Below are 56,228 nucleotides of genomic sequence, written 5' to 3'. Positions count from 1 at the left end.
TTTGTCATCGGCCCGTTGATTGCGGCATTGTTCCTTTCAAGCTGGGGCATCTTCACCGGCACGAAAAAGACCATTCAGCTGCCTTAGGGCCTGTGGACACTGTCCGCAGGCACCCCGGTTCCCGCGAAAAAGGGTTCCGGGCCAGGCGCGGAAGGCGCGTTCCTTTGCAATGTTTCTCAACGTCGTATGGGGATCTTAATGGAGACGCCGGGGCTTGCTCGTCACCCTGATGAGCCCTAGAGTTCGACCGCGTCAGTCACGGCGCGACTCTTTTGCGCGGACCTGCGATGACCCGTTTTTTTCTGCTGTTTCTGCTGCTGGTGCTGGGCTTGTTCACCCTTGAGCTGACCCCGCCGGTGCAGCGCCACCTAGTGCTGCCCTGGACCCTGCTGCTGGCCGATATCAGCGCCGCCTTGATCGGTGCCTTCGATGCCGATGTGGTGGCCTATGGCAAGGTGCTGCAAAGCCTGTCGCGGGGCGGTGGGGTGTCGATCGAGGCCGGCTGCAATGGCATCGAGGCCTGCATCCTGCTCAGCGCGGCGATCCTGGCCTATCCGGCGCCCTGGCGCCACAAGCTGGTCGGGCTGCTGTTGGGTTTTGTCGCCATTCAGGCGCTCAACGTGCTGCGCGTGATCAGCCTCTATTACCTGGCGCTATGGAGCCCGGCCGCCTTCGAGTTCGCCCACCTGTACCTGTGGCAGGTCCTGATCATGCTCGATGTGCTGGTGGTCTGGTTGATCTGGATTCGCCGCCTGCCGCCGCGGCAGGTGCTGGCTGGCGCGAGTGCCTAGGGTATTTTCCTGTTTTGGGGGGCGCGCGTGCCCGCGTGGGTTACGCCGCGCGGAAGGTGCAGCGTGGTGTGCCAGGCCCACATTCTGCGCGACTAACGCCACCCTACGAAAAGCGTGTCCGTGCAGGCGCCGCGGCGGTACCCAACCTGTAGCAGCGGCCCATGGCCGCGAAGGAAGGGCCAGGCAGGGGCGTGGGCTGCAACGACGCCCATAAAAAAACCCGGCCTTGGCCGGGTTTTTTATGCAGGCGCGGCTTAGGGCGTCATCACCAGACCCGCCTGCTGCACCAGCTCCAGCAGTGGCTGCGGGTAGACACCGAGGACAAAGGCCAGCAGGGAAATTGCCAGCAGCATCAGCCCACCGGTACGTTGACCCCAGTTGAACGGGGCGTCGTGGCGGCGCAGGTTCGGTTCGATCAGGTACAGGGTGACCATCACCCGCAGGTAATAGAACACGCCGATGGCACTGCCCATCACCAACGCGCCAAGCAACCACCATTGCTGGGACTGCACGCCCACCGCGACCACGTAGAACTTGCCGATAAAACCGGCGGTCAGCGGAATGCCGGCCAGCGACAGCATCATCACCGTCAGTACCGCGGTCAGGTAGGGGCGACGCCAGAACAGGCCGCGGTACTCGTACAACGCATCGCAGTCACGGCCGTTATAGGGCGTGGACATCAAGGTGATCACGCCGAAGGCACCCAGGCTGGTCAGCACATAGGTCGCCAGGTACACGCCAACCGCTTCCACCGCCAGGCCCTTACTGGCGATCAGGGCGATCAGCAGGTAACCGAAGTGGGCGATGGAGGAGTACCCCAGCAGCCGCTTGAGGTTGTTCTGGGTCAACGCCAGCAGGTTGCCGATCAGGATCGAGGCCACCGCGAGGGCGGTCAGCACATCGTTCAGCAGTCCGCCGTTGGCTACCGGCGACAGCTGGAACAGGCGCAGCAGCACGGCGAACACCGCCACCTTGCTGGCGGTAGCCAGGAAGGCCGCCACCGGCGCCGGGGCGCCCTCGTAGACGTCCGGGGTCCAGAGGTGGAAGGGCACCAGCGACAGCTTGAAGCCCAAGCCGATCAGCATCATGCCCAGGCCCAGTTGCGCCAGGGGGCTGGGCAGGCCGCTTTGGGCCAGCGCCGCGCCGATACCGGCGAAGCTGAGGCTGCCGGCATCGGCGTACAGCAGCGCCATGCCGAACAGCAGAAAGGCCGAACCGGCCGCCGAAAGCACCATGTACTTGATGCCGGCTTCCAGTGAGCGCTTGTTGAAAAAGGCGTAGGCGACCATGCCGTATACCGGCACCGACAGCAGTTCCAGGCCAATAAACAGGCCGGCCAGGTGCTGCGCGCAGACCAGTACCAAGCCCCCGGCGGCGGCCAGCAGGATCAGCAGGTAGAGCTCTTCGCGGTTGCCGGGGTAGCCGGCACCGGACTCGGCCCCGAGGTAGGCGTGCACCAGGGTCACGCAGGCCAGGGTCGAGACCAGGATCAGGCCCATGTAAAAGATGGCGAAGCTGTCCACCTGCAACAGCGCGGTGACCGCCAGGGGGGCGGCCTGTAAGGCCGGAACCAGCGACAGCAGCGCCAGGTTGAGGCCGATGATCGACAGCACGAAGGTCAGGGCATGGTTGCGTCGCCAGGCGATCGCCAGCATCACCACCACCAGGGTGGCGCAGGTGACGAGCAACGGCAGCAGGGCGAGCAGGTGTTGTGTGGTGAATTCCATAACGCGGCTTTCCATTACAGGCTACCGGCCCGATGCAAGTTGAGTGAAAGCGGCACCGAGCCACTGCTGGACGCCCTGCATGCTGGCGGTGGTGGTGTCGAGCACCGGCTGCGGGTAGACCCCGAGCACGATCAGCAGCACCGCCAGGCCCAGCACCATGGCCAGCTCGCGGCCATCGAGGCCCTTGAGTGGCGCGTCGGACTGGGTCGGACCAAAGTAGGCGCGGTGGATCATGATCAGCGAGTAGACCGAGGCGAATACCAGCCCGGAGGTGGCGATCACCACGCTCCAGGGGGCGCTTTTGAAGGCGCCCATCAGGATCAGGAACTCGCCGACGAAGTTGCCGGTGCCCGGCAAGCCCAGGGACGCGGCGGCGAAGAACAGGCTGATCGCCGGCAGGTAGGCGATGCGCGACCAGAGGCCGCCCATCAGGCGCATGTCACGGGTATGCAGGCGCTCGTAGAGCTGGCCGCAGAGGATAAACAGCGCGGCCGCCGACAGGCCGTGGGCGAGCATCTGCACCACCACGCCCTGCAGCGCCATCTGGCTACCGGAGTAGATGCCGATCAGGATAAAGCCCATGTGCGAGACGCTGGAGTAGGCGATCAGGCGCTTGATGTCGGTCTGGGCGAACGACAGGATGGCGCCGTAGAAGATCCCGACCAGGCCCAGGCCCATGGCGATCGGCGCGAACTCGGCCGAGGCATTGGGGAACAGCGGCAGGGCGAAACGCAGCAGGCCATAGGCCGCGGTTTTCAGCAGGATACCGGCCAGGTCGACGGAGCCGGCGGTGGGTGCCTGGGCGTGGGCGTCCGGCAGCCAGGAGTGGAAGGGCACCACCGGCAGTTTCACCGCGAAGGCGATAAAAAAGCCCAGCATCAGGATGTATTCGGTGCCGCGCGGCAGTTCGGCCTTCAGCAACTGGCTGTAGTCGAAGGTGATCACGCCGCTGGTGCTGTAGTTGACGAACACCAGGCCCAGAATCGCCACCAGCATGATCAGGCCGCTGGCCTGGGTGTAGATGAAGAACTTGGTGGCGGCGTAGATGCGGGTCTTCTTGCCATCGTCGGAGCTGTGGCCCCAGAGCGCGATGAGGAAGTACATCGGCACCAGCATCATTTCCCAGAAGAAGAAGAACAGGAACAGGTCGAGAGCGAGGAACACCCCGATCACGCCGCCGAGTATCCACATCAGGTTGAGGTGGAAAAAGCCGACGTGGTTCTGGATCTCTTTCCAGGAGCAGAGTACCGAGAGCACACCGAGCAGGCCGGTGAGCAGGATCATCAGCAAGGACAGGCCATCCAGGGCCAGGTGCAGGCTGATGCCAAAACGCTCGATCCAGACGCGTTTGAATTCCAGGGTCCAGGTCGGGTCGGCGCCCGGTGCCGGGGCCAGGCTGTAGTCGCCGGTGCTCCACAGCCACAGACCCAGGCCGAGCTCCAGCGTCATGGTGAACAGGGCGATCCAGCGCGGCAGGGTGGCGCTGAAGCGCTCGCCTTGCCAGCACAGCAGGCCGCCGATAAAGGGGATCAGGATTAGCCAGGGCAGAATCATGACGGGCTCAATTCCTTGCGCAAATGCGTAAATTCATCTCAGACAGCCGCCAGCAGGACGGCGCCCAGAACCAGTACCGCACCACCGACGATGGACGCGGCGTACCAGCGCAGATTGCCGGTCTCGGTGCGACTCATCAGGCGGTGGCCGCCGCGCACCAGGCGCGGCACCAGGTTCATCGTGCCGTCCACCGGATCGCGCGCCAGCAGGCGGGTCAACAGCAGGTAGGGTTTGACGAACAGCAGGTCGTACAGCCAGTCGAAGCCCCAGGCGGCGAACCACCAGGCGGACAGGAAACGCCCCGGCGCACTGCGGGCGACGGCCGATACCAGGCTGCGTTTACCGAGGAACAGCAGCGCGGCCAGCAGGATACCCGCCAGGGCGATGGCGCCCGAGGCGATTTCCAGGCTGTGCTTGGCTTCGCCACCGGCATGCCCGACGCTTTCCGGCAGCACGCCGGCCAGCGGCGGGCTGATCAGCGCACCGATGAAGGTCGAGAGCACGATCAATACGCTCAGCGGCAGCCAGTGGGCCACGCCATGACCGGCGTGGGCCTCGGTCTTGGCTTCGCCGTGGAAGGCGATGAAGATCAGGCGGAAGGTGTAGAGCGAGGTCATAAAGGCACCGACCAGGCCGGCGTACAACAGCCACTGATGACCGCTGGCGAAAGCTTCCCAAAGGATCTCGTCCTTGGAGTAGAAGCCCGCGGTGACCAGCGGCAGGGCGGACAGCGCCGCGCCACCGACCATAAAACTGGTGTAGGCCAGCGGCAGCTTTTTCCACAGGCCGCCCATCTTGAAGATGTTCTGCTCGTGGTGGCAGGCCACGATCACCGCACCGGAGGCGAGGAACAGCAGGGCCTTGAAGAAGGCGTGAGTCATCAGGTGGAAGATCGCGCCGTCCCAGGCGCCAACGCCCAGGGCCAGGAACATGTAGCCGATCTGGCTCATGGTCGAGTAGGCGAGGATACGCTTGATGTCGGTCTGCACCAGGGCGGCGAAACCGGCCAGGACCAGGGTTACGCCGCCGATGATGCCAACCAGCTCGAGGATCTGCGGCGTCAGGCTGAACAGGCCGTGGGTACGGGCGATCAGGTAGACACCGGCGGTGACCATGGTCGCCGCGTGGATCAGGGCCGAGACCGGCGTGGGGCCGGCCATGGCGTCCGCCAGCCAGGTCTGCAACGGCAGCTGAGCCGATTTGCCCACCGCGCCGCCCAGCAGCATCAGGGTCGCCAGCCACAGCCAGGTATCGCCGGCGACGTACTTCTGCGGCGCCACCACCAGCAGTTCCTGGATATTCAGGGTGCCCAGGTGGAGGAACAGCAGGAACAGGCCGATGGCCATAAACACGTCGCCAATGCGGGTGACGATAAAGGCCTTGAGCGCGGCGTTGCCGTTGTTGCGGTTGCTGTAATAGAAACCGATCAGCAGGTAACTGCACAGGCCCACGCCTTCCCAACCGAAGTACAGGAACAGCAGGTTATCGCCCAGGACCAGAAACAGCATGCTGGCGATAAACAGGTTGGTGTAGGCAAAAAAGCGCGAGTAACCGGCTTCGCCGCGCATGTACCAGGAGGCAAACAGGTGGATCAGAAAGCCCACGCCCACCACCACGCCGAGCATGGTCACCGACAGGCCGTCCAGGTACAGGGCGAAGTTCGGCGCGAAACCGTCCACCGACATCCATTGCCAAAGCACCTGGGTATAGGCGCCGCCCTCGGGCGGGGCGACATTGAACTGCCAGATCACCCAGGCCGTGACCAGCGCCGAGAGGCCGATCGAGCCGACGCCGATCAGGGCGCTGAGGTTCTCGGACCAACGCCCGCGGGAAAACGCCAGCAACAGGAACCCCAGCAGGGGGAATACACAGGTCAGGAATAAGAGGTTCATCCGCGCATCTCGCTGGCTGCGTCGATATCGAGGGTGTTGAAGCGCCGGTACAGCTGCAGCAGGATCGCCAGGCCGATGCTGGCCTCTGCGGCGGCCAGGCTCAGTACCAGGATAAACATCACCTGGCCGTCAGGCTGGCCCCAGCGGCTGCCGGCGACGATAAAGGCCAGGGCCGCGGCGTTCATCATGATTTCCAGGCTCATCAGCACGAACAGGATGTTGCGCCGAACCATCAGGCCGGCCAGGCCCAGGCAGAACAGCATGCCGGCGACGGCCAGGCCATGTTCCAGGGGGATCGCGTTCATCATTCTTTCGCCTCATGACGGCCGAGGTGGAAGGCCGCGACCAGGGCAGCCAGCAGCAGCATGGACGCCAGCTCGACGACCAGCAGGTAGGGACCGAACAGGCTGACGCCCACGGCTTTTGCATCGACCGTCTGCCCGCCCAGGGTGCCGCCGCTGATCGGGCCAGCGAACAGCACGTAAAGCAGCTCGGCCAGCAGGGCCAGGGCCAGCAGGCCCGGACCGGTCCAGATACCGGGGCGCATCCAGGTGCGTTCCTGGTCCACCGCGGCGGGGCCGAGGTTGAGCATCATCACCACGAAGACGAACAACACCATGATCGCGCCAGCGTAGACGATGATCTCCAGGGCACCGGCGAAGGGCGCGCCGAGGGCGAAGAAGGTCATCGACACCGCCAGCAGCGAGATGATCAGGTAGAGCAGCGCATGCACCGGATTGCTGTTGGTGATCACCCGCAGGGTGGACACCACCGCGACACCGGACGCAAAGTAAAAAGCGAATTCCATAATTATCCTTATCCTGTCCGCAAGAGCTGTTGAGGGCGGGGTGGGCGCAGCGCCGGCCAAGAGGCCGCCGGCCGCGCGCTCATCCCGGGTGCCTCATGGCAACAGCCCCTTGACGTTGATCGGTTCGGCTTCGTTCTGCGCGGCGCCTTTCGGCTTGCCGGCAATGGCCATGCCGGCCACCCGATAGAAGTTGTAGTCCGGGTTCTTGCCGGGGCCGGAGATCAGCAGGTCTTCTTTTTCGTACACCAGGTCCTGGCGCTTGTACTCGGCCATCTCGAAATCCGGGGTGAGCTGGATCGCGGTGGTCGGACAGGCTTCCTCGCACAGGCCGCAGAAGATGCAGCGCGAGAAGTTGATGCGAAAGAAATCCGGGTACCAGCGACCATCCTCGGTCTCGGCCTTCTGCAGCGAGATGCAGCCCACCGGGCAAGCCACCGCGCAGAGGTTGCAAGCCACGCAGCGCTCCTCGCCATCGGGGTCGCGGGTCAGCACGATACGCCCACGGTAGCGCGGCGGCAGGTACACCGCTTCTTCCGGGTACTGCAGGGTGTCGCGCTTGCGGAACGAGTGGGAAAACACCATGACCAGGCTGCGCAACTGGGTAAAGGTGCCGTGGATTACGTCGCGTATATAGTTGAACATGCCGCTTCTCCTCAGTAGGCCGTGCCGCAGGGGCCGTTATGGGAAAACAGCAACACCTCCAGGCCGCGTAGCGGGCTGTCGGTGCAATGAATGACGTCGAACACGTACTTGAACATGCTCATTCTCCTTAGTTGACCGTGCCGGACGGGGCGCTCAGGAGCACCACCGCCGCGGTCACCAGCAGATTGATCAAGGTCAGCGGCAGGCAGAACTTCCAGCTGAAACTCATTACCTGGTCATAACGCGGCCGGGGAATCGAGGCGCGCAGCAGGATAAACAGCATGATGAAAAAGCTGGTTTTCAGGGCGAACCAGACAAAGGCCAGGGACGGCAGTATGCCGAACGGACCATGCCAGCCGCCGAAGAACAGCGTCACCAGCAGCGCCGAGATCAGCACGATGCCGATGTATTCACCGACGAAGAACATGCCCCATTTCATCCCGGCATATTCGATGTGGTAACCGTCGGCCAGTTCCTGCTCGGCTTCCGGCTGGTCGAAGGGGTGACGGTGGGTCACGGCCACGCCGGCGATAAAGAAGGTACAGAAGCCGAAAAACTGCGGAATGATAAACCAGAGGTTCTGCGCCTGGTATTCGACGATGTCGCGCATGTTGAACGAGCCGACCTGGATCACGATGCCCATCAGGGCCAGGCCCATAAAGACTTCATAGGACAGGGTCTGGGCCGAGGCCCGCAGCGCACCGAGCAGGGCGAACTTGTTGTTGCTCGACCAGCCGGCGAACAGCACCGCGTAGACCGACACACCGGCCATGGCGAGGAAGAACAGCAGGCCGATGTTCAGGTCCGCCACGCCCCAGGTCGGGGTGATGGGGATGATCGAGAAGGCGATCAGCAAGGCGCTCATGGCTACCACCGGCGCCAGGGTGAAGATCACCTTGTCGGCGAACGGTGGTGTCCAGTCTTCCTTGAAGAACATCTTCACCATGTCGGCGGCGATCTGGAACATGCCAAAAGGGCCGACCCGGTTCGGACCGTAACGGTCCTGCCAGAGCGCCAGCAGGCGTCGCTCGACCCAGCTCAGCAGGGCCCCGCAGATCACCACGGCCAGCAGGATGACCACCGCGCGAACCACGGCGAGGAGGATGTCGATGACCTCGGGAGTGAACCAGCTCATCATTGTGCGGCCTCCTGCAGGCTGTCCGCGCTGCGTCCGGCAAGTACCGCTGGAATGCCCGCCAAACCGACCGGCAGGCCGACCAGCCCGGCGCCCAGCTCTTCACGGATCCTCAGCGGCAGGCGCAGGGCCTGACCGTTCAGGTTCAGGCTGAGCAGTGCGCCGTCGTTGACCCCCAGGCGGTCCGCTTCGGACTTGGCCAGGGCGACATAAGGTGCCGGAATGCGTTCCTGCACCGGTGCAGCGCGGGACGAGGTCTCCTCGCTGCCAAACAGGTGATGCAGCGGCACCACTTGCCAGGTGCCGGCGGCGGGGGCGAAGGGCGCCGGTACCTGGGCGAACCAGCTCAGGCCATCGCCGCGGCTTTCGATCAGGCGCACGCCTGGATCGCCGGCGCGCAGGTGCCCACCCACTTCGTCCTGGAACTTGTTCCAGGCTTGCGGCGAGTTCCAGCCCGGAGCCCAGGCGAAGGGGATCTGCTGGCGTGGCTCGACCGAACCCGAGTAGCCTTCCATCGAGAAGGCGAAGGCCGAATCCTTGTCCTGGGGCTGGCGCGGCTCGTGCACGCTGATATTGGCGCGCATGGCGGTACGGCCGCTGTAGCGCAGCGGCTCGCGGGCCAGTTTCATGCCCTTGACGCGGAACGAGGCGTTTGGCGCGGCGCCGAGGATACCGGCCAGCAGCGGGGTGCTGGCGGCGGTGGCGGCGGTGACCTGGTCCAGTTGGGTCCAGTCCACGGCCTGGCCGAGCAGGGTGCTGCGCAGGGCGTGCAACCAGCGCCAGCCTTCATGGACCAGGATGCTTGCATCCAGGTAAGTCGGTTCGAACACCTGGAAGAAGCGTTGCGCGCGGCCTTCCTGGCTGACCAGGGTACCGTCGCCTTCGGCGAAGCTGGCGGCCGGCAGCACCAGGTGGGCGCGGGCGGTGGTGGCGGTTTGCTGGTGATCGGCGACTATCACCACCTTGGCGGCGCTCAGTGCGGCGTCGACCAGGCTGGCATCGGCGCGGGTGTAGAGATCGTTTTCCAGCACCACCAGGGCATCGGCCTGGCCCGCGGTCAGGGCCTGCAGCGCGGCATCGGCGCTGTCGCCGCCCAGCATGGCCAGACCCAGGCTGTTGGCCTCGGCGACGACCAGGCTCAGCGAACCATTTTTCTCGCGGGCCTTGAGGGCCTTGGCGATATTCGCCGCCGCCTCGATCAGGCCGCGGTTGCCCAGGGAAGTGCCGGCGATGATCAGCGGGCGCTTGGCCGCCAGCAGGGCGTCGGCGATGCGCCGCGCCAGTTCTTCGGCTTCCGGCTCGAGGCCGCTGACCGCCGGTGAGCCGGCGTCCAGAATATGAGCGACAGCGAAACCCAGGCGCGCCAGGTCGTCCGGCGCCGCATGCACGCAGGCCTCGGCCACGTCGTCCAGGCGGGTTTCATCGAGGCTGGCGATAAACAGCGGATGGAGCGCGTCCTGGCCGATGTTCTGCACCGCGGCATTGAGCCAGGGCTGGATTTTCATCGCCTCGGCCATGGCTTCGGCCTTGCCTTTGACCGACTGGCGCAAGGCCAGGGCCAGGCGTGCGGCGGTTTGCGTCAGGTCTTCGCCGAGCACGAAGATCGCGTCGTGGTCTTCCACGTCGCGCAGCGTCGGGATCGGCAGCGGGCTGTCCTGCAGCACCTGCAGCACCAGGCGCAGGTTGTCCAGCTCGTGGGCGGCGATGCCCGAATAGAAATGCTCGGCACCCACCAGCTCGCGCAGGGCGTAGTTGCTTTCCAGGCTGGCCCGTGGTGAGCCGATGCCGACAATGGTGCGTCCGCGCAGCAGGTCGGCCGCCTTGTCCAGGGCGGCGTCCAGGCCGAGCTTCTCAGCTGCCTGGCCACTCACCTGCAGCAAGGGTTGGCGCGGCCGGTCGGTGCGGTTGACGTAGCCATAGCCGAAGCGGCCACGGTCGCAGAGGAAATACTGGTTGACCGAGCCGTTGTAGCGGTTCTCGATGCGGCGGATCTCTCCGTAGCGCTCGCCGGGGCTGATGTTGCAGCCACTGGAGCAACCATGGCAGATGCTCGGGGCGAACTGCATGTCCCATTTGCGGTTGTAGCGCTCGGAGTGGGTCTTGTCGGTGAAGACACCGGTCGGGCAGACCTCGGTGAGGTTGCCGGAAAACTCGCTTTCCAGGGTACCGTCTTCGACGCGGCCGAAATAGACGTTGTCGTGGGCGCCGAAGACGCCCAGGTCGGTGCCGCCGGCATAGTCATTTTAGAAGCGCACGCAGCGGTAGCAGGCGATGCAGCGGTTCATCTCGTGGGCGATGAACGGGCCGAGCTGCTGGTTCTGGTGGGTGCGCTTGGTGAAGCGGTAACGCCGCTCGTTGTGGCCGGTCATCACCGTCATGTCCTGCAAATGACAATGGCCACCTTCTTCGCAGACCGGGCAGTCGTGCGGGTGGTTGGTCATCAGCCATTCGACGACGCTGGCGCGAAACTGCTTGGCCTCTTCGTCGTCGATGGAGATCCAGCTGTTGTCGGTGGCGGGGGTCATGCAGGACATGACCAGGCGACCGCGTTTGTCGTTCTCGTCGGTGTACTGCTTGACCGCGCACTGCCGGCAGGCGCCGACGCTGCCCAGCGCCGGGTGCCAGCAGAAGTAAGGGATGTCGAGGCCCAGCGACAGGCAGGCCTGGAGCAGGTTGTCCGCCCCGTCGACTTCGAGCGCTTTGCCGTCTACGTGGATAGTGGCCATGGTTCAGGTTTCTTCGTTGACCCGCTTGTGGCGGGTGTGGCTAATAGAATTCAGTGCTGCCCTGGGTGGAAGCGCGGGAGGAGGGGTAATGGCCCTTCGGGCCAACGTCCCCCGTCCTGTTCCGCCGCCAAGGGCCGGGTTACAGGCTGACCGGCACCGGCCGAGCCTGGACCGGGGCATGCAAGGGGGTTATGCCCGCCTCGAACTCCGGCCGGAAATACTTGATCGCGCTGCCCAGGGGTTCCACGGCGCCCGGTGCGTGCGCACAGAAGGTCTTGCCAGGGCCGAGGAAACTGCACAGTTGCTCCAGGGTTTCGATGTCGCCGGCCTGGCCTTCGCCACGCTCCAGGGCGCGCAGCAGCTTGACGCTCCACGGCAGGCCGTCGCGGCACGGGGTGCAGAACCCACAGGACTCGCGGGCGAAGAATTCTTCCATGTTGCGCAGCAGGCTGACCATGTTGACGCTTTCGTCCACCGCCATGGCCAGGCCGGTCCCCATCCGGGTCCCCACCTTGGCGATGCCGGCGGCGAACATCGGCGCGTCCAGGTGTTCGGGCAGCAGGAAGCCGGTACCGGCACCGCCGGGCTGCCAGCACTTGAGCTTGAAGCCGTCGCGCATGCCGCCGGCATAGTCCTCGAACAGCTCGCGGGCCGGCACGCCAAAGGGCAGTTCCCACAGGCCGGGGTTTTTCACCTTGCCGGAAAACCCCATCAGCTTGGTGCCGTGGTCTTCGCTGCCGGGACGGGCCAGGGATTTGTACCAGTCCACGCCCTGGCCGACGATGGCCGGCACGTTGCACAGGGTCTCGACGTTGTTGACGCAGGTCGGTTTACCCCAGACGCCCACCGCGGCGGGGAAGGGCGGCTTGGAGCGCGGGTTGGCGCGACGGCCTTCCAGGGAGTTGATCAGGGCGGTTTCTTCGCCGCAGATGTAGCGCCCGGCACCGGTGTGCACGAACAGCTCGAAGTCGAAGCCGCTGCCCAGGATGTTCTTGCCCAACAGACCGGCGGCCTTGGCTTGCTCGACCGCGCGGTTGAGGTTGGTCGCCGCGTCGACGTATTCGCCACGCAGGAAGATATAGCCGCGGTAGGCCTTGAGTGCCCGGGCGCTGATCAGCATGCCCTCGATCAGCAGGTGTGGCAGCTGCTCCATCAGCATGCGGTCTTTCCAGGTGTTGGGTTCCATCTCGTCGGCGTTGCACAGCAGGTAACGCAGGTTCAGCGATTCGTCCTTGGGCATCAGGCCCCATTTCACCCCGGTGGGGAAACCGGCGCCGCCGCGGCCCTTGAGGCCGGAGTCCTTGACGGTCTGCACGATCTCGTCCTGGGACAGCTCGGCAAAGGCCTTGCGGGCGGCCGCATAGCCGTCCTTGGCCTGGTATTCCTCCAGCCAGACCGGGGCACCATCATCGCGCAGGCGCCAGGTCAGCGGATGGGTTTCGGCACTGCGGGCGATCAGGTTGGCCGGGCCGAAGGAGGTCAGGCGCTGGGTCGAAGTGGACGTCATGGGTAGGCCTCCAGCAGGGCGGCGACGCCGTCCGGCGCGACATCGCCGAAGGTGTGGTCGTCGATCATCAATGCCGGGGCCTTGTCGCAGTTGCCCAGGCAACAGACCGGCAGCAGGGTGAAGCGGCCGTCGGCGCTGGTTTCGCCCAGGCCGATGCCCAATTGCTGCTGGATACGGGCGACCACCGATTCGTGGCCACCGATATAGCAGACCATGCTGTCGCAGACGCGGATGATATGCCGGCCCACCGGCTGGCGGAAAATCTGGCTGTAGAAGGTGGCAACCCCTTCGACGTCGCTGGCCGGGATGCCGATCAGCTCGCCAATGGCGGCGATGGCACCGTCGGGTACCCAGCCGCGGGCGCGCTGAACGATCTTCAGGGCCTCGATGGACGCGGCGCGCGAGTCCTCGTAGTGGTGCAGTTCATGCTCGATGGCTTCGCGCTCGGCTTCGCTCAAGATGAAACGGTCGGTCTGAATCAGCGTCATATCAGCGGTCCACGTCGGCCATAACGAAGTCGATACTGCCCAGGTAGGCAATCAGGTCTGCCACCATGCTGCCGCGGATCACCGAAGGGATCTGCTGCAGGTGCGGGAAACTGGGGGTGCGTATCCGGGTGCGGTAGCTCATGGTGCCGCCGTCGCTCGTCAGGTAATAGCTGTTGATACCCTTGGTCGCTTCGATCATCTGGAAGGCTTCGTTGGCCGGCATGACCGGCCCCCAGGAAACCTGCAGGAAGTGCGTGATCAAGGTCTCGATGTGCTGCAGGGTGCGCTCTTTCGGCGGCGGCGTGGTCAGCGGGTGATCCGCCTTGTACGGGCCTTCGGGCATGTTGCGCAGGCACTGGTCGATGATGCGGATGCTCTGGCGCATCTCTTCCACCCGCACGATGCAACGGTCATAGGCATCGCCATTGACCGCCAGCGGCACTTCGAATTCGAAGTTCTCGTAGCCGGAATACGGCCGCGCCTTGCGCAGGTCGAAGTCCAGACCGGTGGAACGCAGGCCGGCGCCGGTGACGCCCCACTCCAGCGCTTCCTTGGTGTTGTACTGCGCCACGCCGACGGTCCGCGCCTTGAGGATGCTGTTCTTCAGGGCGGCCTTTTCGTATTCGTCCAGGCGCTTGGGCAGCCAGTCGACGAAGTCCTTGACCAGCTTGTCCCAGCCGCGCGGCAGGTCGTGGGCGACCCCGCCGATACGGTACCAGGCCGGGTGCAGGCGGAAACCGGTGATGGCTTCGATCACCGTGTAGGCACGCTGGCGGTCGGTGAAAGTGAAGAACACCGGGGTCATGGCCCCCACGTCCTGGATATAGGTGCCAAGGAACAGCAGGTGGCTGGTGATGCGGAAGAACTCGGCCAGCATGATGCGAATCACGTCGACTTTCTGCGGCACCTGGATGCCTGCGAGTTTTTCCACCGCCAGCACGTAGGGCAGGTTGTTCATCACCCCACCCAGGTAGTCGATCCGGTCGGTGTAGGGAATAAAGCTGTGCCAGGACTGGCGCTCGGCCATTTTCTCGGCACCACGATGGTGGTAGCCGACTTCCGGCACGCAGTCGACGATTTCTTCGCCGTCGAGCTGCAGGATGATGCGGAAGGCGCCGTGGGCCGAAGGGTGGTTGGGCCCGAGGTTGAGGAACATATAGTCCTCGTGGGCGCCCTGGCGTTTCATGCCCCAGTCTTCGGGCTTGAAGCGCGCGGCTTCTTCTTCCAGGTTCTGCTTGGCCACCGACAGGCTAAAGGGGTCGAACTCGGTGGCGCGCGCGGGGTAGTCCTTGCGCAGCGGGTGACCTTCCCAGGTCGGCGGCATCATGATGCGGGTCAGGTGCGGATGGCCGACGAAGGTGATGCCGTACAGGTCCCAGACCTCGCGCTCGTACCAGTTGGCGTTGGGCCAGATGGCGGTGCAGGTCGGCAGGTTGAGGTCGCTCTCGGACAAGGCGACCTTGAGCATTACGTCACTATTACGCTCGATCGACAGCAGGTGGTAGAACACGCTGAAGTCGGCGCCCGGCAGGCCGCGGCGCTGGGTGCGCAGGCGCTCGTCCATGCCGTGCAGGTCGTAGAGCATCACATAGGGCTTGGGCAGCTGACGCAGGAAGGTCAGCACCTCGATCAGCCGTTCCCGGGGGACCCACAGCACGGGCATGCCGGTGCGGGTCGACTGGATAGTGAAGGTCTCGGCGCCAAAGCGCGAGTTCAGCTCGACGACCACGTTTTGGTCGTCGGCCTTGTAAGGCGGGATGTACAGGGCGGTGTCCGCAGTCATGGTCTCGGTCGCTATCGGTCAACGTAAAGAATGAAGCACGCTTTCTTGTGGAAAGGACTGGCTCAGACTTCGTCGGGGCTGCGCAGGTTGGTCACCTGGATACGCTGTTCGCGGCGCTGTTCCTTTTGCGACGGCATGTCGGCGCGGTACACGCCTTGCTCGCCGACGACCCAGGACAGTGGGCGACGCTCCTGGCCAATCGAGTCCTGCAGTAACATCAGGGCCTGCAGAAAGGCTTCCGGACGCGGCGGGCAGCCGGGTACGTAGACGTCCACCGGGAGGAATTTATCCACACCCTGAACGACCGAGTAGATGTCGTACATGCCGCCGGAATTGGCGCAGGCCCCCATGGAGATGACCCATTTGGGTTCCAGCATCTGCTCATAGAGGCGCTGGATGATCGGCGCCATCTTGATAAAGCAGGTGCCGGCGATGACCATGAAGTCGGCCTGGCGGGGTGACGCCCGAATGACTTCGGCACCGAAACGAGCGATGTCGTGGGGAGCGGTAAAGGCCGTCGTCATCTCCACGTAGCAACACGACAGGCCGAAGTTGTACGGCCACAGGGAGTTCTTGCGTCCCCAGTTGACCGTCGTATTCAGCACGTCCTGCAGCTTGCCCATGTAGATGTTGCGGTGAACCTGGCCTTCTAACGGGTCGGGAACCATCTCCCGCTCGCCGATCGGATACTGCTCGTTAGGCGCATCCGGGTCGATCCTGGTGAGTTTGTATTGCATCGCCAAAGCCTCATTGTTTTAGCTTCGCCTGCCGCTTGCGGCGACCTTCGGGAGCCCAGTCGAGCGCCCCGATCCGCCATAGGTAGACAAGACCAGCCAACAGAATTGCTATAAAAATTGTCGCTTCGACAAAACCGGCCCAGCCGCTTTCGCGAACCGAGACCGACCAGGCGAACAGAAAGAGGGCTTCAACGTCGAAGATCACGAAGAGCATCGCGACCAGATAGAATTTTGCCGACAGGCGCAGGCGGGCACCGCCGGTGGGCAGCATGCCGGATTCGAAGGGTTCGTTTTTGCTGCGGCCCCAAGCCTTGCTGCCGAGCAGGCTCGACACGCCCAGCATAAAGGCGCACAGCCCCACGACCCCCAGCAGAAATACAGCAAAACCCCAGTTATGGGAAAGGGTTACAACAGCTTCAGCAGGCATGCCCGAACTCCTGAACAGGGAACGGCGAGTTCTAGTATTTGTAGGTGTGCTGCTGGTCCATGATGCTTAGCCAGCAATCTATCTGACCAATTTTATGCGTGGATGCAGCCGTAAGTAAATTTATCCTTATAAAAAATTAACTTAGCCGCCAGGTTCGGTGGCGGTGTTTCGCGCTCCAGCCAGCGGGAGCCGGGGCCTGTACCCGACTTTAGGACTCTAGCTTCAAACGCGATAAAGGGCGGGAGAAAATAACAATGTTTTATATGAATGATAACTGTTTACATTTAAAGCTTTGAATCCCGCTGTCTTGCAACGCATCCGCTCATTGTTTCACGGGCCCATAACCAGGCCGGCTGAGTCCGCGCCTGGCTATCCCCAATGGTTCTTCCAGGCCGATGGTGAGCTGCTTTTTCTTGTACTAGCGTGCTTAAACGTCGCTTGCGACGGTGCCCGGCTGCAGGATTGATCGGGCAAGGGTCGGGTCCGCGTGTTGAGGTCGCTTCGAGCATGTCGACCCTTCGGTAACCTCCGATGAGGGAAACCATCATGCCTGTTACCACGCGTGTCTTGTGTCTACTCGCCCCAATGCTGGTGGGGGTGGCTGCGCCCGCCAGCGCCGAGCTGGGCGACTACAGTTTTTGGCAAACCCTGAAACACCTGGTTTCGCCGCCGGGGCCCGACAACCCGGTAACTCCGGCCCAGCGCCTTGGGCCTTACCCGTTACTCGCCAACCCACCGGGGTTCGACGGCTTTACCGCCAATCGTCATTACGCCTGGCAGCGGGTGCAACTGGCACCCCAGACCGGGGCTGTCTGTGGTAACGGCTCGCCCTACAAGTTTTTCGTCAACCGCGTGCCTAACAGCAGCAACACCCTGATCTACCTGGAGGGTGGCGGCGCTTGCTGGGACCATGCCAGCTGCAGCGGTCAGACCGGCATCCGCGGCGCGCGCAATCCCCAAGGCATCGCCGATAACTACATGAGCCTGCTCAATCCTGGTGCCAGTCTGGTCAGTCCCTTTGTGGTGCGCCTGCATCCCTGGACCCGGGTCAAGACGCAGAACTGGAACCTGGTCTATGTGCCGTATTGCACCGGTGATACCTACGCCGGGGACAAAGTGGCGATTTATCCCAATCCACAAAGCCCCCAGGCCCCGTTGGTCTGGCATCACAACGGGCTGCGCAATCTGCGGGCTGTGACGGGTTGGTTGAAAGACCACCTGCCGCGGCCCGGGCAGTTGCTCAATACCGGGTGCAGCGCCGGCGGTGCCGGCAGCCTGATGCACCATGCGGCCCTGCGCCAGGATCTCGCCCCCAGTCGCGGCTATCTGCTTGACGACTCGGGGCCGGTATTCGGCGCGCCGGTCGGCGGTTCGTCGCGTGACTATCCGTCGCTGCCGTTGCAGACCCATATTCGCCAGGCCTGGGGACTGGACGCGGGCCCGCTGGCCTACCTGCAGTCACGCCTGCCGGGCCTGAACCTCCACGACCTCGGCAGTATCTATGCGGCCTTGTCCAGTCATTTTCCGGCCGACCGCATGGGGCATACGCATTTTTGGCAGGACCTCAATTACTCGTCCTATTCCTACGAGCGTTTTGACCCGGAGATCATCGCTGCGCCGGACCGGGCGACCAAGACCGGCTTGATCCATGCGCGCTGGGCCATCGATACCCAGCGACTGCGCAATGGGTTAGCGAGTCTGCCCAATATGGGCGGGTATTTCCCGCAGTACCGTGGGGTGAACGAAAGCCATTGCACGGCCATCATCGAGTTTGCCAATGCCGATATCCAGGAGCAGAACCTGCAACTGGACCAGTTCGTCAGCAGCCTGCTCGACGGCAGCGGTCCGGTACTCCAGGCCTCCGAGTCGAGTGATCTCGCTGATCGGCAGAAGCCCTTCAACCTGCTGTACTACCTGCTCGATCAGTTGCTCTGAGGTCACGTTGCAAAAAGGCCAGCCCGCTGCTGGCCTTTTTTTAGGATTCGATCAGCGGGCATTGCCCGGATCGGCCGCGTACGCCGCTTCGCGGGCGGCTTGCAAGCGCTGGCGCAGGTACTGGTCGCGGCTCAGGCCGGGCGGCAAGAGGGTCAGGCCCAGTACCTCGGCGACTATCTGTTGTTCCTCGACCTTGTAGCGCTCGAATTGCGGCGAGGTTTGCGGTGCTTGGCGAGCGACGCTCAGGCCTCGGTAACGCGCACTCAGCGCATCGGCACGTTTTTGTTGAGTGGCCGCGTCGGCGCCGCTGGCCCGGATCAGTGCCACTTGCAGTAACAGCGCCTCGCTCAAGGCCAGCTCGTCGCGCGCCTCGTAGGCGTCGATTTGTTCGGCCAGGCGCCCAGCCTGCCGCTCGCGCTCGCGGGCATCGAGGTCGGCCGCCTGGGCCAAATAATTGCGATAGGCCAGGTGGAAGGCCATTCGTCTTTCCTGAGCATCGATCGCCTGGCTGATCGTCAGGGCTGCGGGGGCCCCGCGGGGCGAGGGGGCGGATGGGGGCGGCAGAACGGGCGAAGTTGAGCGCGCGGGTGGTGATACGGCTGCCGGCACCGGTACTTCAGGCTGCAGCAATGTGCCGCCGGCCAAGAGTAAGGCACCCAGCGAGGTGCCGAAGAGCAGCAAGCGTGTGCGACTAGTCATGGCGAATCCTCCATGAGGCCAGGATTCTTAGCCTAGTCGAGGCCGGCGCAGCGAGCTGCCGACCGGCCGGTGGGCGGTCGGCGGCGGGCTTACAGCAAGCGTTTGTTGTCCGCGCGGCGAATGACCACGGTGGAGGAGCGCGGGCGGCGGCCAGGGCCATCCGGCCAGGTGCTGAGCAGGTTGGTCGCGGTCGATCCTTCGCCTGGATGCTGGATATTGACGAACAGCGTGCGGAAATCCGGGGTCGCCGCGATCCCGGTGACTTCCGCGCCCAGGGGCCCGACCAGGAAACGTTTCATCTCGCCCGTGCGCGGATCGGCGACCAGCATCTGGTTATTGCCGAAGGGACCGTCGCGCAGTTGGCTGCCGCTCATGTCGGTCTGGATCCACAGCCGGCCGTTTTCGTCGAACCACAGTCCGTCGGGGCTCGCGAGTCGATTGTCGGCCGTCAAGGCCATGCCATCGGCGCCACGGCTGTCGCCCTCGGGGCCGGCGAGCAGAAACAGGTTCCAGCTGAACCGACGACCACCGTGATCGGCCTGGTCCTCTCGCCAACGGATGATATGACCGTAGGCGTTGGCGGGCCGTGGGTTGGCGGGGTCCACGTCGGTGCGCGCGGTATTGTTGGTCAGGGTGAAATACACCTCGCCATTTTCCGGGTTGACGGCGCCCCATTCCGGGCGGTCCATCTTGGTTGCCCCGACGGTGTCGGCGGCCAGACGGGTGTTGATCAGCACTTCGCCCTGGTCGGCGAACCTAACCCCGGCCTTCAGACAGCTCGCCTGGAAGCCTGCGTCGGTGATGTCCAGGGGCAGCCACTCGCCTTCGCCAGTGCCATCGAAACGCGCGACAAACAGGCTGCCCTCATCCAGCAGCTCGCCAGTGCTGCGCCCCGGACGGTATTTCTCGCGGCTGATGTATTTGTAGACGTACTCATTCTGCGAGTCGTCGCCAGAGTAGCAAACGATCGGACGCCCGGCTTTTACCGGCGCGAAGATCAGCCCCTCGTGGGCAAAGCGTCCGAGGGCGGTGCGCTTGACCGGTACCGACGTTGGGTCGAACGGGTCGATCTCGACGATCCAGCCAAAATGGTTGGGTTCGTTACGGTAGTCCTGGCCGGCGTCGGTGCCCATGCGGGTGGCGTCGAAACGTTCGAATTCGTCACCCGGCAGGGTGTCCCAGCCGAAGCGGCTGGTGCTGCGCAAGCCATAGCGCTTGAGTTCGCGGGGTAACTCCTTGTCGCGGGTGGCGAAGTAACCCGACCAGTTTTCTTCGCAGGTCAGGTAAGTCCCCCAGGGGGTGAAGCCGTTCGAGCAGTTGTTCTGGGTACCGCGGGTGGCGGTGCCGTCCGGGCTATGGCGGGTCGCGAGCAGGCGGTGGCCGCGGGCCGGACCGCTGATCTGCATGGGGGTCGCCGCGGTGATGCGGCGGTTGCGTGGGCTGGCCACCAGGTCCCAATCGCCCGCGCGATTGCGACGGATTTCCACCACGGAGACCCCGTGGGCGTTGATTTCCTTGCGTACTTCTTCGGCGCTGGTGCGTTTGTCCTCAACCGTGGTCGGCCCTTTGGGGTGCAGCAGCGGGGCGTCGATGTACTCATGGTTCATTACCAGCAGGCCATGGTTGCTTTCACGGCCACGGCCGCGCTGGGCATCGATCGGGAAAAAATGCATGCCATCGTGGTGCATGCCCATTTGTTCCGCCTGGTCCTGGGCGCTGTTGCTGCCGTCGTCCTGGTAGGCGGGGTAGCTGCCGGTGATTGGCGTGCCCCAGGGCAGAAAGGGGCTGGCGACGTAACCTTCTGGCACCGTGATGCTGTCCGTCCTGCCCGTTGCAATCGCTTTGAAGGGCAGGCGGTTACGGCGAAACAGCGACTCCACCGAGGTGTCTCGAGAGGCGTTCTCGGCCTGGGCGGAGTCCGGCAGGGCGACGCCCAGAAAGCTCAAAGCGCCCAGCGCCGCACCGCCGGCCAGCACTTGCCGCCGGCTGAGACGATCGATCAGGTCGCTGAAATGGGGGTTGTCGCTGTGGTTGCTGGGTAACTCGTCGCCGGACCCAAACAGCACGGCATCATTATTCTCAGGGCTCACGGTTTCGGCTCCATGGGGGCTGGTCAACGGAGCCATGACCATAAAGACCTAAGACGACGAAACTGTGACAGTCCACGTGATCGGACGCACAAATGACGAGGCTGCACCTGCCGTCCTTGAGCGGTGCGCCCCCCGGTAGCGATGGTGGCGGGCGCCGGGGCAGGGCGGTTTTATCCGGGCATAAAAAAACGGGCCAGAGGCCCGTTTCTCAATCACCCGGGCAAGCCCGGGTCATCCATGTACTCAGTGGAACTGGTTCATGGTGTTGTCTTTGCCGCCCGCTTTCAGCGCTGCTTCACCGGCGAAGTACTCTTTGTGAGCGTCGCCGATGTCGGAGCCGGACATGTTCTGGTGCTTGACGCAGGCGATACCTTGACGGATCTCCTGACGCTGAACGCCTTTGACATAGGCCAGCATGCCCTGGTCTGCGAAGTACCCTTTGGCCAGGTTGTCGGTGGACAGCGCGGCGGTGTGGTAGGTCGGCAGGGTGATCAGGTGGTGGAAGATACCCGCTTGAGCCGAGCCGTCACGCTGGAAGGTACGGATCTTCTCGTCAGCCACTTGAGCCAACTCGGTTTCGTCGTAGTCGACGCTCATCAGCTTGGCACGATCGTAAGCCGAAACGTCCTTGCCTTCCGCGACGAACGCATCGAATACCTGCTGGCGGAAGTTCAGGGTCCAGTTGAACGACGGGCTGTTGTTGTAGACCAGCTTGGCGTTCGGGATGGTTTTGCGGATTTCGTTGACCATTTCTGCGATCTGGCCGACGTGGGGCTTCTCGGTTTCGATCCACAGCATGTCAGCGCCGTTCTGCAGCGAGGTGATGCTGTCCAGCACGCAACGCGCTTCACCGGTGCCGGCACGGAACTGGAACAGGTTGGACGGCAGGCGCTTGGGACGCAGCAGCTTGCCACCGCGGTTCAGCACCACGTCGCCGTTGTTCAGGTCGGCAGCGGACACTTCTTCGCAATCCAGGAAGGAGTTGTACTGGTCGCCCAGGTCGCCCGGCTGGTTGGTCACGGCGATCTGCTTGGTCAGGCCGGCACCCAGGGAGTCGGTACGCGCGACGATCACACCGTTGTCGATGCCCAGCTCGAGGAATGCGTAGCGAACGGCGTTGATCTTGGCGAGGAAGTCCGCGTGCGGCACGGTGACTTTGCCGTCTTGGTGGCCGCACTGCTTCTCGTCGGAAACCTGGTTTTCGATCTGGATGCAGCACGCACCGGCTTCGATCATCTTCTTGGCCAGCAGGTAGGTGGCTTCCGGGTTACCGAAGCCAGCGTCGATGTCGGCGATGATAGGTACGACGTGGGTTTCGTAGTTGTCGATCTGGGCTTGCAGGTCGGCGGCCTTGGCCTTGTCGCCAGCGGCGCGGGCGGTGTCCAGGGCGCTGAACAACAGGTCCAGTTCGCGGGCATCAGCCTGGCGCAGGAAGGTGTATAGCTCTTCGATCAGGCCGGAAACCGAGGTTTTCTCATGCATGGACTGATCCGGCAGCGGACCGAAATCCGAACGCAGAGCAGCAACCATCCAGCCCGACAGGTAGAGGTAGCGTTTGTCGGTGGTCTTCAGGTGCTTCTTGATCGAGATCAGCTTCTGCTGACCGATGAAGCCGTGCCAGCAGCCGAGCGACTGGGTGTAGACGGAGGAGTCAGCATCGTACTCGGCCATGTCTTTGCGCATGATGTCGGCCGTGTACTGGGCGATTTCCAGACCGGTCTTGAAGCGATTCTGAGCGCGCATGCGAGCGACGGATTCAGGGTTGATGGCGCTCCAGCTGCTGCCGGCTTGTTCTTTCAGAGCGGCAACGGCCTTAATGTCGTTTTGATAAGCTGACATGATCAATCCTTCAAAGTATGTGTTTGCCTGAGCACGATATTCCCCAGCCAGAACCGAGGTTGGTAGCACGCGTGCAGCACGTTGAAGTTTCGACCGGGACGAGACTGGCTCGAGAGGAGGGGGCAATTGACGAACAGTGGATGACAGGAGCCGATTGAGGCCTCGGCGTGTGGCAGCCGATGGCGACGCAAGGCTGAATCTGTCGATCGTGCTGATACGCTAAAACGCTTCCCCGTCCCTCAGGACAACTACGTTCCAGTCGCAACCTCGTCGAACTGCCTTGTGGGCTACACAACACGAATCGGCTCAAGTCGGTAGGTCAGAGCGCGATCCGGAGGCCCGTTACAGGGCCCCTGATTAGCGGGAGCGAGCTCATGATGCACTTTCAAACAAGTGTTCGTCAAATAATTTGTAGTGCTTTTTTACGACTACTACATAACTGCGCGCAAGGTCGGTAATGCCTGCCGTTCACCCTCAATCGAGGGCTTCGACCTTCACCCGCAGGCTCATGTCGTTACGCCCGCGGGTGGCGCGGTGTTGCGTCAAACCGCCCTGATCGTCGCGGGTTTCTTCGCTGATGCCGCCCAGGCTGATCCACTCCCCGAGCCGGCCGCTGACCCGTGTATCGGTGCTCTGCACGTCGATGGCGCCGGGCTGGGACTGGCTGAGTCGATCATTGTTGCTGCTGATGCTCAGGTGCACCCGATCGCCCGTGAGGCTGGCGGTGACGTAGAACCCTTGGGTGACGTTGCGGTACTGCGAGTCCTGATACACCTGGCCATAGGCATCGGTGGAGTAGGTGGTGATGGGCACGCTCTGACCGACCTGGATCAGCGCCGGGTACCCTTCGGTGGCCTGCACCTGTTGCGTGCCGCCCTGGCGACTGTCGGTGCTGCGGTTGATGATGCGGACGCGGTCCTGGCCACGCCGTTCGCCCTGACCGGCTTCGACCTCGACATCGCCGATGCTGACGGAGCCGTCCACCTGATAGCCGCGGTCGTCGGCGCTGCTGCTGTCCTGGGTGGCCACGGTGATCAGCAGGCGCTTGGGTTGGGTGTCCAGCTGATTGAGCAGCTGGCGGATCTCCTCGATCTTGGCCGGCTCGGCATTGATGATCAGCTGGTTGCCGTAGGCGTTGACGCGGCCATCGTTACCCAAAACCGATTGCACCACCGGTAGCACGTCTTCGGCGGTACGGTAGTTCAGCGGCAGTACTTCGGTGGCGGCTTGTAACGGCAGACTCAGGGCGACCAGCACGGCCGCGAGCAGGGAACGTAGTTTCACAGGAGGAAGCTCCGAAGATCCGGGTCGGTGACGCTGGTATCCCAGGCCTGATCGAACTGCGCCTGGCGCTGGCGGACGCGGCCTGGATCCTGATAGAGGGCGTAGCCCGCGGTCTGGTCCGGCTCGGGGCGCAGCAGCAGGCCCTGTGTGTCGGCCAACAGAAAGGCGACTTCCTCGTTGGGGTGGTCCGGGTTGAGCTTGCGGATCTGGCAGCTACTGGGCAGTCGGCGCGACAAGGCCAGCAAACGGTGACCCTCCTTGACCGCTGGCCCGACATCGCGCAGCAGGATGCGCAGACGGTTTTTCGAGTGAGCCAGGAGGAACGCGGTGCAGGCCTGCAACACACTGCTGTGGTGATACAGCCAGGGCTCCAGGTCGTCGCTGTACAGGCACAGGTTGCGTTTGGCTTGCTGCAACAGTGCCAGGGCGTGGGCGCGGGCTTCGGAAGGGCTGCTGAAGCGCTCCAGGCGGTCGTGGTTGCCCAGGGCAAAGGGGGCCGGCTCCCAGGCTTCGGGCTCCGGGAGGTGGGACTCAGGGTTGTGCACGGGAAAGCGCCCCGGCGATTCGAATTCAATCGCCGGCAGTGCCTCATTCAGGGCGACTGCCGGCTCTGCCGGGGTGTCTTCGTCGTTCATCCTGACCTCACTGGCTGTGGCGTAGCATGTCCACATGGGGGATGCCGGCTTCGAGAAACTCGCCGCTGATGATCTTGAATCCCAGGCGTTCATAAAAAGCGCTGGCATGCACTTGGGCGCTCAGGCGCTGCTCCTGCAGGCCGCGGCGTTCGGCTTCGGCGATGGCCGCTTGCATCAGCGCGTCGCCCACTTTCAGGCCGCGCCAATCCTTGAGTACCGACACCCGGCCGATATGGCCATCGGGTAGCAGGCGCGCAGTACCGATCGCATAATCGCCGTCCAGTGCGAGGAAGTGTACGGCGCCTTGATCGTCGGCGTCCCACTCCAGCTCGGGCGGTACCGCTTGTTCGGCGATGAACACCTTTTCCCGGATGCGGCGCAGCTCGGCATTGTCTTTCTGCCAATCGGCGATACGGATATGGATGTTATTCATCAGCAAACTCCAGGCTGCCCTGTTTGACCAGTTCCAGTACCAGATTACGCCCCTCCTCGTCGCTCAGCCATGGGTTGAGGTTGTCCGCATGCAGGGCGTCGGCAGAGCAGATCAGTTTCAGCAGGTCGCGCAACTGGGCTGACAGCAGGCGGCTCTGGCCACTGGCGAACAGCACCAGGTCCTCGCCTACCTCGGACCAGGCCAGGCGGGCGCTGGGGTTGCGCACCAGCACCGCGCCTTGCCCCAGGGCGTCGAGCAGTTCAGGTTCGGCGAGTTCGGTGCCGGCGACCAATTCAGGGTAGCGTGGCTCGGTCATGAATTGGCCGAACCAGGTCATCAACAGGCGCTCGTCACCCATGTGCTCGGCCAGCAGCGCCTTGAGCCGATCGAGCGAGTCGCGTTGGATCTGGTGCGGATCGTTGCTGGGTTGAGCACCCGCATCGCTGTAGCGTTCTTCGTCCGGCAGGAATTGGCCGAGAAAATCGGTGAAATGGGTCAGCACTTCGGCGGCGCTGGGGGCGCGGAAGCCCACGGAATATGTCATGCAGTCGTCCTCGGCGGTGCCGTAGTGAGCCAAACGTGGCGGCAGGTACAGCATGTCGCCGGGCTCCAGTACCCATTCGTCGGTCTGTTCAAAGTGAGCCAGGATGCGCAAATCCGCATGTTCGAGCAACGGGCTGTCGGCGTCGCACATCTGGCCAATTTTCCAACGCCGTTGTCCTTGGCCTTGAAGAAGAAATACGTCGTAGTTATCGAAGTGGGGGCCGACTCCGCCACCGGGTGTGGCGAAGCTGATCATCACGTCGTCGATCCGCCAGCTGGGCAGGAAACGGAAGTGTTGCAGCAGGTCGGCGACTTCGGGGACAAACTGGTCGACGGCCTGGACCAGCAGCGTCCAGTCCCGTTCGGGTAACTGGCTGAAGGCGTCTTCGGCAAAAGGGCCGCGGCGCAGCTCCCAGGGGCGTTCGCCGTGCTCGATGACCAGGCGTGACTCGACGGCGTCCTCGAGGGCCAGGCCAGCCAATTCGTCGGGGCTGATCGGGCTGTGGAAGTCGGTCAGGGCCTGGCGGATCAGCAGGGGCTTTTTCTGCCAGTAGTCACGCAGGAACACGCGCGCGCTGAGGCCGCCCAGAAGTTGCAGAGGTACATCAGGATTCATAGCTAAGCCCTTGAAAACGATTTAAACCCATAAATAAAAACGCCCGGCACTGCCGGGCGTGCAGAGGGCGTTGGCGGTCAGATGCGCTTGGCCTGTGCAGCGGCGTTACCGGCGTAGCCGGCCGGCGTGAGGGCGCGCAACTGCAACTTGGCCTCGGCCGGAATCGCCAGACCGTCGATAAAGGTCTGCAGGGCTTGCGCGCTGATGCCTTTGCCGCGGGTCAGCTCCTTGAGCTTCTCGTAGGCGTTTTCCACGCCGTAGCGGCGCATCACGGTCTGAACCGGTTCCGCCAGCACTTCCCAGCAGGCATCCAGGTCCGCGGCGATACGGGCTTCGTTCAGCTCGAGCTTGCTGATGCCCTTGAGGCTGGCCTCATAGGCGATCAGGCTATGGGCGAAACCCACGCCCAGGTTGCGCAGCACGGTCGAGTCGGTCAGGTCGCGCTGCCAGCGCGACACCGGCAGCTTGCTGGCCAGGTGCTGCAACAGGGCGTTGGCGATACCGAGGTTGCCTTCGGAATTCTCGAAGTCGATCGGGTTGACCTTGTGCGGCATGGTCGAAGAGCCGATTTCACCGGCGATGGTGCGCTGTTTGAAATAGCCCAGGGAAATGTAGCCCCAGATGTCACGGTCGAAATCGATCAGGATGGTGTTGAAGCGGGCGACCGCGTCGAACAGCTCGGCGATGTAATCGTGGGGTTCGATCTGGGTGGTGTAGGGGTTGAAGGTCAGCCCGAGTTCATCTTCGATGAACGCCTGGGCGTTGGCTTCCCAGTCCAGCTCGGGGTAGGCGGACAGGTGGGCGTTGTAGTTGCCCACGGCGCCGTTGATCTTGCCCAGCAGCGGTACGGCCGCCACCTGGCTGATCTGCCGCTCCAGGCGGTAGACCACGTTGGCCAACTCCTTGCCCAGGGTGGTCGGCGAGGCGGGCTGGCCATGGGTGCGCGACAACATCGGCACGTCGGCGAAGCGCACCGCCAGTTCACGGATGGCCCCGGCCAGCTGACGCATCAGCGGCAGCAGTACGGTGTCACGACCCTCGCGCAGCATCAGCGCGTGGGACAGATTGTTGATGTCCTCGCTGGTGCAGGCGAAGTGAATGAATTCGCTGACCTTGGCCAGTTCCGGCAGGGACGCGACCTGCTCCTTGAGCAGGTACTCCACGGCTTTGACATCATGGTTGGTGGTGCGCTCGATTTCCTTGACGCGCTCGGCGTGCGCCAACTGGAAGTCGCTGACCAGGCTCTCGAGGCGGGCATTGGCTTCTGCCGAGAAGGGCGCGACCTCCGGGATGCCGGGGTGCGCGGCCAGGCGCTGCAGCCAGCGGACCTCGACCATGACGCGAAAACGGATCAGGCCGTATTCGCTGAAGATCGGGCGCAGGGCGCTGGTTCTGCCGGCGTAACGGCCGTCGACAGGAGAAACCGCGGTGAGCGAGGAGAGCAGCATGGAGGGCATTCTCGGACAGTCGGGTAACGAAAAGGGGGCAAATCATACACGAAAAAAAGGCGTTCGACCGGCTCTGTCCGATCGGCGTCAGCTTCGTCGTCGCGGAATCGCCAGCAGGCTGGCCGCGAAGATCAGCGCCGCGCCGAGCAGCGACGTGAGGTCCGGGGTCTCGCCCCAGCGCAGCCAGGCGATAACACCGGCGAAGACGATGGCCAGGTAGGCGAAGGGCCCGATGAGGCCGGGCGGCGCCAGGCCGTAGGCCTTGGACATGACGATCTGGCTGACGGTGGCCAACAGGCCGATACCCAGCAACAGCCACAGCGCGTGCGTCGTGACCGGTTGCCAGGCCCATGCCAGGGGGATGGCGGAAATCAGGGTACTGAACAGGGAGAAATAGAAGACGATGCGAAACGCCGGTTCGCTGTCGCTCATCTCCCGGATCGAGACAAAGGCGAAGGCGGCCAGCAGGCCGGCGGCCAGGCCGACCAGGGCCTTGCTGTCGACCAGTGCGGCGCTGGGTTTGGCCACCAGCAGCACGCCGACCAGCCCTATCGCACTGGTCAGCAGCATGCGCCGGGTCAGCGGTTCCTTAAGCAGCCAGCGGGCGATCAGGGGAGTGAACATCGGTGCCGAGTAGGTAAACAGCATCGCGTCGGCCAGCGGCAGGTGGGCGATGGCGTAGAAAAAACAATACATGGCCGCCAGGCCATAGGTGCTGCGCCACAGGTGGGATTTCAGACGGCCGGTACGCAGCGGGCGGGTGCCGCGCAAGAGCACCAATGGCAGGAAGAACAACACGCCGACCAGGTTGCGGAAGAACACCACCGATTCGTTATTGACCGTATCGGACACTTCGCGCACGCCGACGCCCATCAGGGCGAACAGCAGCGCCGACAGCGTCAGCAGCGCGGCGCCCTGCAGCGGCTTGACCGATCGGCTGGTCATCAGCCGCGCAGTAGCGGGCGCAGATCCTGCAGCAGGCGCCGGCGGCTGAACACCAGCTGCCAGCGGTGCCCGCCCAGCTGACGCCAGAGCCGCGCGGCGCGAATGCCGGTCAGCAGTAAGGCGCGGATCTTCGCCGCGTTGTTCGGTTGCTGCAGATGGCGCATATCGCCCTGCACCTGGATGCGCTGGCGGAAGGTGCTGAGCGTGTCCTGGTACAGGCTGCCGCTGGCGGCGATGACGTTCTCATGGGTAAGGCCGAAATGCTGCACTTGCTGTTGAATTTGATCCAGGCGCTTGCCGATCAGCTCCAGCATGTCCTCGCGGCGTGCCAGCTGTCGCTCCAGCGCGAGCAGGGCGAGGGCGTAACGCAAGGTTTCCCGTTGCAGGGTCGCGGGGTCGCGCTCCAGGGCGCTGAGCAGGGCGCGATAGCCGTCGCGCAGGTTGAGGTCATCGCCGCCGAACACCTCAAGGGTATCTTTTGGCTCGCGGACCATCAGGCTGCCCATCAGGCAGGCCAGCGCGGGTTCATTGCTCTGGCCGGTGCGGGCGACCCGGTCCACCAGTACGGCAGCCTGGAATACGGCGCCCAGGGCCACCAACTGCTGCTGCGTCGGGGTCATGCCGGTTTGTCCTTGCGGGTCCAGGGTTCGGCTGTTTCGATGACGCCGCCGCCCAGGCAGATCTCGCCGTCGTAGAACACCACCGATTGACCGGGCGTGACCGCGCGCTGAGGCGAGGCGAACAGGGCGCGGTAGCCTCCTGGGGTTTTTTCCAGTGTGCAGGCTTGGTCGCTCTGGCGGTAACGCACCTTGGCGGTCAGCTCACGCGGCTGGCTGAGGTCGACGGGGTTGACCCAATAGATGTCCGTGCACAGCAGTGCCCTGGCAAACAACCAGGGGTGCTCGTTGCCCTGGCCGACCACCAATACGTTGCGTTCCAGGTCCTTGATCAGCACGTACCAGGGTTCCTCGCTGGCGTCTTTCAGGCCGCCGATGCCGAGTCCCTGGCGCTGGCCGATGGTGTGGTACATCAGGCCGTGGTGATGGCCGATGACCTCACCTTCGGTGGTCTCGATCAGGCCCGGTTGCGCGGGCAGGTATTGCTTGAGGAAGTCGCTGAAGCGCCTTTCGCCGATGAAGCAGATGCCGGTGGAATCCTTTTTCTTGGCGGTCGCCAGCGCGTGTTGTTCGGCCAGGGCACGTACCGCCGGTTTCTCCAGCTCGCCGACCGGGAACAGGGTTTTCGCCAACTGCTCGCCACCGACCGCGTGCAGGAAATAGCTCTGGTCCTTGTTGGGGTCCAGGCCCTTGAGCAGCTCGGTGCGGCCGTCGAGGTCACGTCGCCGCACGTAATGACCCGTGGCAATCAGGTTGGCGCCCAGGGTCAGGGCGTAATCGAGAAAGGCTTTGAACTTGATCTCGCGGTTGCACAGGATGTCCGGGTTGGGGGTGCGCCCGGCCTTGTATTCGGCGAGAAAATGCTCGAAGACATTGTCCCAGTATTCTGCGGCAAAATTGGCGGTGTGCAGCACGATACCGAGTTTGTCGCAGACCGCCTGGGCATCGGCGAGGTCGTCCATGGCCGTGCAGTACTCGGTGCCGTCATCCTCTTCCCAGTTCTTCATGAACAGGCCTTCGACCTGGTATCCCTGTTGCTGCAGCAACAGGGCCGAGACGGAGGAGTCGACGCCGCCGGACATGCCGACGATCACGCGGGTTTGAGTTGAATCAGGCATAGGGGAGTCGGCAACGGCTTGAATAAAGCGCGATTCTATCAGGCGCGGTCCTCGCGCGGCGACTCGACCTGATCGCGGATCAGGCTCAGGTCGAAACGGGCGCCGTCCAGGTAGTCATCGATGCAGCGCAACACCAGCTCGCTGCGCCAGCGTTCCGGTTGCTCGGCCAGTTCCGCGCGGGTCATCCAGCGCGGGCCGATAATGCCCTCGTCCAGCGGATGGGCCGGTCGGTGGCCCAGGACGCGTCCGGCAAAACAGATGCGCTGGTAGGTCACCCCATTGCTCGGGGCGGTATAGAGGTAAATGCCGGTGACCGCGGTCAGCTCGATATCCCAGCCGGTTTCCTCGAGCGTTTCGCGCAGCGCCGCCTGGGTCAGACTTTCGTCGGCTTCCAAATGCCCGGCAGGTTGATTAAATACCGCGCGGCCATCGGCCATTTCCTCGACCAGCAGAAATCGGCCGTTGTCTTCGACCACGGTAGCAACCGTGACATGGGGGGTGAAGCGCATGTGTCAGCTCCTTGAGTGCCTGGCCCCATCATAACGGCTGGCGCCGGCCGGCCGCGAGGGTTGGCAAGCTGCTAGGCTCTATGGCGGCTTGCGCAGTCGGGCTGTAGCGATTCTGTAGTCAGGCTACATCGCTGCTGGGGAAAGTACCGAGGGTAGGCTACACGCAGTAGCCCCCTGCGTTTGCCACGGGAAAGCGCGTGACTTTCTGTAGAAAAACTACAAGAATGATCCGCCTTTCCGAGACCTAAACAGGCATTTCGCCGCGCCATCCGTGCGGCGGGATGACAGACCACGAGAGCAACGGAGTCCAGCATGGGATACCAAAAGATCCAGGTGCCAGCGGTCGGTGACAAAATCACCGTCAATGCCGATATGTCCCTGAACGTACCTAACAATCCAATCATCCCCTATATCGAAGGGGATGGTATCGGTGTCGATATCAGTCCGGTGATGATCAAGGTCGTCGATGCGGCTGTGAACAAGGCCTACGGTGGCGAGCGCAAGATTTCCTGGATGGAAGTCTATGCCGGCGAGAAAGCCACGCAGGTCTACTCCGCCGATACCTGGCTGCCTGCCGAAACGCTGGAAGCGGTGCGCGACTACGTGGTGTCCATCAAGGGCCCGCTGACCACTCCGGTCGGTGGCGGCATCCGTTCGCTGAACGTTGCCCTGCGCCAGGAGTTGGACCTGTATGTGTGCCAGCGTCCGGTTCGTTGGTTCACCGGTGTACCGAGCCCGGTGAAAAGGCCGCAAGACGTCGACATGATCATCTTCCGTGAAAACTCCGAAGATATTTATGCCGGGGTTGAGTGGAAAGCCGGGTCCGACGAAGCGAAAAAAGTGATCAAGTTCCTCACCGAGGAAATGGGCGTCAAGAAGATCCGCTTCACCGACATGTGCGGTATCGGCATCAAGCCGGTATCCGAAGCCGGTACCAAGCGCCTGGTGCGCAAGGCGTTCCAGTACGCCATCGACAATGACCGCAGCTCTGTGACCATCGTTCACAAAGGCAACATCATGAAGTTCACCGAAGGTGCCTTCAAGGAGTGGGGCTACGAGGTGGCGCAGAAGGAATTCGGTGCCGAGCTGCTGGATGGCGGTCCTTGGATGCAATTCAAGAACCCCAACACCGGCAAGAGCATTGTGGTCAAGGACGCCATCGCCGACGCGATGCTGCAGCAGATCCTGCTGCGCCCGGCCGAATACGATGTGATCGCCACCCTTAACCTGAACGGTGACTACCTCTCTGACGCCCTGGCCGCGGAAGTGGGTGGTATCGGTATTGCCCCTGGTGCAAACCTGTCGGACACCATTGCCATGTTCGAAGCGACCCACGGCACCGCGCCCAAGTACGCTGGCCAGGACAAGGTCAATCCAGGCTCGCTGATTCTCTCCGCCGAGATGATGCTGCGCCATATGGGCTGGCTGGAAGCTGCTGATCTGCTGATCAAGGGCACCGAAGGCGCGATTGCCGCCAAGACCGTGACCTACGACTTCGAGCGCCTGATGGAAGGCGCCGAGTTGCAGTCCTGCTCGCAGTTCGGCGATGCCATGATTCGCCACATGTAAGCGAACCTGCGACAAAAAGAAGGCCGATCATCAGGATCGGCCTTTTTTATGCTGGATCAGTGAGCGCCCGGTTTCAGACTTCAGCCTTGGATGCCTGCGCTTGGCTGGCGGCGGCAGGTGCAGGCGCATCAAGTGATGCAGAAATTGAACTGATATTCACGGCATGAAGCCCCTTCGGGCCCTGAATGATATCAAACTTGACCGGCTGACCGGCTTTTAGCGTTTTGTAACCGTCCATTTGGATCGCCGAGTAATGGGCGAACAGGTCCTCGTCCTTGCCATCGGCCAGGATAAATCCGTAGCCCTTGGCGTTGTTGAACCACTTGACCTTACCGCTAAGCATGCTCATATCCCTCTGCAAAGAACTCCATCACTGGAGTATCATCCACTTAGACCCCGCGCCCAAAAAATCCGTTTGTGGCGTGGACGCGGAACCCCTGATACCCGAAGTGGGTATTCCTTGTTTGTAACACCGTTTTGCCGATAGTCAAGCGAATGCTGCAGGTGGCTGCAAAGCCGGTCAATCTACCCCTGTAATCGTCTCGCCCCAGCATGGACCTTTCTCGCCAGCATGCGTCTAAATAGCCAGATTCGACTAACATTCAACCAGGACCATCCGGCCTCAGACGAGGATGGTGTTGGGGGATTGGCGGTACAGGAAGCCAAGCCCGCCTTGCAGGCTCCGCCGTTGTACAAGGTGATTTTATTCAACGATGACTACACCCCGATGGATTTCGTGGTCGAAATTCTCGAGGTGTTTTTCAATTTGAATCGCGAAATGGCCACCAAGGTCATGCTGACCGTCCATACAGAGGGGCGGGCGGTGTGCGGTATCTTCACCCGCGATATCGCCGAGACCAAGGCGATGCAGGTCAATCAGTACGCGAGAGAAAGTCAGCATCCGCTACTCTGTGAGATAGAGAGGGACGGTTAACACCGGCCGCTTGGGAATGATTGGGAATGAGGTGAAGCTATGTTAAACCGAGAGCTCGAAGTCACCCTCAATCTGGCCTTCAAGGAGGCCCGCACCAAGCGTCATGAATTCATGACGGTTGAGCATCTTCTGTTGGCCTTATTGGACAATGAGGCGGCCGCCAGCGTGCTGCGCGCCTGCGGCGCCAACCTCGATAAACTGCGTCACGACCTGCAGGAATTCATCGACTCCACCACGCCGTTGATTCCTCAGCATGATGAGGAGCGCGAGACTCAGCCGACGCTGGGGTTCCAGCGGGTATTGCAGCGTGCGGTGTTCCACGTGCAAAGCTCCGGCAAGCGTGAAGTGACTGGCGCCAATGTGCTGGTGGCGATTTTCAGCGAGCAGGAAAGTCAGGCCGTTTTCCTGCTCAAGCAGCAGAGTGTGGCGCGTATCGATGTGGTCAATTTCATCGCCCACGGTATCTCCAAGGTGCCCGGACATGGTGATCAAAACGAAGGCGACAGCGAGATGCAGGACGATGAAGGGGGCGAAGCGGCTGCCTCGAGCAATCCGCTCGATGCCTATGCCAGCAATCTGAACGAACTGGCGCGCCAGGGCCGTATCGATCCGCTGGTGGGGCGTGAGCCCGAGGTCGAGCGTGTTGCGCAGATCCTGGCGCGGCGGCGCAAGAACAACCCGCTGCTGGTGGGTGAGGCCGGTGTGGGCAAGACCGCCATCGCTGAAGGCCTGGCCAAGCGTATCGTCGACAGCCAGGTACCGGACCTGCTGGCGGACAGCGTGGTCTATTCGCTCGACCTGGGCGCCTTGCTCGCCGGCACCAAATACCGGGGCGATTTCGAAAAACGCTTCAAGGCGTTGCTCAACGAGTTGCGCAAGCGCCCCCATGCGATTCTGTTTATCGACGAGATCCACACCATCATCGGTGCGGGCGCGGCATCGGGTGGGGTGATGGATGCCTCCAACCTGCTCAAGCCCATGCTCTCGTCGGGCGAGATTCGCTGCATCGGTTCCACCACGTTCCAGGAATTTCGCGGTATCTTCGAGAAGGACCGGGCCTTGGCGCGGCGCTTCCAGAAGGTCGATGTGTCCGAGCCGTCCGTGGAGGACACCGTCGGTATCCTGCGCGGCCTCAAGGGGCGTTTCGAGCAGCACCACGGTATCGAATACAGTGACGAGGCATTGCGCGCGGCGGCCGAGCTGGCGTCGCGTTATATCAATGACCGGCATATGCCGGACAAGGCCATCGATGTGATCGACGAGGCGGGGGCCTATCAGCGCCTGCAGCCTCTGGAGAAGCGCCTCAAGCGCATCGAGGTGGCCCAGGTCGAGGATATCGTGGCGAAGATCGCGCGAATTCCGCCCAAGCATGTCACCAGCTCCGACAAGGAGTTGCTGCGAAATCTGGAGCGCGACCTCAAACTGACTGTGTTCGGTCAGGATGCGGCGATCGATTCGTTGTCCACTGCGATCAAGTTGTCCCGGGCAGGACTGAAGTCGCCTGACAAGCCGGTGGGTTCGTTCTTGTTTGCTGGCCCCACTGGGGTGGGCAAGACCGAGGCGGCGCGGCAACTGGCCAAGGCCATGGGCATCGAACTGGTGCGTTTCGACATGTCCGAGTACATGGAGCGCCACACGGTGTCGCGGTTGATCGGCGCACCGCCGGGTTATGTCGGTTTCGACCAGGGCGGCTTGCTCACCGAAGCGATCACCAAGATGCCCCATTGTGTGTTGCTGCTCGATGAGATCGAAAAGGCTCACCCGGAGGTGTTCAATCTGCTGCTGCAGGTAATGGACCATGGCACGCTGACCGACAACAACGGGCGCAAGGCGGACTTCCGCAATGTGATAGTGATCATGACCACCAACGCCGGTGCTGAAACCGCTGCGCGTGCCTCGATCGGCTTCACCCATCAGGATCACTCTACCGATGCGATGGAGGTGATCAAGAAGAGTTTCACGCCCGAGTTCCGTAATCGGCTGGACACTATCATCCAATTTGGTCGCTTAAGCCATGAGGTGATCAAAAGCGTGGTCGACAAGTTCCTCACTGAACTGCAGGCGCAATTGGAGGACAAGCGGGTCATGCTCGAGGTCAGCGATGCCGCACGCAGCTGGTTGGCTGAAGGCGGTTACGATGCGCAAATGGGCGCTCGCCCTATGGCGCGGCTGATCCAGGACAAGATCAAGCGGCCCTTGGCCGAAGAGATCCTGTTCGGGGAGCTGGCCGAGCACGGTGGCGTGGTGCATATCGGGGTCAAGGACGGCGAACTGACGTTCGACTTCGAAACCACGGCCGAGATGGCATAAGTCTGGAGCGGTCCGGGCAAACGCGAGAAGCGCTTGTTCGGCGCGGTGGTAATACAAAAACGCCCGGCAGTGCCGGGCGTTTTTTTATGGGGACTTGCTTAGCGGGCGCGGTAGGTGATGCGGCCCTTGCTCAAGTCGTAGGGCGTCAACTCAACGCGTACTTTGTCGCCGGTCAGAATTCGGATGTAGTTCTTGCGCATTTTGCCGGAGATATGCGCGGTTACGACGTGCCCGTTTTCCAACTCCACACGGAACATGGTGTTGGGCAGGGTGTCGACGACAGTGCCTTCCATTTCGAAGCTGTCTTCTTTCGACATGCAGTAAAGCCCTCGGTAACGAATGAGTGGCCCGGTGCAAGTGGCTCCAGGCAAAAGCGGCGTGCATTGTGCCCGAAAACAGGGGGCTACGCCAAGGGGCTTCAGCTTAGTGTGATCCAACGCTGATTGACGAACAGCTCGATGGGCCGATATTGAGTCTTGTAATTCATCTTGCGGCAGGCCTTGATCCAATACCCCAGGTAAACGGCCTGCAAGCCCAGGCGAGTCGCTTCGCCGACCTGCCACAGGATGGCGTAGCGCCCCAGGCTGCGTCGCTCTTCAGTGGGCTCGTAGAAGGTATAGACCGCGGAGAGGCCATTGGGCAGCACATCGGTCACGGCGATCGCGAGCAAGCGTCCCTCCAGGCGAAATTCATAAAAGCGCGAAAACGGCAGGTCACGTACCAGGAAGGTGGCGAATTGCTCGCGATTGGGCGGATACATGTCGCCGTCGGCATGCCGTTGCTCGATGTAGCGCATGTACAGGCCGTAGTATTCCTCGGTGAACACCGGTCGTACCGCCTTGACCAGAAGTGCCTGGTTACGTTTGAGGATGCGCTTTTGTTGACGGTTCGGGGTGAACTGGTCGACCGGAATGCGCGCGGGCACACAGGCGCTGCAGCGTTGGCAATGCGGTCGGTAGAGGTGGTCGCCGCTGCGCCGAAAGCCCAGCTCCGACAGCTCGGCATAGACCTGTCCGTCCATGGGCTGACTGGGGTCGAGAAACAAGGTGGTGGCTTGTTCGTCGGGCAGGTAGCTACAGGGATGCGGTTGAGTGGCATAGAACTTGAGGCGGGCCAGCTCGGTCATGGTCGGTGCTCGGATAACACTTCAAATCATTGTATGTCAGGCTTTGCCCGTCGCCCAGGAGCCGCGAGGGGCCTCGCTCGGTTGATCGAGAAACTGCTGCAGGTAGCCGGAGAACTCGGCGCGGGGTATGGCGCGTGCACCGAAGCTGTGCAAGTGGGCGGTGGGCATCTGGCAGTCGATCAGCACAAATCCCCAGTTCCTGAGCGCCTGGACCAGGGTGGCGAACCCCACCTTGGAAGCGTTGTCGACACGGCTGAACATGGACTCGCCGAAAAACAGCCTGCCCAGCGCTAGACCATAGAGTCCGCCCACCAGTTCCCCGTCCAGCCATACCTCCACCGAATGGGCGATACCTCGCTGATGCAGCTGCAGATAGGCCTGCTGCATGGAAGCGGTGATCCAGGTAGCGTCGGTGTAGGAGCGCGGCGCGGCGCAGGCCTGGATGACGGTCGCGAAGTGCTGGTCGAAGCTGACCTGCAGGCGTTGCTGGCGCAGGCACTTGGCCAGACTGCGTGACAGGTGCAGCTCGTCCGGAAACAGCACGGTGCGCGGGTCCGGTGACCACCACAGAACGGGTTGACCCTGTTCGAACCAGGGAAAGCAGCCATGGCGGTAGGCAGCGATCAGCCGGTCGGGGCTCAGGTCACCGCCCGCCGCCAGCAGTCCGTTGGGTTCGCGCAGGGCGCTTGCCAGCGGCGGAAAGGTCAGGGAGTCGCGTTGCAGCCAGGTCAGCATCGGGGGCGCGGCACCAGGAAGCGCGGATGCCAGGCATCCGCGGGGGCGGGCAATTTAGTTATCGAGGAATTTCTCGGCATCCAGGGCGGCCATGCAGCCCGCACCGGCCGAGGTGATGGCCTGGCGATAGACGTGGTCGGCGACGTCGCCCGCGGCGAATACGCCCTCGATGCTGGTGGCGGTGACATTGCCCTCGCTGCCGCCCTTGATCATCAGGTAGCCGTCACGCATCTCCAGCTTGCCTTGGAACAGCTCGGTATTGGGCTTGTGACCAATGGCGATAAAGACACCGGCCAGGGGCAGGTCTTGGGTGGCGCCGCTATGGCTGTCGCGCAGGCGCGCGCCGGTGACTCCCGTGGCGTCGCCCAGTACTTCGTCGAGGTTCTGGTTCCAGTGCAGGCGGATATTGCCGTTGGCGGCTTTCTCGAAGAGTTTGTCCTGGAGGATTTTCTCCGAGCGCAGCTTGTCGCGGCGGTGCACCAGATGCACTTCCTTGGCGATGTTGGACAGGTACAGGGCTTCCTCGACAGCGGTATTGCCGCCGCCGATCACGGCGACCACCTGGTTGCGATAGAAGAACCCGTCGCAGGTGGCACAGGCGGAAACACCTTTGCCGGCAAAGGCTTCTTCAGACGGCAGGCCCAGGTACTGGGCGGAGGCACCGGTGGCGATAATCAGGGCGTCGCAGCTGTAGGTGCCGCTGTCACCGATCAGGGTGAAAGGGCGCTGATCCAGGTTGGCGGTATGGATATGGTCGAAAACGATTTCGGTGTCGAAGCGTTCGGCATGCTTTTGCATGCGCTCCATCAGCGCGGGGCCGGTTAGCCCTTCAACGTCGCCGGGCCAGTTGTCCACTTCGGTGGTGGTGGTCAATTGACCGCCGGGCTGGATGCCGGTGATGACCAGGGGCTTGAGGTTGGCACGGGCTGCATAGACCGCTGCGCTGTAGCCGGCGGGGCCGGAGCCGAGAATGATCAGGCGGGAATGTTTCACGTCGCTCATGGAAAGGGGTCCTTCGAAAGTTCAGGTATGCTCGAGACTGGGCAAGAGCATACCTGATCTTGGCTTACTTCTTACCGGCGATCAGGTCGCGAATATGTTGCGCGCGCTCTGCGCTTGGCGGGTGGGAGTCGAACATGCTGTGTTCGCTGCCGCCGCCGAGCTTGGCCAGTTTGTCCATGGCGGTCGCCAGGCCTTGGGGGTTGACCTTGCGCTTGGTCAGCAGGTTGTAGGAGTAGGTGTCGGCATCGGTTTCCTGGGACTGGGAGAACTGGGAGTTGACCAGTGCGTTGCCCAGGTCGCCCAGTTGCGTTTGCGACAGGGTCGAGACGGCGCCATTGGACGACGCAGAGGCGGCGTACTGGGCCGCGTTCGTAGCCATTTCGACTTGCATGGCTTTTTTGCTGTGGCCCAGGCCGACGTGGCCGATTTCATGACCCAGCACGCCGGCGACTTCGTTGTCGGTCATCAGGTCCATCAGGCCGCTGTAGACCCGTACGCAGCCGTTGGCCATGGCCCAGGCGTTGACATCATCGGTCATGTAGACCTTGTAGTTGATCGGGGTGCCGTCGACCGAGCTGCCCAGGGACTTGGCGATGCCTGCCAGGCGCTTGGCGTACTTGTTACCGGCAGGGGCGATTTTGTTTTCCTCGTCCATGGCCGCGCAGGCGCCATCGGATTGGGCTTTGACTTCGGCATCGCTAAGGGTGGCTGCCTGAAGCGCCAAGCCGCCGCTTTGGAGCAGGGTGCCGGCGTCCATGTTCTGGCAACCGCCGAGAATGGCGGTGGCGACGAGCAGGCTGAGGAGATTACGGGATTTCATTGGGCAGTGTCCTTTGCTGGGTGCACAGCAGGTAAGAGGCAGTAGGCCATCAGGTGAATGAAACGCAGCGCAGTATAGTGAGCCAGTAGGCCTCAAAATGAGTGATACGTCTCTCTTTTTGACCGCTGGGTCTCACTTTTAATGTCACTGCTTCGCACTGGCATCGCTCCCCTAAAGGCTTACAATGGCGGCCCTTGGATACCCGGTTTGGCGCAGGAAAAGACCCGTTTTGAAGAATCCCACCCCCAGTGCCCAGGCTCCCGTCTGGCGTCAGCAACTACATTACCGGCTCAAGGAAGGCGCGCTGATCGCCCTGGGTGCGTTGTGCCTCTACCTGTGGATGGCGCTGCTGACCTACGACCCCGCCGATCCCGGTTGGACCCACACCAGCACTGTCGCTCAGGTGCAGAACGCCGCCGGCCGTGCCGGCGCCTGGTTCGCCGATATCCTGTTTATGGCCCTGGGCTATTTTGCCTACCTGTTTCCGGCGCTGCTGGCGATCAAGACCTTGCAGGTGTACCGCGGCCGCCATCAGCCCTGGGTCTGGAGTGGCTGGCTGTTTTCCTGGCGCCTGATCGGCTTGGTCTTCCTGGTGCTGTCGGGCGCGGCGCTGGCCTATATCCACTTTCAATCCGGCTCCAGCCTGCCAGCGTCGGCCGGTGGCGCGCTGGGTGAAAGCCTGGGCCGCCTGGCGGTCACCGGGTTGAATGTGCAGGGCAGCACGCTGCTATTTATTGCATTGTTCCTTTTCGGTTTGACGGTGTTCAGCGACCTGTCCTGGTTCCGTGTCATGGACTTGACCGGCAAGATCACCCTGGACCTGGTCGAATTGGTGCAGAACGCCGGCAACCGCTGGTGGGATGCGCGGGTTCAGCGCAAGCGCATGGTCGCGCAACTGCGTGAGGTCGATGAACGGGTCAGCGAAGTCGCCGCGCCGGTGGTGCATGACCGCCGTGAGCAGGCCAAGGTCAAGGAGCGGTTGATCGAGCGCGAAGAGGCCCTGACCAAGCACATGACCGCTCGCGAGACCCGCACGCCGCCGGTCATCACGCCGCCGCTGCCGGCCAAAAGCGAAGAGCCGAGCAAGCGTGTGCAAAAGGAGAAACAGGCGCCGTTGTTCGTCGACAGCGCGGTGGAAGGGACCTTGCCGCCCATCTCCATCCTCGATGTTGCCGAGAAAAAGCAGAAGAAATTTTCGCCTGAGTCCCTGGAGGCCATGTCGCGCCTGCTGGAGATCAAGCTCAAGGAGTTCGGTGTCGAGGTCATGGTCGAGTCCGTGCACCCGGGTCCGGTGATTACCCGCTTCGAGATCCAGCTGGCGGCGGGGGTCAAGGTCAGTCGGATTTCCGGCCTGGCCAAAGACCTGGCGCGCTCGATGGCGATCATCAGCGTGCGGGTGGTGGAAGTCATTCCGGGCAAGACCACGGTGGGTATTGAGGTGCCCAATGAGGATCGGCAGATCGTACGCTTCTCCGAAGTACTGTCCTCCCCCGAGTTCGACGACGCCAAATCACCGGTGACCCTGGCCCTCGGCCATGACATCGGCGGCCGTCCGGTCATCACCGACCTGGCCAAGATGCCCCACCTGCTGGTGGCCGGCACCACTGGCTCGGGCAAATCGGTGGGGGTCAACGCCATGATCCTGTCGATTTTGTTCAAGTCCACGCCAGAAGAGGCGCGGCTGATCATGATCGACCCGAAGATGCTCGAGCTGTCGATCTACGAAGGTATTCCCCACCTGTTATGTCCGGTGGTCACCGATATGAAGGAGGCGGCCAACGCATTGCGCTGGAGCGTCGCCGAAATGGAACGACGCTATAAATTGATGTCCAAGTTGGGGGTGCGCAACCTGGCGGGCTTCAATCGCAAGGTCAAGGATGCCGAAGAGGCCGGCGAACCGCTGACCGATCCGCTGTACAAGCGCGAAAGTGTGCACGACGAGGCGCCCTTGCTGAAAAGCCTGCCGACCATAGTTGTCGTAGTCGACGAGTTCGCCGACATGATGATGATCGTCGGCAAGAAGGTCGAAGAGTTGATCGCACGGATCGCGCAGAAGGCCCGGGCGGCTGGTATTCACCTGATCCTGGCGACCCAGCGGCCCTCGGTGGACGTGATTACCGGGTTGATCAAGGCCAATATCCCGACCCGCATGGCGTTTCAGGTGTCGAGCAAGATCGATTCGCGCACCATCCTCGATCAGGGTGGCGCCGAGCAACTGCTCGGCCACGGCGACATGCTTTACCTGCCACCGGGTACCGGGTTGCCGATCCGGGTGCACGGCGCCTTCGTCTCCGACGAGGAAGTCCATCGGGTGGTGGAGGCCTGGAAACTGCGTGGCACGCCGGATTATATCGAGGACATCCTGGCCGGCGTCGAGGAACCTGGCAGCGGTTTCGACGGTGGCAGCAGCGGCGAGGGCGGCGAGGGCAGCGAGGAAGACCCGCTGTACGACGAGGCCGTGCGCTTTGTCACAGAGAGCCGGCGCGCCTCGATTTCTGCGGTACAACGTAAATTGAAAATCGGTTACAACCGCGCCGCACGCATGGTCGAAGCCATGGAAATGGCCGGCGTGGTAACCGCCATGAACACCAACGGCTCGCGGGATGTGATCGCGCCGGGCCCGACACGCGACTGACATTAAGGATTTTCATGCACGTAATACGAACGATAGCGGCGCTGATGCTGGCCGCCCTGAGCATGACCAGCCTGTGCGCCCGGGCGGATGACGCCGTGGCGGTCAAGCGCCTGAGCGAGTTGTTGAACCAGGCGCAGACCATCACCGCGCGCTTCTCCCAGCTGACTCTCGATGGCAGCGGCACCCAGCTGCAGGAGACCGCCGGGGAGCTGGCGCTCAAGCGCCCGGGGTTGTTCCGCTGGCACACCGACGAGCCGCAGCAGCAGTTGTTGGTGTCCAATGGTGAGAAGGTCTGGTTATACGACCCTGATCTGGAGCAGGTCACCATCCAGACCCTGGACAAGCGCCTGACCCACACCCCGGCACTGTTGCTGTCCGGCGATGTCTCGCAGATTCAGGAAAACTTCGAAATCAGCCACAAGGAGGGCGGTGACGTGGTGGATTTCACCCTCAAGCCCAAGGCCAAGGACAGCCTGTTCGACAGCTTGCGCCTGTCCTTCCGTAATGGTGTGGTCAATGACATGCAGTTGATCGACACTATCGGCCAACGCACCAATATCCTGTTTCTCAATGTGAAGATGAACGAAAAACTCGATATCAAGCAGTTCACCTTCGAGGTTCCCGAGGGCACCGATGTGATCGAGGAGTGACGCCGCCACGGCGTCCGTACCCGAGGCCCTGACCTGCCATGGACCTGTTTCGCAACACCCCCGTCGCTCAACCGCTGGCCGCCCGATTGCGGGCGACCAATCTGGACGAGTATGTCGGCCAGGAACACTTGCTGGCCCGCGGCAAGCCGCTGCGCGAGGCCCTGGAGCAGGGTGCGCTGCACTCGATGATTTTCTGGGGGCCGCCGGGTGTCGGCAAGACCACCCTGGCGCGCCTGCTGGCGCAGGTCACCGACGCCCACTTCGAGACGCTCTCGGCGGTGCTCTCGGGGGTCAAGGAGATCCGCCAGGCGGTTGAAATCGCCCAGCAGCACGCCGCCCAGTATGGCCGTCGCACCCTGTTGTTCGTCGATGAGGTGCACCGCTTCAACAAGTCGCAACAGGACGCCTTCCTGCCCTATGTGGAAGACGGCACGTTGATCTTTATCGGCGCGACCACGGAAAACCCCTCGTTCGAACTGAACAACGCGCTGCTTTCCCGGGCCCGTGTCTATGTGCTGAGAAGCCTCGACGAAGCGGCCCTGCGCAAGTTGGTGCAGCGGGCATTGAGTGAAGAAAAAGGCTTGGGTAAACGCCAGCTGAGCCTGCCCGAGGAGAGTTTTCGCGTGCTGTTGGCCGCTGCCGATGGTGATGGACGGCGCCTGCTGAATTTCCTGGAGAACGCGGCCGACCTGGCCGAGGACGGCGGGCCGATCAGCGTCGGGCTGCTGCAGAGCCTGCTGGGTGACAGCCAGCGGCGCTTTGACAAGGGCGGCGAGGCCTTCTACGACCAGATATCCGCGCTGCACAAATCGGTGCGCGGCTCCAACCCCGACGCGACCCTGTACTGGTTCGCGCGCATGCTGGACGGCGGCTGCGACCCGCTGTACATCGCCCGCCGCGTGGTGCGCATGGCCAGCGAAGACATTGGCAATGCCGATCCTCGAGCCTTGAGCCTGTGCCTGTCGGCCTGGGACGTGCAAGAGCGACTGGGCAGCCCGGAGGGGGAGCTGGCGGTAGCCCAGGCGCTGGTCTACCTGGCCTGCGCGCCGAAGAGCAACGCGGTGTACAGCGCCTTCAAGGCGGCCATGCGCGACGTCAGCGAAAATGGCTCCCAGGAGGTGCCGCTGCACTTGCGCAACGCACCGACCAAGTTGATGAAGGAACTTGGCTATGGCGACGAGTACCGCTACGCCCATGACGAACCGGAGGCCTACGCCGCCGGCGAGGACTATTTCCCGGAAAGTATGACGCCGCGCCAGTATTACCAGCCGGTGCCCCGCGGTCTTGAGTTGAAGATCCGTGACAAGCTGCAACATTTGGCGGCCCAGGACCGGGCCAGTCCTCGCCAGCGGCGCAAGCCATGATCGGCGTGGTGCTGGCGGTGGCGACCGGCGGCATGGCGGGCACGCTGTTGCGGTTCGTCACCGGTAACTGGATCAATGCCCACTGGCCCCAGCATTTCTATTTAGCGACCCTGGCGGTGAATTTGCTTGGTTGCCTGGCGATCGGTTACCTCTACGCGGTGTTCCTGGTTCGCCCGGAGGTGCCTCTGGCGTTGCGGGCGGGGCTGATTGTCGGTGTGCTTGGCGGCCTGACCACCTTTTCGTCGTTTTCACTGGACAGCTTGCGGCTGCTGGAGAGCGGCCAGGGCCTGCAGGCGTGCCTGTACGCCGCGCTCAGCGTGTTCGGTGGCTTGCTGGCGACCTGGGGTGGCCTGTCCCTGGGACGTCTTTGAGCAAGAAAATGCGCCCTTGAGCCCTCTGCCCTGAAAAAGGCCTTCGGCTAGCGGATTTACTCGTCGTAAACTCCGCTTCCTTGTTTCTGTGTTTATCGAACGGTGGGTTTTTTGCGTCCCTCCAGGGAGGCCACTGCCCGACCCGCGCTCGATACCTTCATTTAACCCGTTGTACAAAGACGAGAACCTCCATGCTTGACTCCAAATTGGTACGCACCCAGCTTCAGGACGTGGCGCAGCGCCTGGCCTCCCGCGGTTTTCAGCTGGACGTGGTGCGCATCGAGGCGCTGGAAGCCCAGCGCAAGGTGGTGCAAACCCGTACCGAGCTGCTGCAGGCCGAGCGTAATGCGCGTTCCAAGTCCATTGGCCAGGCCAAGGCGCGTGGCGAAGACACTGCGCCGCTGATGGCCGATGTGGAGCGTATGGCCGACGAGTTGGCCGCCGGCAAGCTGGAGCTGGACCGGATCCAGGGCGAGTTGGACGATATCCTGCTGCGCATCCCCAACCTGCCGGACCCGTCCGTGCCGGTGGGCGCCGATGAGGAGGGCAACGTCGAGGTACGCCGCTGGGGTACGCCCAAGGCGTTCGATTTCGCCATCCAGGACCATGTCAGCCTGGGCGAGCAGCATGGCTGGCTGGACTTCGAGCGCGCCGCGCGCATGTCCGGGGCCCGTTTCGCCGTGTTGCGTGGCCCGATTGCCCGGCTGCACCGCGCCCTGGCGCAATTTATGATCAACCTGCACACCGACGAGCATGGCTATGAGGAGGCCTACACCCCTTATCTGGTCCAGGCCTCGGCCTTGCAGGGCACCGGTCAACTGCCCAAGTTCGAGGAAGACCTGTTCAAGATCGGCCGCGAGGGTGAGAGCGACCTGTACCTGATCCCGACCGCCGAGGTGTCGCTGACCAATATCGTCAGCGGCGAGATCCTCGAGGCCAAGCAACTGCCGCTGAAACTGGTGGCGCATACCCCCTGTTTCCGCAGTGAAGCCGGCGCTTCCGGCCGCGATACCCGCGGCATGATCCGCCAGCACCAGTTCGACAAGGTGGAAATGGTGCAGGTGGTCGAGCCCGGCAAGTCCGCCGAGGCCCTGGAAAGCCTGACCGGCAATGCCGAGAAGGTCTTGCAGCTGCTCGAGTTGCCGTACCGGGTACTGGCGCTGTGCACCGGCGACATGGGGTTTGGCGCGGTCAAAACCTATGACCTGGAAGTCTGGGTGCCGAGCCAGGACAAGTACCGGGAGATCTCTTCATGCTCCAACTGCGGCGATTTCCAGGCGCGGCGCATGCAGGCGCGCTGGCGCAACCCGGAAACCGGCAAACCCGAGCTGGTGCATACCCTCAACGGCTCCGGCCTGGCGGTGGGCCGCACCTTGGTCGCGGTGTTGGAGAACTACCAGCAAGCCGATGGCTCGATCCGCGTGCCTGAGGTGCTCAAGCCCTATATGGGCGGCCTCGAGGTCATCGGCTAAGCGCCTCTGGACCCTTGTCGCGGGTTGCTCGCAACCCGCCGGCGGCTGAACCGGCCGCGCAGCGTGGGGCGGCCAGCGCGCCGCCCCTTTGCTTACATCTGATCGAGAGTGTGCGCCATGGACTTCCTTCCCCTGTTTCACAAACTGCAGGACCGCCGGGTGCTGGTCGTCGGCGGTGGTGAGGTGGCGTTGCGCAAGGCGCGGCTGTTGGTGGATGCCGGGGCGACCTTGCGCGTGGTGGCGCCCGAGGTGCGTGACGAGCTGCGCGAACTGGCCGGTGCTTGCGCTGAGGTCCTGGTGCGCGGCTATCAATCGGCGGACCTGGATGGCGTGGCCCTGGTGATCGCCGCCACCGATGACGAACCGCTGAACGCGCAGATTTCCAGCCAGGCCCAGGCCCGCGGCATTCCGGTCAACGTGGTGGATGCGCCGGCGCTGTGCAGCGTTATTTTCCCGGCCATCGTCGATCGTTCGCCGCTGATCGTCGCCGTCACCAGCGGCGGCGACGCGCCGGTGCTGGCGCGCCTGATTCGCGCCAAGATCGAGACCTGGATCCCCTCCACCTACGGTCAACTGGCCGGCCTGGCGAAGAAATTCCGCGCCCAGGTGCGTGCCCTGTTTCCCGATGTGCAGCAGCGTCGGGTGTTCTGGGAGGATGTATTCCAGGGTCAGATCGCCGAAAGCGTGTTCGCCGGCAAGCTGGGGGAGGGTGAGCGCCAGTTGCAGGCGAAGATCGCCGGGGTCGCGCCCCGGGCGTTGGGCGAGGTCTATCTGGTGGGCGCCGGTCCGGGTGATCCGGACCTGTTGACCTTCCGTGCCCTGCGCCTGATGCAGCAGGCCGATGTGGTGCTCTACGACCGTCTGGTCGCCCCGGCGATCATCGACCTGTGCCGCCGTGATGCCGAGCGCATTTACGTCGGCAAGCAGCGCGCCGAGCATGCCGTGCCCCAGGAGCAGCTCAACCAGCAACTGGTCACCTTGGCCAAGCAAGGTAAACGAGTACTGCGCCTGAAGGGCGGCGATCCTTTTATCTTCGGCCGTGGTGGCGAGGAAATCGAGGAGCTGGCAGCCCACGGTATTCCCTTCCAGGTGGTACCGGGTATCACCGCCGCCAGCGGGTGCGCGGCCTATGCCGGCATTCCCCTGACCCACCGCGATTATGCCCAGTCGGTACTTTTTGTCACCGGGCACCTCAAGGATGGCAGTTGCGACTTGCCATGGGCGGACCTGACCGCACCCGGCCAGACCCTGGTGTTCTATATGGGGCTGATCGGCTTACCGCTGATCTGCCAGCAACTGGTGGCGCACGGGCGCGCCGCCGACACACCGGCCGCCTTGATCCAGCAGGGCACCACGGCCAATCAGCGGGTCTTCACCGGGACCCTGGCCAATCTGCCTCAATTGGTGGCCGAGCATGAAGTGCATGCACCGACCCTGGTGATAGTCGGCGAGGTGGTCAAACTGCGCGAGAAACTGGCCTGGTTCGAAGGCGCGCAGCAGGGCTGAGCGATAGGTGCCCTGCCGCCGATCAAAATGCCGTCATTCCCGCGCAGGCGGGAATCCAGTGACGGCGAGGGTCTTTCCCTGAGTGCTGTTGCTCGTGCCCCATGCTCCACCTGCCCATGCCGCATAACACCCTCAACGCTCAAGAAAATCCTATAACGGCCGTTGCCAGACGCTCCGGCCCGGCAGGCGCTCGCGGTCGTGGGCGGCCTCCAGCTGCTGGGCCGGCCCCATGGGCACGATCCCGGTTGGGTTGATGGTGCGGTGGCTGGCGTAGTAGTGGTGTTTGATATGCTCGAAATCGACGGTCTGCGCCACGCCCGGCCACTGGTACAGCTCGCGCAACCAGTTGGACAGGTTCGGGTAATCGGCGATGCGCCGCAGGTTGCACTTGAAATGGCCGTGGTACACCGCGTCGAAGCGGATGAGTGTGGTGAACAGCCGCCAGTCGGCTTCGGTCAGGTAGTCGCCGGCCAGGTAGCGGCGCCGGTCCAGCAGGGAATCCAGGGCTTCCAGCTCCTCGAACAGCGCGGTAAAGGCTTCGCCATAGGCCGTCTGGGTGGTGGCGAAGCCGGCCCGGTACACACCATTGTTTACCGCCGGATAGATCCGGGCGTTGAGTGCGTCGATCTCGCCGCGCAGTGGTTCGGGGTAAAAGTCCAGACGGTTGCCGGTCAGTTCGTCAAATGCCGTATTGAACATGCGGATGATCTCCGCCGACTCGTTGTTGACGATACGTTCCTGTGTCTTGTCCCACAGCAGCGGAACGGTGACACGGCCGCTGTAGTGGGGGTCGTCACGAGTGTAGCGCTGATGCAGGTAGGCCAGGCCATCCAAACGGTCGCCGCTGGCGCCGTGCGCCGGGTCAAAGGTCCAGCCTTGTCCGCCCATCAGCCAACTGACCACCGAAACGTCGATCAGCGACTCCAGGTCCTTGAGTTGGCGCAGGATCAGGGTGCGGTGGGCCCAGGGGCAGGCGAGGGACACGTACAGGTGGTAACGGCCGGCTTGCGCCGCGTAAGCGGTTAGCTGGCCGGGCGGGGCGCTGCCGTCGGCGCTGATCCAGTCACGGCGCTGGGCGTTCTCGCGCTCAAAGCGTCCGTCCTTGGCGGTGTCGTACCACTGGTCCCGCCACTGTCCCTCGACTAACAACCCCATGTCCGGCTCCTGGTTGTACCTGACCCGCAGTGGTCAGGCATTCAGTCTACGGAGATGGATTCGAACGAAGAGCGCAAAGTTCAGGAGTGTATTATCGGCTAAATCGATTTGTTGCGGGCTAGCCAATAACCCTGTGCCTGCTCGAAGGCGGCCTCACGCATCACCCCCAGGCCGCGCAGCGCCAGTGCCACGGTGGCCTGGACGGCCAGCTCGCCGTAGGCATCCGCGACCTCGCCCCGCCAGAAGGCGAGCAGGTGATCGGGCTCCAGGCGCTCGGGTTTGACGTGGCGCTGGGCGGCCAGGGCCGGCCATTGCTCGTCCCAGGCAAGCCCGTTGGCAGTTCCGTAAAGGTGGCCGGCGACATCCGGGTTGACTTCGATTTCCCCGCCGTCGCCCTTGATCACGATCGAGCTGTCGCCCAACAGGCGGCTGGCTTCGCGGTGGGGCTCCTGGTAACCGGGATGGAAGATGCTTTGCAATCCGCAGCGGGCGCCCAGGGGATTGAGCACACGGGTCAGCGAGTGGATTGGCGAGCGCAGGCCCAGGGTGTTGCGCAGTTCGATCATCCGCTGCAAGCCGGGCATCCAGTCGTTCAGCGGCATAAAGGCCAGGCAGCGCTGGTCGAGGCTGTGCGCCACCGCCGACCAGTCGCGACACAGCGGAATGTCCAGCTGCTGCAGCAGCTGTTCGCTGTACAGGCGGCCGGCGGTGTGGGCGCCGGCCCCGTGCATAAAGATCCGCACGCCGTTGTCCCCCAGGCACTTGGCGGCCAACAGGTACCAGGGCAGGTGGCGCTTCTTGCCGGCGTAGCTGGGCCAGTCGATATCGACCGCGATCGGCGGAGCGGTGATCCGCGTGCGTACCGCCTGGGTAAAGCCCGCCAACTCCTCGGGGCTTTCTTCCTTGTAGCGCATCAACATCAGGAAGGCGCCGAGCTGGGTGTCTTCCACTTGGCCGTCGAGCAGCATGCCCATGGCATCCCGCGCTTCGTCCTGGGTCAGGTTGCGCGCGCCGCGTTTGCCCTTGCCGAGGATGCGGACATAGGGGGCAAAGGGGTGTTCGGCGGGTGTGCTCAGGTTCAGCGGATTCATAGGCAATTGGTCGGTTTTGGCAGGCCCGCCAGCTTGGCGGCCAGTTTGGCGGGAGTGCCCTTGAACAGGCGGTTGAGGTGCAGGCTGGTGCCTTTGTCCGGGCCGAGTTTCAGGGCGGTGTACTTGACCAGCGGACGGCTGGCGGGGGACAGCTGGAATTCGCGGTAGAACTCGCGTAGCAGGTCCAGCACTTCCCAGTGCTCGGGGCTCAGCACCAGGCCCTCGCGCGCCGCCAAGGCCTCGGCCACCGCTGGCGACCAGCAGTGCAGGTCGAGCAGGAAACCGTCCTTATCCAGCGCGATGGCCTGATGGTCGAGCTGAAGGCTGTTCATAACCAGCTGTTGACCTTGGCGTAACGGCTGCAGCAGTCGACGAACCCGGGGTAATCCAGCACCCGCACCCGCGGTGGAGCCGCCAGGGCGCGGGCCAGCAGGTCCTCCTCCAAGGCCAGCAGCGCGACGCCCTCTGGCAAGGCCAGCAGGCGTTGTGCTGGAACGGTGCCAGGCTGCAGGGCATAGACCGCGTCGCCACTGAGCAGCAAGGCGTCGTCCGTGCCCAGCAGGCGCAGGCAGCTGTCCAGGCGGGTATCGCCGAAAGGGGAGTGGGACAGCAGGTGCAAGGTGGCCATTAGAGGGTGATTACCTGTTCATAGTGATCGACCAACGCGCGCAGCTGGTCGTCGTCCAAAACGCTTACCGGCAGGCCAAGCGCTGTTTGCCCCAGGCCGCGCACGGCCAGGCTGTGCCGGCAGGCATACAGCGATTCGACCCCGAACAGCGGCAAGGCCTGCAAGTTGGCGCCCAGGTCCTTTTGCTCGAGGGTTGCCGGGCGTTGGGCCTGGGTCAGCTGGAACACCCCGTCATCGAGAAACAGCAGGCCGATCGGCAAATCGAAAGCGCCTCCGGCCAGGGCGATATCCAGGGCTTCACGGGCGCCGGGGCCGGCCCAGGGCGCCTGTCGGCTGATGATCAGCAAGGATTTGACCGGGTTCATCTCAAGGGCCTCCAAAACAGACCAGGCGGTCCGCCAGTTGCGCGGCCTCGTGCAACTGGCCCAGGCCGGACAGTTCCCAGCCGCTACCGAGATTGGCGGCCGGCCGCTGGTAACGCTGGGCTTCCTCGACGTTCAGCACCCCGCGGCGCAGGGCGGCGGCGATGCACACCACGCCGTCCAGACCCTTTGCCTGAACCCAGCTGTGCCACTGGGCGGCGATATCCACCTCGTCCTGGGCCACCACCGTATTGGCCGAGGCGCTGTGCACGCCGTCCTGGTAGAAAAACAGGCGGACGATCTGGTGACCGCCGTCGACCACGGCCTGGGCGAAACGCAAGGCGCGGCGCGAGGCGGGGGCATGGGCGGGCGCGAAAACGGCGATGGCGAATTTCATGGCGATATCGATCCGGGAAACTGCCGCCATGATAAGGCCTGAGCCAGGCGGATGCGTACCACGGGCATGAAAAAGCCCGCCTAGGCGGGCTTTTTCAGCGCTGATGAATCAGTCGTTGCTGCTCATGATGCCCATGATCTGCAGCAAGCTGACGAACAGGTTATAGATCGATACATACAGGCTGATGGTGGCCATGATGTAGTTTCGCTCACCGCCGTTCACGATGGCGCTGGTCTGGAACAGGATGCAGGCCGAGGCGAAGATCACGAAACCGATGCTGATCGCCAGTTGCAGGCCGCTGATGTTGAAGAAATAGCCCACCAGCATGGCGCCAAACAGGACAAACAGGCCGGCGACGATAAAGCCGCTGAGGAAGCTCATGTCCTTGCGGGTGGTCAGCACGTAGGCCGACAGGCCGCTGAACACCAGGGCAGTCATGATAAAGGCCGAGGCGACCACTTGACCGCCGTTGGGCATGCTCAGGTAGTGGCTCAGGATCGGGCCCAGGGTGAAGCCCATAAAGCCGGTCAGCGCAAAAGTCGATACCAGGCCCCAGGCCGAGTTGCGCAATTTCACGGTGACGAAGAACAGGCCGTAGAAGCCGATCAACACCATAAAGAAGCCCAGTCGTGGCGCATTCATTTGCTGGGCCAGGAAAGCCACCAGGCCGCTGAAGGCCAGGGTGAGGGCCAGCAAGCCGTAGGTATTGCGCAGCATGGCGCTGACTTCCAGCTCCTGCGTCTTGCCTAGATTGATGGCGTAGTTCTGTTCGTTCATGGCGACACTCCTAACAATAAGGTCCGTGACCCGGGTCAGTGGCGATCATAACAGAGGTCTGGCGGCTGCCAAGCGCGAGAGTTTGACAGCGTGTTACGTTCGGGTATTATTGCCGCCCGCAGGATCTGCGGAGGTGTGGCCGAGTGGTTTAAGGCAACGGTCTTGAAAACCGTCGACTGTAACAGGTCCGTGAGTTCGAATCCCACCGCCTCCGCCATACGCATCACCCGAAAGCCCCGCACTGCGGGGCTTTCGCGTTTCTGGGGGTGGTCAAACTCCATTTATCCTTGCCCGCGAGCACAGCCGTCAGCGGCGTCCTGGCAGCTTGAAACGCATCGGGCCGGAAACCTACGAGGCCCGATCCAGCGCTTAACCCCCCGCTCACGATTGCTGGACCAGATCGTGTCAAACCCAGGCTTCTGAGCCGCCACGGGTTTATGGGGGCAAGGTCAGATCAGGGCTGGAAGGTTCGGGCAGAAACCATACTCACCCTGACCTGTCCAGGGTCGCTTCCTGGGCATATCCTAGTTACCGCTTTAGATTTTGCTCATCGCCTTTGAAACCACGATGTAGATTGCCATCGCACTTGAACAGGAGTCGTGACTTGTTTGGTCCTTTCAAACAAAAGAAGAAAGCCGGCATCGGAGCTGTAACAGCTGCCCATGAAAACTCTCAAGCAGGCGCCGACCTGATTGGTTTTCAGACTGAGTCCGGTGAACAGTTGCAGGATTTTCGTGAGCAGCTCTTCGACGAGTTATTTGGCGATTGTGATTCTGTCAGTCACGAAATATCGCCATTGTCTCCTCATATCGATGTGTTTGTTTACAAGCCTGGCTATCAAGGCCGGACTTTCTATACGCTCGTCTCCTCGGGCATGAGCGATGTGCCCATGACCCTTGCCGCCGGCATTCCCGATGACTACCAACGGGCCGAGATACTGATGTATGTCACCGAACCCAAAGAGGAGTACATCCATCTGATTCGTTATTACGCGCGGTATCCGCACCAGTACGGGAGCTATTTTGCTCAGGGCCACACCATTCCGAATGGCCAACCGGCAGAGCCTTATTTTTCACCAGGCAGCCTCGACACCGTCCTCTTTATTTCAAGCATTCTTTCGCCCGACAATGAATTTAGCGATCGCCTTTATGAAAAGTCTGGCATCCCTGTTCAGCTACTGCACCTGACACCGATCACCACTGCCGAGCTCGAGTTCAAGCTGGAGCATGGCTCAGACAGGCTTTACGATATTTTCGATGAAAACAATCATCCATTTATTCTGGATGAAACGCGGAGCTCGTATGTATAACATCGGGAGATAATGGCTGTAGCATGGAGCACTGCCTTGACACAACCTGCGAGCCCACGCGGCGGTCCGTGGGCCGCTCAGGGTTCCGTTGCATCAAGAGCCTCCCTCAGCGCAACTACCGCTTGCATAACGGCTTGTTGGAGCTGCTTTTATCTGCCCTGAGCAGTCCATTGTCACTGTATTCAAATCCGCCGCGTGAGTCCTGAAGCCCGTTTCGTAGGATGGGTTGAGCGCAGCGATACCCATGCCGATTCGTCGTCGCCTTAGTACCTGGCCCCCTACACGATCCACGAAACGCAGCTCCCGCGTCGGCGGAGTTGACGCACGTTAAGGAGCCTCCGTACGAACCTGGTTACACTCTGTCGACATGCTCAGGGTGGCAGGGACCGGATGTTCGAATCCATCGACTGGGACGGCGCACTGCTCGATCGCCCTGTTTATGGCGTCTTCAGCGGAGGTGGCTTTCCCGATAGCAGCACCTTTCACCACCGGGTCGGCTCGCTGGATCTGCTGCGGGCCCTGCGCGGCAGTCGGCAGGCGAAACGGCCGCTGGCGTTGACGGTGCGCCTGCCTTCCAGGCACGCGCTTTACCCCGGCTGGCGGCGTGCGTCGGCCGACCCCATCGGTGATTACCTGGACTGTTTGAGGCGAGAAATCGACTTGATCGGTTGCCACCTGCGACAGCAGCAAGTCACCCGGTTTCACCTGGCTGGCGGTAGCCTGCTGGGCGCCGACGCGATGCGGAGATTGCTGGCCCATGTGCGCACGCGCTTGCGCTTGCTGGATAACGATGCCGGCGATTACAGCATCGGGCTCGAGCAGACGCGTACGGACTGGGCCACCATGGGCTTAGTACGGGAATTGGGCTTCAACCACGTCCGCCTGTGCGTGGCGGACGCCGAGACCAGCACCTTTGGGCCGGAGGCGCTGCGAGATCCGCGACACATCTGCTCGCTGATCGATGCCGCGCGCACCCTGCGCTTTCGCTCGCTGACCATCGAACTGGGTTACGGCCGCGCCTGGCAAACCCGGGAGAGCTTTGTGCGCAAGGTGGCCGCCATAATCGAATTGCTGCCCAGCCGGATCTGGTTGTTCGACTATGCCGAGCCCTTGCAGCGCATGGGGTCGCCGGGGCGTCTGTCCCTGCGTGGACTGTCCAGCCTCGAGGACAAGCGGATGATGCGGCGCCACTGCGTGGAGCAGCTGAGCCTCGCCAATTACCGTTACATCGGCATGGGGCTCTTTGCGTTGCCCGAAGACGAGTTGGTGATTGCTCAGGAGAGCGGCCAATTGCGGCGCACCTGCGAGGGGTACAGCCACCAGCGCTGTTCAGATCAGATTGGTCTCGGTGTCTCGGCGATCAGCCAGGTGGGCGACCTTTATGCGCAGAACAGTCGCAGTCTGGCGCATTACCAAAGCCAATTGCAGCTGGGCCAGTTGGCGACCCGTCGCGGCTTGCGGTGCGGCCAGGACGATCATCTGCGCCGCACACTGGTCGACAGCCTTGTCTGTCACCTGTGCTTGGACATCGGCAGCCTCGAACAGCAGTTCGGTGTATGCCTGCGGGAGCACTTTGCGGCCTCCTGGCCGCTGCTGGAACAAATGAGCCGCGATGGTTTGCTGACCCTGAACCGCCAGCGCATCCAGGTTTCTCCTCTCGGCCAGCTGCTGATGGGGTCGGTGTGCCAGGCGTTCGAGCGTCCTGGCGCGGCCCGGTTCGGCAAGGGCGTGCGGTCGTTTGCTCGCTGAGCCGGGGGGGCGCCTGTCGAACGCCTGGACAGCGGCTCAGTCGCCGGCACGGCCGTGCGCAGCGTGCCAACAGGCCCTGGCGGCATCTGTTTGCTGCCTGCTGCCTAGGAAATGCTGCGATAACGCTCGGCCACCTGGGCCTGGCGCAGGCCCCCGAGCAGGGCTTGGCGGCTGGCCTGCAGGGTTTCCCAGCGGGCAGCCTCCTGCAGCGGCGGGATGGTCACCGGCTCCCGGCGATCGAATCCGACCAAGGCGGCGTCCACCAGATCGTCGACCTCCATCACCTCGGGCAGGGTGGTGATGTCGATGCCCGCCCGCTCCCAGATCTCGGTGCGGGTGGCGGCAGGCAGCACGGCCTGGACATAGACGCCCTTGGGCATGAGCTCCAGGCTCAGTCCCTGGGAGAGAAACAGCACGAACGCCTTGGTGGCCCCATAGACGGTCATGCCCAGTTCCGGCGCCAAACCCACGACCGAGCCGATATTGACGATGGCACCGGTACCGGCGTTGGCCAGCCGCGGGGCAATCGCGCTGGCAAGGCGCACCAGCGCGGTGGTGTTGAGTGTGACCAGGCGCGTGACGCTGTCGGTGCTCTGCTCGATAAAACTGCCCGATTGGGCCGCGCCGGCATTGTTGATCAGGATGCCGATCCGGGTGTCTTCGCGCAGGCGTTTTTCCAGCCTCTCCAGATCGCCGAACTGGGTCAGGTCGGCCTGGATGACTTCGGCGCTGATGCCGTGTTCCTGCTGCAGACGCAGGGCAAGTGTGTCCAGCCGCGCCTTGTCGCGGGCCACCAGAATCAGGTCATGGCCGCGACGGGCGAAGCGCTCGGCATAGGTGGCGCCGATGCCGCTGGAGGCGCCGGTAATAAGGACGGTCGAATGGGCGATCATGGGTTGTTCTCTCTCGGAGGGAAAATAGGCCAGGAGGCGTGGTTCGCGCCACCTGATGCTCAACGACGATAGGTGACTCGTTCGCCGTCCACCTCGGTGAGATCGGCGCTGCTGTTCACGGGCAGTGACTTGGGGCGCGGATCCGCAAGGTGGAGTGAACCTATAGAATGATGATCATCATATAATTCGTCAAGCGCTTTGCTGATGTCTGACATCAAGATTCCATAGAGCGGCTGTTGGCCCTTCTTTAGAGGGCATTTAGCGCGCATACGAGGTAGTTAGCGGGTAGGTTTGGATAAAATTTAATCACTCCGACCCTGAGTGATCCCCACATATTTAGCCCACCACTCGGCTTTGTTGCTGCGTTTCGTAGCGCAGTCGGCGCTCCAGGTCTTCCAGGACGTTCCCACTGAGGGAGGTGGCGTGTTTTCGGCCGTATTCCAGG

Annotated in this window: 52 protein-coding genes, 1 tRNA gene and 1 pseudogene (1 of these 54 running past the window's edge); 15 read left to right on the top strand and 39 right to left on the bottom strand. The window is 62.9% G+C overall.

Annotated features, from left to right (window positions below; all coding sequences use genetic code 11):
- Positions 1–87 carry the end of an AI-2E family transporter gene (locus tag ABWY06_RS00840; RefSeq protein WP_353923657.1) on the top strand. 975 nt of this gene lie to the left of the window's left edge, so only the last 87 of its 1,062 coding nucleotides appear in the window; its start codon lies off the left edge, out of view; its stop codon occupies positions 85–87.
- Positions 88–272: 185 nt separating this feature from the next.
- Positions 273–791 (top strand): exosortase H, encoded by a 519-nt coding sequence (gene xrtH / locus ABWY06_RS00835; RefSeq protein WP_502948128.1) that lies wholly within the window; start codon positions 273–275, stop codon positions 789–791.
- A gap of 254 nt (positions 792–1,045) precedes the next feature.
- Here the strand turns inward: xrtH and nuoN are convergent, their stop codons facing one another.
- The 13 genes and pseudogenes from nuoN to ABWY06_RS00770 all read right to left on the bottom strand — a co-directional run bounded on the left by nuoN (position 1,046) and on the right by ABWY06_RS00770 (position 16,217).
- On the bottom strand, positions 1,046–2,518 hold the full coding sequence (nuoN, locus tag ABWY06_RS00830; RefSeq protein ID WP_353923655.1) for an NADH-quinone oxidoreductase subunit NuoN: 1,473 nt from the start codon (positions 2,516–2,518) through the stop codon (positions 1,046–1,048).
- 21 nt (positions 2,519–2,539) lie between these two features.
- Positions 2,540–4,072, bottom strand: a complete 1,533-nt coding sequence (gene nuoM / locus ABWY06_RS00825) for an NADH-quinone oxidoreductase subunit M (protein ID WP_353923654.1) — start codon at positions 4,070–4,072, stop codon at positions 2,540–2,542.
- Between the two features lie 38 nt (positions 4,073–4,110).
- Entirely contained in the window at positions 4,111–5,964 is a 1,854-nt protein-coding gene (gene nuoL / locus ABWY06_RS00820; RefSeq protein WP_353923653.1) for an NADH-quinone oxidoreductase subunit L, read from the bottom strand.
- Positions 5,961–6,269, bottom strand: a complete 309-nt coding sequence (gene nuoK, locus ABWY06_RS00815) for an NADH-quinone oxidoreductase subunit NuoK (protein ID WP_353923675.1) — start codon at positions 6,267–6,269, stop codon at positions 5,961–5,963. The genes nuoL and nuoK overlap by 4 nt, the downstream gene beginning before the upstream one ends.
- A complete protein-coding gene (gene nuoJ, locus ABWY06_RS00810) occupies positions 6,269–6,772 on the bottom strand; it encodes an NADH-quinone oxidoreductase subunit J (protein WP_353923652.1) in 504 nt (167 codons plus the stop codon). Before nuoJ ends, nuoK begins: the two co-directional genes overlap by 1 nt.
- Positions 6,773–6,865: 93 nt before the next feature.
- Entirely contained in the window at positions 6,866–7,414 is a 549-nt protein-coding gene (nuoI, locus tag ABWY06_RS00805) for an NADH-quinone oxidoreductase subunit NuoI (RefSeq protein WP_353923651.1), read from the bottom strand.
- A 127-nt stretch (positions 7,415–7,541) separates the two neighbouring features.
- On the bottom strand, positions 7,542–8,549 hold the full coding sequence (gene nuoH / locus ABWY06_RS00800; protein WP_353923650.1) for an NADH-quinone oxidoreductase subunit NuoH: 1,008 nt from the start codon (positions 8,547–8,549) through the stop codon (positions 7,542–7,544).
- A pseudogene (gene nuoG, locus ABWY06_RS00795) lies at positions 8,549–11,275 on the bottom strand (NADH-quinone oxidoreductase subunit NuoG). Before nuoG ends, nuoH begins: the two are co-directional and overlap by 1 nt.
- 139 nt (positions 11,276–11,414) lie before the next feature.
- On the bottom strand, positions 11,415–12,782 hold the full coding sequence (gene nuoF, locus ABWY06_RS00790) for an NADH-quinone oxidoreductase subunit NuoF (protein WP_353923649.1): 1,368 nt from the start codon (positions 12,780–12,782) through the stop codon (positions 11,415–11,417).
- Entirely contained in the window at positions 12,779–13,270 is a 492-nt protein-coding gene (gene nuoE, locus ABWY06_RS00785; protein ID WP_353923648.1) for an NADH-quinone oxidoreductase subunit NuoE, read from the bottom strand. Before nuoE ends, nuoF begins: the two co-directional genes overlap by 4 nt.
- Before the next feature lies 1 nt (position 13,271).
- On the bottom strand, positions 13,272–15,053 hold the full coding sequence (nuoC, locus tag ABWY06_RS00780) for an NADH-quinone oxidoreductase subunit C/D (protein WP_353923647.1): 1,782 nt from the start codon (positions 15,051–15,053) through the stop codon (positions 13,272–13,274).
- 62 nt (positions 15,054–15,115) lie between these two features.
- Positions 15,116–15,790 carry an NADH-quinone oxidoreductase subunit B gene (locus ABWY06_RS00775; protein WP_353923646.1) on the bottom strand — a complete coding sequence of 225 codons (675 nt, stop codon included), beginning with the start codon at positions 15,788–15,790 and terminating at the stop codon, positions 15,116–15,118.
- A 10-nt stretch (positions 15,791–15,800) separates the two neighbouring features.
- Positions 15,801–16,217 (bottom strand): NADH-quinone oxidoreductase subunit A, encoded by a 417-nt coding sequence (locus ABWY06_RS00770; RefSeq protein WP_353923645.1) that lies wholly within the window; start codon positions 16,215–16,217, stop codon positions 15,801–15,803.
- 546 nt (positions 16,218–16,763) lie between these two features.
- Here ABWY06_RS00770 and ABWY06_RS00765 point away from each other — a divergent pair.
- Positions 16,764–18,152, top strand: a complete 1,389-nt coding sequence (locus ABWY06_RS00765) for a pectin acetylesterase-family hydrolase (RefSeq protein WP_353923644.1) — start codon at positions 16,764–16,766, stop codon at positions 18,150–18,152.
- A 51-nt stretch (positions 18,153–18,203) separates the two neighbouring features.
- On the opposite strand, the gene ABWY06_RS00760 is transcribed toward ABWY06_RS00765, so the two are convergent.
- The 12 genes from ABWY06_RS00760 to ABWY06_RS00705 form a co-directional block, all read right to left on the bottom strand.
- Entirely contained in the window at positions 18,204–18,632 is a 429-nt protein-coding gene (locus ABWY06_RS00760; protein WP_353923643.1) for a hypothetical protein, read from the bottom strand.
- 308 nt (positions 18,633–18,940) lie between these two features.
- Positions 18,941–20,941 carry a PhoX family protein gene (locus ABWY06_RS00755; RefSeq protein ID WP_353923642.1) on the bottom strand — a complete coding sequence of 667 codons (2,001 nt, stop codon included), beginning with the start codon at positions 20,939–20,941 and terminating at the stop codon, positions 18,941–18,943.
- A gap of 243 nt (positions 20,942–21,184) precedes the next feature.
- Positions 21,185–22,780 (bottom strand): isocitrate lyase, encoded by a 1,596-nt coding sequence (locus tag ABWY06_RS00750; protein WP_353923641.1) that lies wholly within the window; start codon positions 22,778–22,780, stop codon positions 21,185–21,187.
- A 474-nt stretch (positions 22,781–23,254) separates the two neighbouring features.
- The gene (locus ABWY06_RS00745) at positions 23,255–24,064 is read right to left on the bottom strand and encodes a secretin N-terminal domain-containing protein (protein WP_353923640.1); all 810 of its coding nucleotides are present in this window, start codon (positions 24,062–24,064) and stop codon (positions 23,255–23,257) included.
- Positions 24,061–24,699 carry a DUF7931 domain-containing protein gene (locus tag ABWY06_RS00740; protein WP_353923639.1) on the bottom strand — a complete coding sequence of 213 codons (639 nt, stop codon included), beginning with the start codon at positions 24,697–24,699 and terminating at the stop codon, positions 24,061–24,063. The genes ABWY06_RS00745 and ABWY06_RS00740 overlap by 4 nt, the downstream gene beginning before the upstream one ends.
- 7 nt (positions 24,700–24,706) lie before the next feature.
- The gene (locus ABWY06_RS00735; protein ID WP_353923638.1) at positions 24,707–25,132 is read right to left on the bottom strand and encodes a GNAT family N-acetyltransferase; all 426 of its coding nucleotides are present in this window, start codon (positions 25,130–25,132) and stop codon (positions 24,707–24,709) included.
- The gene (locus ABWY06_RS00730; protein ID WP_353923637.1) at positions 25,125–26,291 is read right to left on the bottom strand and encodes a ribosomal protein uL16 3-hydroxylase; all 1,167 of its coding nucleotides are present in this window, start codon (positions 26,289–26,291) and stop codon (positions 25,125–25,127) included. Before ABWY06_RS00730 ends, ABWY06_RS00735 begins: the two co-directional genes overlap by 8 nt.
- A gap of 77 nt (positions 26,292–26,368) precedes the next feature.
- On the bottom strand, positions 26,369–27,739 hold the full coding sequence (gene purB / locus ABWY06_RS00725) for an adenylosuccinate lyase (RefSeq protein ID WP_353923636.1): 1,371 nt from the start codon (positions 27,737–27,739) through the stop codon (positions 26,369–26,371).
- Between the two features lie 87 nt (positions 27,740–27,826).
- The gene (locus ABWY06_RS00720) at positions 27,827–28,684 is read right to left on the bottom strand and encodes a DMT family transporter (protein WP_353923635.1); all 858 of its coding nucleotides are present in this window, start codon (positions 28,682–28,684) and stop codon (positions 27,827–27,829) included.
- Positions 28,684–29,304 carry a high frequency lysogenization protein HflD gene (hflD, locus tag ABWY06_RS00715; protein ID WP_353923634.1) on the bottom strand — a complete coding sequence of 207 codons (621 nt, stop codon included), beginning with the start codon at positions 29,302–29,304 and terminating at the stop codon, positions 28,684–28,686. The genes ABWY06_RS00720 and hflD overlap by 1 nt, the downstream gene beginning before the upstream one ends.
- Entirely contained in the window at positions 29,301–30,419 is a 1,119-nt protein-coding gene (mnmA, locus tag ABWY06_RS00710; protein WP_353923633.1) for a tRNA 2-thiouridine(34) synthase MnmA, read from the bottom strand. Before mnmA ends, hflD begins: the two co-directional genes overlap by 4 nt.
- Before the next feature lie 38 nt (positions 30,420–30,457).
- A complete protein-coding gene (locus tag ABWY06_RS00705) occupies positions 30,458–30,928 on the bottom strand; it encodes an NUDIX hydrolase (protein WP_353923632.1) in 471 nt (156 codons plus the stop codon).
- Between the two features lie 312 nt (positions 30,929–31,240).
- On the opposite strand from ABWY06_RS00705, the gene icd reads away from it, so the two are divergent.
- Complete coding sequence (gene icd / locus ABWY06_RS00700) at positions 31,241–32,497, top strand: NADP-dependent isocitrate dehydrogenase (protein WP_353923631.1); 1,257 nt, start codon at positions 31,241–31,243, stop codon at positions 32,495–32,497.
- Positions 32,498–32,570: 73 nt separating this feature from the next.
- Here icd and cspD read toward each other — a convergent pair whose 3' ends face one another.
- Positions 32,571–32,840 carry a cold shock domain-containing protein CspD gene (gene cspD / locus ABWY06_RS00695; RefSeq protein ID WP_353923630.1) on the bottom strand — a complete coding sequence of 90 codons (270 nt, stop codon included), beginning with the start codon at positions 32,838–32,840 and terminating at the stop codon, positions 32,571–32,573.
- A 228-nt stretch (positions 32,841–33,068) separates the two neighbouring features.
- Here cspD and clpS point away from each other — a divergent pair, with 228 nt between their 5' ends.
- A complete protein-coding gene (clpS, locus tag ABWY06_RS00690; RefSeq protein WP_353923629.1) occupies positions 33,069–33,431 on the top strand; it encodes an ATP-dependent Clp protease adapter ClpS in 363 nt (120 codons plus the stop codon).
- A gap of 39 nt (positions 33,432–33,470) precedes the next feature.
- The gene (gene clpA, locus ABWY06_RS00685) at positions 33,471–35,741 is read left to right on the top strand and encodes an ATP-dependent Clp protease ATP-binding subunit ClpA (RefSeq protein ID WP_353923628.1); all 2,271 of its coding nucleotides are present in this window, start codon (positions 33,471–33,473) and stop codon (positions 35,739–35,741) included.
- 98 nt (positions 35,742–35,839) lie between these two features.
- Here clpA and infA read toward each other — a convergent pair whose 3' ends face one another.
- The 5 genes from infA to loiP form a co-directional block, all read right to left on the bottom strand.
- Entirely contained in the window at positions 35,840–36,058 is a 219-nt protein-coding gene (gene infA, locus ABWY06_RS00680; RefSeq protein WP_002553999.1) for a translation initiation factor IF-1, read from the bottom strand.
- Positions 36,059–36,159: 101 nt separating this feature from the next.
- Complete coding sequence (locus ABWY06_RS00675; protein WP_353923627.1) at positions 36,160–36,867, bottom strand: arginyltransferase; 708 nt, start codon at positions 36,865–36,867, stop codon at positions 36,160–36,162.
- Positions 36,868–36,903: 36 nt separating this feature from the next.
- Positions 36,904–37,602, bottom strand: a complete 699-nt coding sequence (aat, locus tag ABWY06_RS00670; protein WP_353923626.1) for a leucyl/phenylalanyl-tRNA--protein transferase — start codon at positions 37,600–37,602, stop codon at positions 36,904–36,906.
- 54 nt (positions 37,603–37,656) lie between these two features.
- Positions 37,657–38,604 carry a thioredoxin-disulfide reductase gene (gene trxB / locus ABWY06_RS00665; protein WP_353923625.1) on the bottom strand — a complete coding sequence of 316 codons (948 nt, stop codon included), beginning with the start codon at positions 38,602–38,604 and terminating at the stop codon, positions 37,657–37,659.
- A gap of 64 nt (positions 38,605–38,668) precedes the next feature.
- Complete coding sequence (gene loiP, locus ABWY06_RS00660) at positions 38,669–39,424, bottom strand: metalloprotease LoiP (RefSeq protein ID WP_353923624.1); 756 nt, start codon at positions 39,422–39,424, stop codon at positions 38,669–38,671.
- A gap of 184 nt (positions 39,425–39,608) precedes the next feature.
- Here loiP and ftsK point away from each other — a divergent pair, with 184 nt between their 5' ends.
- From ftsK to cysG, 6 genes are all read left to right on the top strand, one after another.
- The gene (gene ftsK, locus ABWY06_RS00655; RefSeq protein WP_353923623.1) at positions 39,609–42,059 is read left to right on the top strand and encodes a DNA translocase FtsK; all 2,451 of its coding nucleotides are present in this window, start codon (positions 39,609–39,611) and stop codon (positions 42,057–42,059) included.
- Between the two features lie 14 nt (positions 42,060–42,073).
- Positions 42,074–42,709, top strand: a complete 636-nt coding sequence (lolA, locus tag ABWY06_RS00650; RefSeq protein ID WP_502948127.1) for an outer membrane lipoprotein periplasmic chaperone LolA — start codon at positions 42,074–42,076, stop codon at positions 42,707–42,709.
- 38 nt (positions 42,710–42,747) lie between these two features.
- Positions 42,748–44,073: a replication-associated recombination protein A gene (locus ABWY06_RS00645; RefSeq protein WP_353923622.1), complete on the top strand. Its 1,326-nt coding sequence runs from the start codon at positions 42,748–42,750 to the stop codon at positions 44,071–44,073.
- A complete protein-coding gene (crcB, locus tag ABWY06_RS00640) occupies positions 44,070–44,444 on the top strand; it encodes a fluoride efflux transporter CrcB (protein ID WP_353923621.1) in 375 nt (124 codons plus the stop codon). The genes ABWY06_RS00645 and crcB overlap by 4 nt, the downstream gene beginning before the upstream one ends.
- A gap of 191 nt (positions 44,445–44,635) precedes the next feature.
- A complete protein-coding gene (gene serS, locus ABWY06_RS00635; RefSeq protein WP_353923620.1) occupies positions 44,636–45,916 on the top strand; it encodes a serine--tRNA ligase in 1,281 nt (426 codons plus the stop codon).
- A 117-nt stretch (positions 45,917–46,033) separates the two neighbouring features.
- The gene (gene cysG / locus ABWY06_RS00630; protein WP_353923619.1) at positions 46,034–47,422 is read left to right on the top strand and encodes a siroheme synthase CysG; all 1,389 of its coding nucleotides are present in this window, start codon (positions 46,034–46,036) and stop codon (positions 47,420–47,422) included.
- A 150-nt stretch (positions 47,423–47,572) separates the two neighbouring features.
- Here cysG and ABWY06_RS00625 read toward each other — a convergent pair whose 3' ends face one another.
- The 7 genes from ABWY06_RS00625 to ABWY06_RS00595 all read right to left on the bottom strand — a co-directional run bounded on the left by ABWY06_RS00625 (position 47,573) and on the right by ABWY06_RS00595 (position 51,832).
- Positions 47,573–48,577, bottom strand: coding sequence for a glutathione S-transferase family protein (locus ABWY06_RS00625; RefSeq protein WP_353923618.1), 1,005 nt, complete (start codon positions 48,575–48,577; stop codon positions 47,573–47,575).
- Between the two features lie 98 nt (positions 48,578–48,675).
- Positions 48,676–49,668, bottom strand: a complete 993-nt coding sequence (locus ABWY06_RS00620) for a glycosyl transferase family protein (RefSeq protein WP_353923617.1) — start codon at positions 49,666–49,668, stop codon at positions 48,676–48,678.
- The gene (locus ABWY06_RS00615) at positions 49,665–50,000 is read right to left on the bottom strand and encodes a TusE/DsrC/DsvC family sulfur relay protein (RefSeq protein ID WP_353923616.1); all 336 of its coding nucleotides are present in this window, start codon (positions 49,998–50,000) and stop codon (positions 49,665–49,667) included. The genes ABWY06_RS00620 and ABWY06_RS00615 overlap by 4 nt, the downstream gene beginning before the upstream one ends.
- Positions 49,997–50,296: a sulfurtransferase complex subunit TusB gene (tusB, locus tag ABWY06_RS00610; protein WP_353923615.1), complete on the bottom strand. Its 300-nt coding sequence runs from the start codon at positions 50,294–50,296 to the stop codon at positions 49,997–49,999. Before tusB ends, ABWY06_RS00615 begins: the two co-directional genes overlap by 4 nt.
- On the bottom strand, positions 50,296–50,661 hold the full coding sequence (gene tusC / locus ABWY06_RS00605; RefSeq protein WP_353923614.1) for a sulfurtransferase complex subunit TusC: 366 nt from the start codon (positions 50,659–50,661) through the stop codon (positions 50,296–50,298). Before tusC ends, tusB begins: the two co-directional genes overlap by 1 nt.
- A gap of 1 nt (position 50,662) precedes the next feature.
- Entirely contained in the window at positions 50,663–51,055 is a 393-nt protein-coding gene (tusD, locus tag ABWY06_RS00600) for a sulfurtransferase complex subunit TusD (RefSeq protein ID WP_353923673.1), read from the bottom strand.
- 108 nt (positions 51,056–51,163) lie between these two features.
- Positions 51,164–51,832, bottom strand: a complete 669-nt coding sequence (locus tag ABWY06_RS00595) for a Bax inhibitor-1/YccA family protein (protein ID WP_353923613.1) — start codon at positions 51,830–51,832, stop codon at positions 51,164–51,166.
- Positions 51,833–51,961: 129 nt separating this feature from the next.
- Between ABWY06_RS00595 and ABWY06_RS00590 the strand changes: the two genes are divergently transcribed.
- The 3 genes from ABWY06_RS00590 to ABWY06_RS00580 all read left to right on the top strand — a co-directional run bounded on the left by ABWY06_RS00590 (position 51,962) and on the right by ABWY06_RS00580 (position 54,890).
- A tRNA-Ser gene (locus tag ABWY06_RS00590) sits at positions 51,962–52,049 on the top strand.
- Between the two features lie 387 nt (positions 52,050–52,436).
- On the top strand, positions 52,437–53,141 hold the full coding sequence (locus ABWY06_RS00585) for a suppressor of fused domain protein (protein WP_353923612.1): 705 nt from the start codon (positions 52,437–52,439) through the stop codon (positions 53,139–53,141).
- A gap of 390 nt (positions 53,142–53,531) precedes the next feature.
- On the top strand, positions 53,532–54,890 hold the full coding sequence (locus ABWY06_RS00580) for an oxygen-independent coproporphyrinogen III oxidase (protein ID WP_353923611.1): 1,359 nt from the start codon (positions 53,532–53,534) through the stop codon (positions 54,888–54,890).
- Between the two features lie 104 nt (positions 54,891–54,994).
- Here the strand turns inward: ABWY06_RS00580 and ABWY06_RS00575 are convergent, their stop codons facing one another.
- Positions 54,995–55,783 carry an SDR family NAD(P)-dependent oxidoreductase gene (locus ABWY06_RS00575; protein WP_353923610.1) on the bottom strand — a complete coding sequence of 263 codons (789 nt, stop codon included), beginning with the start codon at positions 55,781–55,783 and terminating at the stop codon, positions 54,995–54,997.
- Positions 55,784–56,228 lie beyond the last annotated feature (445 nt).

The sequence above is a fragment of the Pseudomonas sp. genome (genome assembly GCF_040514055.1).
Taxonomy (GTDB): domain Bacteria; phylum Pseudomonadota; class Gammaproteobacteria; order Pseudomonadales; family Pseudomonadaceae; genus Aquipseudomonas.
Note: the sequence above shows the minus strand (reverse complement) of the source record. Positions and strands in the feature narration are given on the sequence as shown.

Excerpts from the sequence above, each read along its gene's own strand:
- tusD (WP_353923673.1), bottom strand. The coding sequence starts at position 51,055 with ATGAAATTCGCCATCGCCGTTTTCGCGCCCGCCCATGCCCCCGCCTCG.
- purB (WP_353923636.1), bottom strand. The coding sequence starts at position 27,739 with ATGCTGCTCTCCTCGCTCACCGCGGTTTCTCCTGTCGACGGCCGTTAC.
- ABWY06_RS00775 (WP_353923646.1), bottom strand. The coding sequence starts at position 15,790 with ATGCAATACAAACTCACCAGGATCGACCCGGATGCGCCTAACGAGCAG.
- ABWY06_RS00720 (WP_353923635.1), bottom strand. The coding sequence starts at position 28,684 with ATGACCAGCCGATCGGTCAAGCCGCTGCAGGGCGCCGCGCTGCTGACG.
- lolA (WP_502948127.1), top strand. The coding sequence starts at position 42,074 with ATGCACGTAATACGAACGATAGCGGCGCTGATGCTGGCCGCCCTGAGC.
- mnmA (WP_353923633.1), bottom strand. The coding sequence starts at position 30,419 with ATGCCTGATTCAACTCAAACCCGCGTGATCGTCGGCATGTCCGGCGGC.
- ABWY06_RS00580 (WP_353923611.1), top strand. The coding sequence starts at position 53,532 with ATGTTCGAATCCATCGACTGGGACGGCGCACTGCTCGATCGCCCTGTT.
- nuoF (WP_353923649.1), bottom strand. The coding sequence starts at position 12,782 with ATGACGTCCACTTCGACCCAGCGCCTGACCTCCTTCGGCCCGGCCAAC.
- ABWY06_RS00620 (WP_353923617.1), bottom strand. The coding sequence starts at position 49,668 with ATGAATCCGCTGAACCTGAGCACACCCGCCGAACACCCCTTTGCCCCC.
- ABWY06_RS00705 (WP_353923632.1), bottom strand. The coding sequence starts at position 30,928 with ATGCGCTTCACCCCCCATGTCACGGTTGCTACCGTGGTCGAAGACAAC.
- ABWY06_RS00615 (WP_353923616.1), bottom strand. The coding sequence starts at position 50,000 with ATGAACAGCCTTCAGCTCGACCATCAGGCCATCGCGCTGGATAAGGAC.
- nuoC (WP_353923647.1), bottom strand. The coding sequence starts at position 15,053 with ATGACTGCGGACACCGCCCTGTACATCCCGCCTTACAAGGCCGACGAC.
- infA (WP_002553999.1), bottom strand. The coding sequence starts at position 36,058 with ATGTCGAAAGAAGACAGCTTCGAAATGGAAGGCACTGTCGTCGACACC.
- ABWY06_RS00740 (WP_353923639.1), bottom strand. The coding sequence starts at position 24,699 with ATGAACGACGAAGACACCCCGGCAGAGCCGGCAGTCGCCCTGAATGAG.
- tusB (WP_353923615.1), bottom strand. The coding sequence starts at position 50,296 with ATGGCCACCTTGCACCTGCTGTCCCACTCCCCTTTCGGCGATACCCGC.
- loiP (WP_353923624.1), bottom strand. The coding sequence starts at position 39,424 with ATGAAATCCCGTAATCTCCTCAGCCTGCTCGTCGCCACCGCCATTCTC.
- clpA (WP_353923628.1), top strand. The coding sequence starts at position 33,471 with ATGTTAAACCGAGAGCTCGAAGTCACCCTCAATCTGGCCTTCAAGGAG.
- ABWY06_RS00730 (WP_353923637.1), bottom strand. The coding sequence starts at position 26,291 with ATGAATCCTGATGTACCTCTGCAACTTCTGGGCGGCCTCAGCGCGCGC.
- aat (WP_353923626.1), bottom strand. The coding sequence starts at position 37,602 with ATGCTGACCTGGCTGCAACGCGACTCCCTGACCTTTCCGCCGCTGGCA.
- ABWY06_RS00595 (WP_353923613.1), bottom strand. The coding sequence starts at position 51,832 with ATGAACGAACAGAACTACGCCATCAATCTAGGCAAGACGCAGGAGCTG.
- hflD (WP_353923634.1), bottom strand. The coding sequence starts at position 29,304 with ATGACCCCGACGCAGCAGCAGTTGGTGGCCCTGGGCGCCGTATTCCAG.
- nuoI (WP_353923651.1), bottom strand. The coding sequence starts at position 7,414 with ATGTTCAACTATATACGCGACGTAATCCACGGCACCTTTACCCAGTTG.
- ftsK (WP_353923623.1), top strand. The coding sequence starts at position 39,609 with ATGGCGGCCCTTGGATACCCGGTTTGGCGCAGGAAAAGACCCGTTTTG.
- ABWY06_RS00645 (WP_353923622.1), top strand. The coding sequence starts at position 42,748 with ATGGACCTGTTTCGCAACACCCCCGTCGCTCAACCGCTGGCCGCCCGA.
- ABWY06_RS00675 (WP_353923627.1), bottom strand. The coding sequence starts at position 36,867 with ATGACCGAGCTGGCCCGCCTCAAGTTCTATGCCACTCAACCGCATCCC.
- trxB (WP_353923625.1), bottom strand. The coding sequence starts at position 38,604 with ATGAGCGACGTGAAACATTCCCGCCTGATCATTCTCGGCTCCGGCCCC.
- ABWY06_RS00770 (WP_353923645.1), bottom strand. The coding sequence starts at position 16,217 with ATGCCTGCTGAAGCTGTTGTAACCCTTTCCCATAACTGGGGTTTTGCT.
- nuoE (WP_353923648.1), bottom strand. The coding sequence starts at position 13,270 with ATGACGCTGATTCAGACCGACCGTTTCATCTTGAGCGAAGCCGAGCGC.
- nuoJ (WP_353923652.1), bottom strand. The coding sequence starts at position 6,772 with ATGGAATTCGCTTTTTACTTTGCGTCCGGTGTCGCGGTGGTGTCCACC.
- clpS (WP_353923629.1), top strand. The coding sequence starts at position 33,069 with ATGCGTCTAAATAGCCAGATTCGACTAACATTCAACCAGGACCATCCG.
- nuoN (WP_353923655.1), bottom strand. The coding sequence starts at position 2,518 with ATGGAATTCACCACACAACACCTGCTCGCCCTGCTGCCGTTGCTCGTC.
- ABWY06_RS00625 (WP_353923618.1), bottom strand. The coding sequence starts at position 48,577 with ATGGGGTTGTTAGTCGAGGGACAGTGGCGGGACCAGTGGTACGACACC.
- icd (WP_353923631.1), top strand. The coding sequence starts at position 31,241 with ATGGGATACCAAAAGATCCAGGTGCCAGCGGTCGGTGACAAAATCACC.
- cspD (WP_353923630.1), bottom strand. The coding sequence starts at position 32,840 with ATGCTTAGCGGTAAGGTCAAGTGGTTCAACAACGCCAAGGGCTACGGA.
- nuoH (WP_353923650.1), bottom strand. The coding sequence starts at position 8,549 with ATGAGCTGGTTCACTCCCGAGGTCATCGACATCCTCCTCGCCGTGGTT.
- serS (WP_353923620.1), top strand. The coding sequence starts at position 44,636 with ATGCTTGACTCCAAATTGGTACGCACCCAGCTTCAGGACGTGGCGCAG.
- ABWY06_RS00735 (WP_353923638.1), bottom strand. The coding sequence starts at position 25,132 with ATGAATAACATCCATATCCGTATCGCCGATTGGCAGAAAGACAATGCC.
- nuoK (WP_353923675.1), bottom strand. The coding sequence starts at position 6,269 with ATGAACGCGATCCCCCTGGAACATGGCCTGGCCGTCGCCGGCATGCTG.
- crcB (WP_353923621.1), top strand. The coding sequence starts at position 44,070 with ATGATCGGCGTGGTGCTGGCGGTGGCGACCGGCGGCATGGCGGGCACG.
- ABWY06_RS00760 (WP_353923643.1), bottom strand. The coding sequence starts at position 18,632 with ATGGCCTTCCACCTGGCCTATCGCAATTATTTGGCCCAGGCGGCCGAC.
- cysG (WP_353923619.1), top strand. The coding sequence starts at position 46,034 with ATGGACTTCCTTCCCCTGTTTCACAAACTGCAGGACCGCCGGGTGCTG.
- nuoL (WP_353923653.1), bottom strand. The coding sequence starts at position 5,964 with ATGAACCTCTTATTCCTGACCTGTGTATTCCCCCTGCTGGGGTTCCTG.
- ABWY06_RS00765 (WP_353923644.1), top strand. The coding sequence starts at position 16,764 with ATGCCTGTTACCACGCGTGTCTTGTGTCTACTCGCCCCAATGCTGGTG.
- ABWY06_RS00575 (WP_353923610.1), bottom strand. The coding sequence starts at position 55,783 with ATGATCGCCCATTCGACCGTCCTTATTACCGGCGCCTCCAGCGGCATC.
- nuoM (WP_353923654.1), bottom strand. The coding sequence starts at position 4,072 with ATGATTCTGCCCTGGCTAATCCTGATCCCCTTTATCGGCGGCCTGCTG.
- tusC (WP_353923614.1), bottom strand. The coding sequence starts at position 50,661 with ATGAACCCGGTCAAATCCTTGCTGATCATCAGCCGACAGGCGCCCTGG.
- ABWY06_RS00750 (WP_353923641.1), bottom strand. The coding sequence starts at position 22,780 with ATGTCAGCTTATCAAAACGACATTAAGGCCGTTGCCGCTCTGAAAGAA.